The organism is Anabaena sp. AL09 (assembly GCF_001672255.1).
GTDB classification, from domain to species: Bacteria; Cyanobacteriota; Cyanobacteriia; order Cyanobacteriales; family Nostocaceae; genus Dolichospermum; species Dolichospermum lemmermannii.
This window is the reverse complement of sequence record NZ_LJOQ01000085.1, coordinates 210,466-252,066: the sequence shown is the minus strand read 5'-3', so window position 1 is coordinate 252,066 and position 41,601 is coordinate 210,466. Positions and strand designations below refer to the sequence as shown.

Below are 41,601 nucleotides of genomic sequence, written 5' to 3'. Positions count from 1 at the left end.
CGAAGCATTTGGAGAACTATTTTTGGCAATGACCGATAATTTATCTTCCAAATGCTTCGCCCCTACTAACAACTAACAACTGACAACTGACGAATTAACAATCCAATCTAAAATCGCCTGATTAACTTGTTCTGGTGATTCATCCTGGGGACAATGACCGACATCTTCCAAATATAGCAATTGCAATTTTTCATTGTAGCCAACAAATTGATTTGCTAGTTTTGGTGGCACAAATCGGTCTTTTTTCCCCCAAATTAACAGCATAGGAATTGTTAAGTTTGGTAAAATCTTCTTGACACTAGGACTAAAATTAACCCCCGTTGTCGCTTTAAACAAGGCTCTAAAAGCACGAGCAGATCCCCTATCCTGCGGCGGTCCTGCTAAAATATCTATAAGTTCATCAGTAATAGCTTCAGGATTTGCATAAGCTAAACTAGCCCAAGGACGCAGCACACCAGGACGACGCACAAAATAAAATATCGGTTTTAATATTAATCTGGAAGTAAATATACTTTTAATCCCGCTAACAAGAGGTTGTAAAGCAGTCGGGATCATCTCCTGTTCCAAATTAGGATCAGGTAAACTCATCATCACTATCCCCTTCACCATATCAGGATGGTTAGCAGCTGCGACTAGAGAAATCAGTGAACCGATGGAATTACCCACTAAAACCACTGGTTGACGAATAAAGGTTTTCCAAAAATCGTAAACCTGCTCTACCCACAGTTCCACATTGTAGCTAGTTGCAGCCTTTTCCGAAGCCCCAAAACCAATCATGTCTAAGGCGTAAACCGGATGAGATTTACCCAAAACCTCTAAATTATGTCGCCAATGACCAATGGACGCGCCGAAACCATGAAGTAAAATTAAAGGTGTTGTTTTTGCATAATCATGGGGAGGACGAATATAAGTATAACGGGTTTGCCAACCACGCCACACCCAATCCCTTTGATTACCAACTCTTTGCTGCCAATGTCTTACGGTAGTCACAGTTATCTCTTGCTGATTAGTTGGAAACTATTAATTTTGTACGTTCTTTCTTAATATGTTACATTATATTTGGTTAGCTTCAATGTATACCTAATTTTGCTATCATAGAAACATCTTCTAGATATCATAACTCTATGTATCTCAGAAGAAAATTGTAACAATAGTTATTAGTGTCAAATATCATGTAATTTACGTTAAATAATGCAGTGGAATCAACTCAGAGTCAGGCTATACAGTCAACGACTTGATCAAACTTCTCTTATAAATTTGCTACACTAGAGAGGGATATTCATTTTCCAATTCTGAGTTACTGTTGTATTTTGCCTTCAATGGCATATCAAACTAAACTAACTAAATTCAAGACCAGTCCAAGATCTTAACTAATAGAGCTGCCACTAATCATAATGCCTGTGATTGAGAAAAAAAGAACTCGCGATCTGCCCCAAATTAACGAACGGATTCGCTTCCCGAAAATTCGGGTGATTGACACTGATGGCGCACAACTGGGAATTATAACTCCGCAGGAAGCGATACAATTAGCAGAGGAAAAGGAATTAGACCTAGTGCTAATTAGTGACAAGGCTGATCCGCCAGTGTGTCGAATAATGGACTATGGGAAATATAAGTTTGAGCAGGAGAAGAAGGCGCGGGAAGCCCGGAAGAAGCAGCACACGGCTGATGTGAAAGAAGTGAAAATGCGCTACAAAATAGAAGAACATGACTATAATGTGCGCGTTAAACAAGCTGAACGCTTCCTCAAAGATGGTGATAAAGTTAAGGCTACTGTGATGTTCCGAGGTCGGGAAATTCAACACAGTGACTTGGCAGAAACGCTGCTTAAACGGATGGCTACGGATTTAGAGCCTTTTGGTGAACTTCAGCAAGCACCTAAGAAAGAAGGGCGGAATATGATGATGCTGATTTCACCCAAAAAATAATCTTGTCAACAACCTGGTAATGAATGCTGTATAAATTAGTGAATAATAGGATCTAAAATTGACCCCAGGGAAATTTTTCCCATTCCCTCAGCATTCATCCATAATTAGATTTATGTCAATTTATTCTAAAATGATAGTCCTGACGGCTGAGTGGGAAAAATAATACTCAGTTGTTCAGGACTTTTGCTATGTTATTGCATATTTTAGATCGCCGTCCACCACAGGAAAAACTCCAGCGGCTGATAGAACACGGAATTGTGGAACGGGAAAAAATGCCGGATAGTAATGAAAAACATTAAAAACAGATCCACATCCTCTGGTAGCGGCTCAAGTTCAGGAATTGATGAAGAAATCCGCTCTTTGACATTTTCATATATAATCAAAAAAAAAGAGGTCATTACTGACCCCTGATAAAATCAAAATAAAATAATATTTGATTTATAGAAATTAAGACAAACCAGTATTAGTACCTTGTTTACCAGTTGCTAATTCCACCTTAACAATCTTGCCACCCATTTTTTGAATCCGTTGTTGTTCACGGAACCAATTTTCATAAGGAACTAACTTAGTAAAGTAAGTATTTTGTAATTCGCGTTGGGTGCGAGTCCGAGTTAGGCTGGGAACACAAGCAGTTACTTTAAATAAACGAGCCATTTTGTTTCAAATCTCCTGATATTGTTTTAGAAACTTTTTTATCTCAAATATCTTGAGTCAAAATCTTTAATTATTTTTTCCAAGGCTGGAAATCAACCATCAATACTAGACTGATAACACTTACAATCAATCAGCAAGAGAACCTTCTAGCAATCATGATTGATCTCCAGACCTTAACAAAGCCGCACCTATATGACTAAGTGCAAAGCTAACTCTTAGCTCAAGCCAGAGGAGACATAGTCAAAGTAAACGCCCATTTCTTTACCAGCGTCAGGACCAACCAAACTAGCGGTTACTTCCTTCATAGCTTGGATAGCTTGAACAGTAGCGCCTACGGGTACTCCCAAGGAGTTGTAGGTTTCTTTCAAACCATTCAATACGCGCTCATCCAAAATGGAAGCGTCGCCAGCAAGCATAGCGTAGGTAGAATAACGCAAGTAGTAATCCAAGTCACGGATACAAGCTGCGTAACGGCGTGTGGTGTACATATTACCACCGGGACGGGTGATGTCAGAGTACAACAAGGATTTAGCTACAGCTTCTTTAACGATAGCAGCAGCGTTAGCGCTGATGGTTGTAGCTGCACGAACGCGCAGTTCACCAGTAGCGAAGTAGCCTTTTAGCTTTTCGAGAGCAGCGGTATCAAGGTATTTACCTTGAACATCTGAAGAATTGATAACGGAGGTAATTGCGTCTTGCATTGTTGTTTTTTCCTTATTTCCAACCTTATTGCCACAGTTTTAGTTTGAGCCAAAAAATAGCTAAAACTTACTGCATTGCACCAACAACGTAGTCGAAGTAAGAACCAGCTTCACCAGCGTCTTCAGAAGACAACAGGGTAGCAGCAACGTTCTTCATAGCGGCAACGCCACCAGCAACTGCATCAATGGGAGTACCCAAAGACTTGTACATTTCGCGGACACCAACGATACCGATTTCTTCGATGGCTGTAACATCACCAGAAACGATTCCGTAGGTAACAAGACGCAAGTAGTAGTCTAAGTCACGCAAGCAAGTAGCTGTCATTTCTTGACCGTAAGCGTTACCACCGGGGGAAACAACATCAGGACGTTTTTGGAACAGTTGGTCGCCAGCACCTTTAACAATGCGTTCGCGGTTTTCGGTCAATACTTGAGCGATGCGAAGACGTTGTGCGCCACCAGCAACAAAACCTTTGATTCTGTCTAATTCACCGGGGCTGAGGTAGCGAGCTTCTGCATCAGCATTCACGATAGCTTTCGTGACGATACTCATTAATGGATTCCTCCAAAACTAATGGAACCAGAATTTGATTAAACTGGTACGACTTTATATGGTTGGTACTGAATTTACATCTTGATTTACATTTTTAGCCAGATTGACTGGATTTGGTGTAAACCAGGTGGAAAACTCAATTACCTCCCGCAAAATATTGTCCAGTATTATGTTGAGCATTTATTACTGCTCTTAATATTTTGTAACACTTATTTTCAGATTTGCTCATTCTCAGGGAACAGAGAGCAGCGCGGTCTTGGGGTCTCCCCAAGTGGAGCGACTGCGGAGGAACAGGGAACAGGGAACAGTAAAAAGCTAGATAAAACAACCTTTTCTGTCACCTATTACCTATTACCCAGGACCCATTTTCCTATCTATTAGGAAGACCACCTGTGAGAACAGAAGGAGACAAGCTAGACCAAGATTGTTTCACCAAGTCAGCTTCAGCTTGAACACTACCCAAGTAGTTACCTGCTGGTAAAGATGGATAGCGTTTGTAGGGAACAACGTCTTCACCAAAGTAACGAGCATACTCAGGACTGTTGACAATTGCCTCTACAGCCGACCGTAAACCGCTATCAGCCAATAATTTGTTATATTGACGGATTTCGCCTTGGGTAGCTGGTGCGCGTCCCAAAAGGTGACGGAAGAGGAATTCAATTACCTTGGTGTTGGGATAAGGCGCGTAGAACCGTTTGCGATAGATTTCGGAACTGGCTAGTTCGAGAACAAACTCACGCACGGTAATTTCACCGTTACGCAATTTGCTATCCAAGTCAGAACGGCGGAAATAAGCAGGTACTTGACCGCTAAATACGTCCATTACCTGACAGTAGATAGCATTAATGACCTGATTGGTTTCGGGGGAATTTGTCCCGGTGGTAGCACGGTAAATCCGGGCTGGTTTGCGACGGCTTGTACCAACACCAACTTCTACAGATTGACCACGACCATCATTGAAAGAACGACCCAATTCAATAAACAAGGGTTTAGTCTTGTCCATTTTCTTGGCTTGGGCTGCCAAATCAGCGATCGCCTTGGCGAGAATTGGCGTATTCTCAGTTTTAATCCGAGGCTTCACAGTTTCAAAACTAGGAACAACCAAATCATCATTTTGCTTGGTTAGCTGGTTGTAAAGCTTCTCGGTATTGGGGAAATTAGCCGCAGGTAAAGTGGGGAAGCGACGGAAAGGAACAGTATCTTCACCAAACACTTGACCATATTCTGCACTTTCAACCATCGCGCTAATAAAAGCCCGAATCCCTTGATTAGCCAGAATTTGGTTGTATTTACGAATTTCTGCTTGGTCAATAGGGGCGCGACCCAAGAAATGCTTAGTACCCAACTCAATTACTTTTGTATTGGGGTAAGGTGTGTAGAACTCCTTCAGGTACAGGCTAGAATAACCCAAACCTTGAATAAATTCCTTAACAGTAATTTCACCATTCACCAACTTACTTTCTAGAACTGTAAACTCGTTCTTAGAAATGTAAGGAGCAATATCCCGCTCGAAAATCTGCCGATAAGCGCCGCTAATCACAGTTTCCGCCGCAACCTTGTCATTTTTAACTGCTGTCAGTTTAAAGACCTTGGTTTGCTCACGTTGCTTAGTAACACCTTGGTTAATGCGGAACTCAATATCTGGTTCAGTCCGCATTTCTGTGACTGTACCCAATTCCACAAAGCGAGGTGTTTCCTGTTTCTCAACATTCGCCAAATCTTCGCGGATAGTCCCCACACGTAATTGACGTAAAGACACACCCGCAGGAGTTAGATAGCGTTCGTAAGGAACTGTATCTTCATTAAATGCTTGGCTGTATTCGTCACTGTCCAGAATGGCATCAACGACCGCATAAAAGCCCTTCTTAGCAGCAATGTCAAAATACTTATTGTTTTCTTCCCGACCATAGGTAGGACGACCTAACAAGCGACGGTGAATGTACTCAATGGCTTTACAGACATAGAGAGAAGTCCAGTACATCTTCCGGAATAAATCCGACTTCGCCAACATCCGCACAAACTCGCGGACGGTGATATCGCCGTTTTCCAGCTTAATTTCCGCAACTTTCAGCCGTTGACCTTCGTAAACATCACGACCAAAAACTTGTAGATAAGTAGCCTTAATTACCGCTTGGGTAGAACTTTCCGAGAACTTGACACTTACACCCTTAGGAGCTTTTCTGCCAATAGTTCCAGGTAACTGGTCTAACTTGAACACCTTCGCGCCCAAAGTCCCAGGAGCTACACTCCGAGCATTAGGATTGCTGAGTTGGTTATTGATACCAGGCCCTTGGTGAATCAAGATCCGGCGAGTATCCTTACTAAAAGGTGCAGGGCTGCTGCTGGGGTTGCGGGTTGCTTTCGGGAAAATCGCCCCAAATTGGATTTCCAAGGGGTCATTACCAGAACCGTAGGGATGTTGGTCAGGTAATGGTTGTTCGTAAGCAGCAAAAGTTGTAATAAACTGAGGAACTTTCCGGAAAGGCGCACTGTATTTAAACAGGTCTTGCTGTTGTCCCCAGTTACGACATTCTTGGGCTTCTTGACCCAGACCCCGAATGTAGGGAACTGTTTCTTCACCAAAGTAATCGCTGTATTCGGTAGAATCTACCAAAGCATCAACTAAACCTGCCAAACCTTTGAGGGAAACAATGGCAAAATATTTTTGCACTTCCTCACGGCTACTTGGTCCCCGTCCTAAAATGTGACGGAAAGCCAATTCAATCACCCGGCTGTTAATAAAAGGCTGATAAAACTGTTTTTGGTAAAGGGGAGATTTAGCTAAACGGCGAATAAACTCCCGCATGGAGATTTCGCAGTTTTTGACTTTCGATTCTAAGTCAGAGATAGACAAGCTATAAGCACGGGTAATATCGCGCTCAAATACTTGACGATAAGCCGCTTTGATGACTTCTGTTTTTTCGCCAGAAGACAAGCCGGGCTTCATGGCGTACTTGGGACGACGTTCTGCGGCCACAGCGTAAATTTGCGGCAGTTGTAATCCTTGTTGGTCGCCGGAAGGACGTTGACGAACTTTAGTAGAAGGTGTTGGTGCTTTAAATTCTGTCAGCAACACATTCATGTACTCAGTCACAATTTCTGTGGCTGCGGCATCTTTCCGGAAATAAGACAGGGACGCTGCTTTGATTTCTTGTAAAGCGACGATGGTTGCTTCTCCAGAACAGGCATTTTCAATAATTTCCCGCAAACCTCTGGTATTTACAGAGATGATGTTGGGGTCGCCAGCGACAATGGCGTAGGTGGCATAGCGCAAGAACCAAGACAAGTCACGTAAGCTTTTGGACATGTTGCTAGGCCCATAACGAGCGACGTTAATAGGTCTAAAGCCTGGAGGTGTTGGTCCACCAGCAGAAGTATTGAAGATAGAACGGAGGTTTTCAAAGAAACCACCACTACTTTCAACGTAGGTGACTGTTCCTAGTTTCATGCCCTCTTGGACATTAGCACCAGCGCCAACCATTGCCAATTCTCGCTCTTGGGGCTTTTCTAAGAAAGCCATTGGTGAACCACCAATGAAAATCCGGTTAGCCGCACGAGAAACGATGATTTCGGAATTGTCTGTCAAAATTTTGGCAATTTCTAACCGCTTTGCCCCGGAGGTAAAATAACTGCCAAGTTCACTTAGTTCACCTCTTCCCAAAAAGCGGTCTTGTTGTTCCGCTTGGGAAATGGTGGCGACAGGTAAGGTTTGATATAGTTGCGGACGCGCAACTGAGCTTCCACCGCTTGCCTTAACACTCATGGGATTTTTAAGACTCCTATCATAATTGTTTATCTGTTCAGCCTGGGTTATTTATTTTAAGGCTTGACATTTTTGCGTATTTATGAATGTTACGCCTGTAAAACCCAGTAAATTAACTCGGTCAATTTTTAGATTAGAACGTTTTGCGTTTACACTGTTGGTTTATTAAGAAGTATGTCGAATCTGTAATCTAAATTTGATATTCAAGAAGATACATACTTCCATTTTCTGGGATGAATATAGATTTTATCGTACATTCTGTACTCTGATGATTCTTAAACTTATTCATAAAACCAGGGGACAGACGGGAGGCAAAAATGAGAATGCTATATTAGTAACGGGTTGGTAAACCGCTATATTCTCTATTTCGGTGATTGATATCAGAAGGAAATTACGTAAAATAAATTAAATGAGTAGCAAATACAACATTATGTATTAAATATTATTGTTTATTTTAACAAGTTACAAAATTTATGCGGAAACGGAGAATGTAAATCTCCATATATATCACAGTGGTGAAATTATGACGAAAATTTTAGTTACAGGTGCGGCTGGTTTTATTGGTTTTCACCTCAGTAAACACTTACTAGAAAGGGGTGATGAAGTTATTGGTTTGGATAATCTCAATGATTATTACGATGTAACTTTAAAGAAAGATAGACTAAAACAACTTTTAGAAAAACCTGGTTTTAGCTTCCATTTATTAGATTTAGCAGACAGAGAAAGTATCCCCAAATTATTCATTGAATCAAACTTTGATAAAGTTGTAAATTTGGCTGCACAACCAGGAGTGCGCTATTCATTAAAAAATCCCCACGCCTATGTAGATAGTAATTTGGTAGGATTTGTCAATATTCTAGAAGGTTGCCGGCATACAAATGTACAACATTTAGTATTTGCTTCTTCCAGTTCAGTTTACGGTGCAAATACAAAAATTCCTTTCTCCGTTCACGACAATGTAGATCATCCCGTTAGTTTATACGCAGCCAGCAAAAAAGCCAACGAATTAATGGCACATACTTATAGTAGTTTGTATGGCTTGCCAGCGTCAGGATTGCGCTTTTTTACAGTTTACGGTCCCTGGGGTCGTCCTGATATGGCATTGTTTCTCTTCACTAAAGCAATTTTGGCAGGACAACCAATTGATGTTTTTAATTATGGTAAAATGAAACGCGATTTTACTTATATTGATGACATTGTTGAAGGTGTAATTCGCGTTATTGATCAAGTTGCTGAATCGAATCCCAATTGGTCGGGAAATGCACCTGACCCCGCGACAAGTTATGCACCATATAAAAATTACAATATCGGCAATAATCAGCCGATTGAATTAATGAACTTCATCGAAACCCTAGAAAATTACTTGGGTATGAAAGCCAAAAAGAATCTGCTACCAATACAACCTGGTGATTTACCTGTAACTTATGCTGATGTTGATGATTTGGTTCAAGATATTGGTTTTAAACCCAATACTTCGATTGAAGTGGGTATTGAGCGATTTGTTGAATGGTATCGGTCATATTACCAAGTTTAAATGCAAAAATATTGACTCTTTAGCTTTTTTATAAATTCCGTCTTGAAGATGGACAAATATCATTTTCCTTGGTTAAAAATTAGTAATTGATGATTGGCCATAGTTTATTTTATGGCTTCAATCACCAATCACCAAATTAAGTCAACGCTTCCGCACCACCGACAACTTCCAGAAGTTCCTGGGTAATTGCGGCTTGACGGGCTTTGTTGTAAGACAAAGATAGAGTTTTAATCAATTCACCGGCGTTTTCGCTGGCGTTACTCATCGCTGTCATCCGTGCTGCTAGTTCACTAGCTGCTGATTCTTGTAATGACCGTAATAGCTGATTGCTCAGATATAATGGCAACAAAGAATCCAGAATTTGCACTGGATCTTGTTCAAAAATCATGTCACTAGGTAAAGCGGTAACTGTACTAGCTACCTTTTCCCGTTCCACTTGGAATTGACCACCACGGGTAGTTAAACGGAAAACTTCGTCATCCGCTGCTTCTAAACCTTGGGTATCCAAAGGGAGAAGGGTTTGGACTACGGGACGAGAACTAACCAAGGAGACAAATTTTGTATAAACTAGCTCAATCCGGTCTACTTTTTCCGAAAGGAAGAGAGAAAGTAGTTCATCAGCAATATTTGTAGCTTCTGCGGCGGTAGGAAGTTGTTCTAAACCGCTGTAGGTGGCATCAATAGGCTGATTCCGGCGTTGAAAGTATTGAGTAGCTTTGCGGCCAACCAAGACATAAGTATAGTTTACACCTTCAGCTTTGAGTTCCTTGGCCCGATTTTCAGCCCGGCGGATCACGTTAGAGTTGTAACCACCACACAAACCCCGGTCGCCAGAAATTACCAACAAACCTACTGTTTTAACTTCGCGTTTTTTGAGTAGGGGAAGGTTAACATCTTCAAATTTGAGCCGAGTTTGCAAGCCATACAATACTTGCGCCAAACGGTCAGCAAAGGGACGGGTAGCAATTACCTGTTCTTGAGCGCGACGGACTCTCGCCGCTGCTACAAGCCGCATGGCTTCTGTGATTTTTTTGGTGTTTTTGACCGACTGAATGCGATCGCGTATTGATTTGAGATTAGCCATAATCCGATTTTAGATTTTAGATTTTAGATTTTAGATTCGGAATTTCGGATTTTAGATGAGACTCACCTACAAATAAACATCAAATCCCTGTATCTGATGGGTTGATATCTAATTTTTGGACAAGTCTATTTAATCCAAAATCCAAAATCCAAAATCCAAAATTGTTACGCTGCTGCTTGGAAGGTCTTTTTGAATTCGGTAAGAGCGGCTTTCAAAGCTGCTTCTTCTGCATCACCTAGAGCTTTGCTACCTTGTACGCCTTGGAAGTATGCAGTGTTAACATTCTTCAAGTAGCCACGTAGACCTAGAGCAAAGGTAGTTACTTGATTAACGGCAATGTCATCTAAGTAACCGTTAATACCAGCGTAAAGAACCGCTACTTGTTCAGCTACGGAGAGAGGATCGTTTTGGGGCTGTTTTAAGAGTTCCCGTAAACGGACACCACGCGCCAACTGGTCTTGAGTGGCTTTGTCTAAATCAGAAGCGAATTGTGCGAAAGCTTGTAAGTCGTCAAACTGAGCCAATTCTAGTTTGATTTTACCGGCAACTTTTTTCATTGCCTTGGTTTGTGCCGCAGAACCTACACGGGATACAGAGATACCGGGGTTTACAGCAGGACGAATACCAGAGTTAAACAAGTCAGAAGACAAGAAAATCTGACCGTCGGTAATGGAAATTACGTTGGTAGGAATGTATGCAGATACGTCACCAGCTTGGGTTTCAATGATAGGTAGAGCAGTCATACTGCCTTTACCTAATTCATCGCTGAGTTTAGCAGCACGTTCCAACAAGCGAGAGTGAATGTAGAATACATCTCCAGGATAAGCTTCCCGACCGGGTGGACGACGGAGGAGCAAGGACATTTGGCGATAAGCCTGTGCTTGCTTGGAAAGGTCATCATAGATGATTAAGGTCGCTTTGCCTTTGTACATGAAATACTCAGCAATACTAGCGCCTGTGTAGGGTGCGAGGAATTGGAGGGTAGCTGGGTCACTGGCGTTAGCCGCAACAACTACTGTGTAGTCCATCGCGCCTTTTTCTTGTAAGGTTTGAACTACGTTAGCAACGGTGGAAGCTTTTTGACCGATAGCCACGTAAACGCAAACTACATCTTCACCTTTTTGGTTGATGATGGTGTCAATAGCGATCGCAGTTTTACCAGTTTGACGATCTCCAATGATTAATTCCCGTTGACCACGGCCGACGGGAATCATGGAGTCAATAGCGGTAATCCCTGTTTGCATCGGTTCATGTACAGACCGACGGGCAATAATCCCAGGGGCTGGGGATTCAATTAACCGAGTTTCGGTTGTTTTTGGATCACCTTTACCATCAATAGCACGACCCAAAGCATCAACAACCCGACCAATGAGAGCGTCACCTACGCCTACTTGGGCAATTTTACCAGTAGCGGTTACAGAGCTACCTTCTTGAATACTCCGACCTTCGCCCATCAGTACCGCACCGACGTTATCTTCTTCTAAGTTTTGGGCGATACCAATTGTGCCATCTTCAAATTCTAGGAGTTCCCCAGCCATAGCTTTTTCCAAGCCATAAATCCGGGCAATACCGTCACCAACTTGTAGCACTGTTCCAACGTTAGCAACTTTAACCTCTTGGTCGTATTGCTCGATTTGTTGTTGGATGATGCTGCTGATTTCGTCAGGTCTAATGGAAATACTCATTTGTCAGTTGTCAGTTGTTAGTTGTTAGTTGTCAGTTGTCAGTTGTCAGTTGTTTTTTATTGACTATTGACTACTGACATTTATCAGAACTTTTTAGTTACTGCTTAAACGCAAAGAAAGACGACGTATTTGTCCACGCAAACTAGCGTCAATTACTTGAGAACCAACTTTGATAATTACACCACCAATTAAATCGCTGTCTATTTTCGTGGCTAATTCCACTTGACGAGCTTTGGTAAGAGTAATTACCTTTTCTGTAATTGCTTGCTGTTGGGTTTGGGTCAACGGAACCGCAGAAGTAATTTCAGCTAATACAGTTTGATTTAGTTGGCGTAATAGCACTAAATACTGCTGTAAAATTGGTTCTAAGAAAGCAATCCGTCTTCTGTCAACTAACAGCAGTAAAAAGTTACGGAGGCAGAGGTTTACACCTTCACCAAGTAATTGTTTGAGGACATTTTTCTTGTTCTCTGGCTTGACAAAGGGATTGCTCAAAAAGCTTGTGAGTTCTTGACTCCCTGTTAATAAGCCGATAAATGTCCGTGCGTCTCCCCCAACCTCTTCTGTTAAGTTTTGAGATTGAGCAATGGATAACAGTGCCTGTGCATAAGGCTGAGATACTTCAGCGGTTGCTGCATCACTTTTCATATCTCGCCTCCCAGTTGTGCGATGCTACGATCAATTAAAATTTGTTGAGCATCTGCGCTAATACCACCCTTGAGTTGTCCTTCCACTTTTTGCAGTGCTTGCAGCACTACCTTTTGTCGAAGTTGGGAGATAGCTTTCTCTAGTTCTGCATTCAAATCAGATGCTGCGGTTTCTTTCAACCGCTCTACATCCAGATTCGCTTTAACTAAAATAGCTTCTTTAGCTGCTTGAGCATTTTCGACCGCAACTTGAGTAATTCTCTGTGCTTCCTGCTGTGCTTGGGTTAACTGCCCTTGGGCTTTTGCCAAAGCAGTTTGTGCTTCCCGCAAGCGTCCTTCTGCATCTTGAATAACGCTTTCAATACCGGAGCGTCTTTCATTCAAGATATTGGTTAAAACTTTGCGTCCAAAGTAGAATAGTATGCCAATCAGAATTACTAAGTTAATTAGATTGGTTTCCAGGATGTCTAGGTTTAGACCGAAACCGCCTTCTGCTGCGCCTTCTGCCATTTCAGAGTTAACAGCTTCTGCGGCAAGTAATAAGATATTGCCCATGTTAGCCATCTACAAGTGCGCTGCTCGCTTGGTAATTCGTTGATTTTTCCCGACAGGGAAAAAAGTGCCAATCTTTTGGACACTTAAATTTCGCCACATTTTCGGGCATAAGCCCTGATGTGTTTATGCTTTCGTAGCACCAACTTGGTGATATAGTCGGAACTATTTCACCAAAGCAGGTCCTAATAGTTTTTCTAGAATCTGGTTGCTGAGGGCATCAACTTGTGCTTCTAGGGTTGCCATAGCTGCTTGCTTTTGCTGCTCTATTTCTCTAGCAGCTTGTTCGCGTTGAGCTTGGGCTTCCTGTTGAGCTTCAGCTATTTTTTGTGCCGTAATTTTCTTAGCTTCATTCTGGGCAGCTTCTATAGTCAATTGAGATTGCTTACGCGCAGATGATAGTTGCTGCTCATACTCTTTAGCTAATGATTCAGCTTTAGCCAAGCGTTTACGAGCATCAAGGTTACTGGTACGGATAAAATTATCCCGATCATCCAATACCTTAGTCAGAGGCTTATAGAAAATTGCATTCAACAAAGCCGCCAGCAACAAGAATTGCAATGCCATTAATGGCAAGGTAGCATCGAAATCAAACATTTCTCTCCTCTTTGGCTGGAATAGGAATTTGCTTGGCTAGTAACGTGATCCAGCCGTTGATAATTTTACGAATCTCTTCCTAGATGATCCATAAACTGCCAGTTTTTAGAGGCGTGTAGATGTCCAGTTTTTTACTTGCTGTGACATCTTGCACGTCTCTAGATTAACAAAACTTTTTCGGTCTTAGGCAAAAGGGTTAGCGAATAGCAATACCAAGGCAATTACCAAACCGTAAATTGTCAAGGATTCCATGAAGGCTAAGGTTAAAAGTAGTGTGCCGCGAATTTTGCCTTCTGCTTCAGGCTGACGAGCAATACCTTCTACTGCTTGACCTGCTGCATTACCTTGACCAAGACCAGGCCCAATTGAAGATAAACCGATAGCGAGAGCAGCAGCTATAACTGAGGCAGCTTGTACTAATGGATCCATGACGATTTTCCTTGCTTTAACTACAAAAATTACAAATGTACGTAACAATCTAGATATGTGTTTTCACACGGCACTAGGTTCTTAAATCGCCGTAGCGATGTTTTGAGCAAGTTTGCTCGTCTGATAGTGCAACGTAGCGCAAGCCATAATGTACTATCAACTGAGGGCGTTAATGCTCCTCATGTTCTTCTTCACCGTGTCCCTCTAAGGCTTCATGAATATATGCCCCGGCTAGGGTCGCAAATACGAGGGCTTGAATGGCACTAGTAAATAAACCCAAAGCCATTACTGGCAAAGGCACAAAGAGAGGCACGAGTAATACCAATACACCCACAACTAATTCATCCGCCAATATATTTCCAAATAGACGGAAGCTTAGGGAGAGAGGCTTGGTGAAATCTTCGAGAATAGCAATTGGCAACAGAATGGGTGTTGGCTCAATATATTTCTTAAAGTAGCCTAGACCTTTCTTACTAAATCCAGCGTAGAAATACGCCAAGGATGTGAGCAATGCCAATGCGACGGTTGTATTGATGTCGTTGGTAGGAGCAGCTAGTTCACCAGCAGGCAGTTTGATTAGCTTCCAGGGAATTAATGCTCCTGACCAATTTGATACGAAGATAAACAAGAATAGCGTACCAATAAATGGTACCCAGGGGCGATATTCTTTCTCTCCGATTTGGTTTTTCGCTATGTCCCGAATAAATTCTAGGGCATATTCCATGAAATTTTGGATGCCGCTAGGAATTTTCTGGACGTTTTTGGTGGCAGCTAGTGATGCTATTACTAGGATAGCAATCACAAACCATGAGGTGAGAAATACTTGCCCATGTATTTTAAGACTGCCCAGTTGCCACAAGAAGTGATGACCTACTTCCAATTCGGCGAGGGGAAAAGCATTGAAGGCGTTTAATACACTAAGCATGGGCGTTGTTCAAGATTTTCCCAAAAAATTGCAAATGGGAGGATTGTCTGCAAGGGTTTAGTAGTGCTAAACTCCTACAACTAGCTTTAAGCTTCAGGATTGAATACAGTTTGCACCAGATAGATGACGAGGGTAGCTTTGTAGGTGAGAAACCCCAAGAATATGGGCAGAATATGTAGCTGATGCCATTGAGTCGCCAATATAATCGGTATCATGATTAGAGCAAAACGATTTTTACTCAAACTTGGTTTTTCACCACCAAATCTCTCGACATCGTTAGCCAGCATTTTTAAGTAAACCACACCTGTACACGCCCCAATCAAATAATTTAGGGCTATGTTTAAGGAATAAAAAATCCACACAGAGATAAAAATAATCCCCGTCAACACAAGTGTGATGACTAGCAACTTCTGATAGAGTTGATAGAACTCTTGCATGGAAGAGCTTACTGGTTCTGTTTGAGCAAAACCAGATTTCTCATCTTGTTGTGTTGTCTGAGTCGGTGCAATTGATTCTTCTGACAAGCTCACGAGACTTGAAACCAGTACAGCTAATATGAGATGACTGTACATTCAGTCAGTTGAATCATATCACGATCCGGTAACACTACTTTAGAAAAAAACAATTAACTTATTTTTGGTCATTGGTCATTGGTCATTGGTCATTGGTCATTGGTAACATAATCACCTATGACTGATTTTTTTCATGAAGCGGGGGTTAGTAAGAGTAGTTGTTGTTTGAGGAGGTTTCTTACTCCGTCTAAGTCTAGCTCGACTTGGGCTAAAATTTCAGCCACTGTGGCATTGTTACCACATTTTTGCATAAATTCAAATTCTGCTGTTGATAAATTAATAATTTGATAATCATAGTTAAATAAGCATTGACTGGGAAACCCATCTATGCAAGGGTTAAGTTCAGGAATAGCTGCTAGTAATGTGTTATCTGCTGACCAGTCTGTTTTAGTGAAGGGGGGACGAGTGAGGAAAAATTCGTAATGGGTAACTTCGGGATTCAGTAATTCTATCAATCGGTAAAGTTCTCTTTCACTTAATTCTTTTGCTCTTTCAATTAACTCCGGTGCTTTTTCTAGGAGGTTTTCCAGTTGCCAAAAACTAGGATTAGAAAAACCTACAAAGTCTAAACCGGAAGCTTCTATTAATGCAAATAGTGTATCAATATTGTAATCAGTTTCTTGAGGATGGACGTACATATCAGCGAAACATTCATCTCGCTGGTTTTCCATTGCCCATCTTTCTTTTTCGCGCTTGACAATGCGGTTATTTTCTGGTAGGGAAGCGAAGATTTGTCGTCCGACTTGGACACCATCACGATAGTCGCCTTTTTTGTTACCTTGGAGGAGAGCGATCGCTTTTTGCATCAGTTGTATTTCCCATCTTCCCAGTTCTCCATACACAAAAATGTGTATTAATCCACCGGGGGCGAGTTTTTTCGCTAATGCTTCAATACCCCGAATGGGATCTGGTAAATGATGAAGCACACCAACGCAATTAATTAAATCAAATTCTCCTGGTATCTTATCCACATCATAAATACTCAGATGATGAAATTCTACACGGTCAGCGCCAGAACTTTGACAGCGTTTTTTTGCTACTTCTAATGTACCAGCACTTAAATCTATTCCCACTACCTGCGCTTGTGGGTTGAGATGTACTAAATATTCTGTGCCGACTCCTGAACCACAACCAGCATCTAAGATGCGGATATCTTGCTTTTGTGGTTTTCTACCTGTGCAGAAGTTATAAGCAGCTAACCAATTCCAACGCCAATTATATCCTGGTGGTGGTTCATCGAGGATGGGTTCGGGAGGGAATGGATAGGTATCGTAGAGTTTCGCAACAGCAGCACTTACTTGGGAGTCAGACATGATTAGGAATAACGCAGCATTTCTGAGTTTACCGGATAGGGGGTGATGAGAGTAAAAAAGTTTTACAGCTTACATACAGCTAGTTGACGTACCAAGTATTAATGTATAAAAATTAATAGAGAATCGGTATTATACTGTATTTATTTCATAATTCAGGAAACATTAGATGTGGTAATAAAAGAAATACCTTACTTGGACAAATACTGTAGCCAAATTACGAGGGTTCAACGGCTGTAGAAGCATTGTGAATACAGGGGAAACGCATCTAAATTTTATTGACAAAACACCATTTTTGTGTATAAACGAAGGAATCGGTATTTATCAGTCATCGTGATGGTTTAAATCATTGTCAATAAGTAGACGTTAATGCGAATTTTTGGGTCATTATTGAGATTAAATAGTCCTTATTGATAATATGCGTTTCCCCTGATTGTGAATACGACCAAGAGACGTAAGCTTGGCAAAAATCTGGGATAATAAAATAGGCTCAGGCAGGCTGTTGCAGAAGCATTTTTAACATTTCCCGAACATATCGAAACCCCCGACAGTAAGCCTGAAGATCAACAATGCCAGCACCGGGATTAGACCTCTTGCAGAATTCATTTTATGTTACAATGGGCGTTGGCCTTAATTTTATTCAAAAGTTAGAATTAAACGCCTATCTTTACATTTGCGATCACAACAATACCCAAACACACATAAAACCTAAAACCTCCAGTTGTACCATAGAAACAATTGTCCAAGAGGTCTATTATATTCACGAAACTGAGCTAAAAGATGATGGGACAAATTGACCATGAAAAAAGAAAGATCGACAGCATTAGTTACCGCAGTTTGACCCCTATTCATAAAATCTTCTAATCCCCAAAATTGTTTAGCATCACGAAAATTGAATTCGATTTGGAAGCGCAGTTTACGGAAAGCTTTGCCTCCTAGCATCTGTTTGCGCTAAATCTTGCCACTCTTACAGATTAGAGTAGCATTCCTCAACTATTGATTATCTTTGCTACGTTGAAAATCTAATAACTCCATTATAAATTCTTGCAGCTTACTTGGAGAATGCCTAATCCCATTAATCATATCTAGCAGTTGTTTTGGGGTAGGATTTGTATGTTCATAGTATGCAAGAAGTTCTTGAGATTTATAGGCAATAGTATATCTTGTCAAAAAATCTAATCTGGAATTTTGCTCAAATAGGTAACAAGCGATTGAGCCAACAACACATGAAACAATGAGGAAAAGAATATTACTCATGAATAGTGCAGTATTTTCAAAAGAAGAAAGCAGATTTTGAAAATAAATTGCCATTATTCCATAGCCAAATATAATAAGAAATCCAACTAGCACAGCATTTAAAAATAGTAGCCTAGCAAACAAGAATATATAAAACATTATATGGATTAAGCCTGCATAATAGGTTGTATATTCCAGTTCTGTAGGTTTAGAAAAAGCAATCATAAATGTAATTCCTAAACCTCCCATCAACGCAACAATAATTATAATGGTTTGATTAAATTTTTGGAAAACTTTTTCAAAAAAAGAAGTGCAAAATACTATGATGGTTATCAGACAAAATACTAATCTAATAGGGATAGATATAATTTTAGTTTCGGGTAAACAAAATATATCTGCTATGGCAAACAATCCATAAAAAGTAAAGGCATAAGTAGATGCCAATCTAATGCTAATCAAAGAGCTTTGAAAGTAATCAAACCAAAATAATTCTTCAATCTTCTTTAAGGTTCTCTGATAATCAGCACAATAATCCTTTTTAACAAAAGTCAAATTAATATCTTGTATCTGGTTCAATAGATTATTTATAATATAAAATACCTTTGTTAATGATTTTAATAACAAGCTTAATAGGTAGCCTTTTCTTGACATCCTGATGTTTTTTACTCTAGTGTTATTCAATTCAGCTTCAAGTTGGTTTTTAGGTTCTAATAATGATTGTTTTTTGAATCGAATATTTTCTGGGTGTGGCAAAACATTATTATTTCGAGAATAAGCAAAGCTTTCAAGTAAGAACTTTTCCAAGATTTGCGGTGAGGAGCCAATCCTGCTGATGTTATCAAAAAATTTCTCAGGATTCTCGTATTCGAAAAAATGCAGAAACTCTCGGAATGAGTTTGATATGGTATAGCGGATTAGAAAATTTAATCTTATAGTTCTTTCAAAGATATTGCAGGCTGATGCTCCTACGATTAAGCAAGTAATCAGGAAGAAATTATTATTAAAATATCTTAAATGTTGTAATTGGTAGTCTAATGTTGTTGATTGGCTAATATGATTAATTGCTGCATATCCAAATAGAAGAATGAGACTGACTACAAGGGCATTGAAAAATCTTAAACCAGAGATTAAATAGATATAAAATATAATCAACGTCAAAGCTCCGTAGTAAGTATGATGACCCAGTTCATCAATACGGGATAAGCTCATAGTTGAAATTATGCCTAATGCTGCTGCGGTTAGGGAAACACTGATAATTTGTTGATTATATTTACTAAATATTCTTGGGCAAAAAGCCAGGTAAGTTGTTACAAATAGAATAGAGCAAACAAATAGTTTAATCAACCAAGCAGTAACTTTTGTCTCTGGCAAGCACCAAATATCTAAAACACCAAGTATTATGTAAAATAAGATTAAGGCAATGCCTGATATTCGCATAGCCTTGAGATTAATCTTATAATGATCTTTGATAAATTCTGTTTCTACTTGCTCTATGGCTTGAGAACCATAAATTCCATAAATATTGCTACAGTAATTCGGATTTAATTTTTCCCATAAATCTACCAAAGTTCCAGGGATAGTTTGTATTAACCCCTTGTAAGAATCTATAATTGCTTTGAATATTTCTGTCTGGATTTCTGCGTTCGTATATCCTGCGGAATCTGATTGATTTTGAATGTCAAGAATATACGCTTGATAGTCTTCTGGTAGAAGCAAAATCAGCCACTTAACAACCTGAGTGATAACTGCTTGTCCCCAATTTCTCACAATTGCTCCTTTATACCAGGGTGAAAGGCGATTATTGACTATTTTAATATCTTTTCTAACCCTATTTCTGAGAAATTGCTGATGGTAGGGATTGAGCCTTTCTTATTACCGATTCATTTTCTGGGTTAAAAGTCTCAGACTCTGTTTCCACAGGGGATTCCAATAAAGCTCTGCGAAATCGCCATGTATTTTCTAGGATAGCTCTGCCAAAAGGGGTAATGTCATAATATTTTCGCCGGGGACCGATTTGTTCATCTCCCCAACGATAAGTAACTAATTTGTTCTTTTCTAATCTTGCCAGGGTTGGGTAAAGGCTACCTAAGCCTAATTCACGAGTTCCCCCGCTTGCTTCTTTAATGGCGTTGACAAATTCCAGTCCATACAAACTACATTGGTATAAAAGTGTCAGCAGGTCTTCCTCTAATGCGGAAATTACAACTGCTTGGTCTTTGGTCATCTTACTCACGTTTTTACGTCACTAAATAGGAATGGTTGAGAACTAGATTAGTCTTTACAGGTTAAGTTGTGTTTTGTCACTAAGATTTTTTACCAGAAAGACTTTCCAACTTTTTGGGCTTAACTATAAGTATATCCTAACTATATCCAGTTTAGTATACAACTTCTTTTATTTGACATACTATACAAACTTGATATATAAATAATGTTATAGATGTTTGTATAGATCGCGTAGCTTACTGATCGCCCGTAGTCCAATTTATCCCATTCAACTTTTAACATCTGAGGAAATGCAATATTCCCTAATTTGTCATTCGCGCGAAAACCATGGACTTAAACAATCTATGAATTTAAGGTAAACCCATATCTACTGAAGTTGAGTTAAATAACCTGCTTTCAGCTTTTACCGAAGTGTGTTAGTGAAGTTTACCGAAAGTCTCACCTATCGCTCTTGTGTTTAGTAGAAGTCTCAAAAAATTACCAGTGTTTTGCAATACGGAGTCAACATAAGACTTATATAAGTTTAAGCCTAATATAAACTTATGCTTAGACTCAACATAATCTCAGAACATTAAAATTTACAAAAAACACAAAAATTAATCAAGAGAGGTAACTAATATCATGTCTTTATATACACAGAAGGAATTAAACCAAATGAACATAGTAAGCAGATATCTTCCTGATCTTATTAAAGGAGAAATGACAATATCCCAAGTATCAACCAAAACAGGATTAAGTGTTCATGCTATAGTATCTTTTCTAGACTACCATAAAATACTTTCTGATTACAGAATTAACTTTTCTCTAGAAGAGATTGCAACATATAATAATGAAAATTCAGCTTATGCAGCAATAAATAATTATGATAAAGCAAGACAAACTTCCCCAGAAGAACTTCAAAAACTAATAATTTCTCAACGACTGGATATAATTGGGGAGCTAAAACGTTTTTTTCCAAATAGTACCAATGTAGATTTTGAAAAATATCAAAATGCTTTAGACAGTATATCTATAGATTCACATAGCTATGATATAAGGAGGGGGGATGGAAATGAATATACTGTATTTATTAATGCAAAACTTGGATATCAAGATGATTTTGGTACAGAATTTAAAATTGGATTTGTCAATCAAATAGGTACGAACTCTGTAGTCGATAGAGTAGAAATTGAAGGTTCTATTAAGCTTGGGAATATTTCTAGTTCATTTCAAGGGTTAGTGATTTGGGATGAAGTTAATAGAGAAATTTTGGTAAAAAATAATAAAAATGAAATAAAATCATCTCTCAAATTACCAAAAACTGGTAGTGGCAAAGTTGATATAAGTATTGGAATAGATAGTAATAGTAATATTTCATTGGCATCAGATATATCTGCTACAGCCATAAAAAACAAAATTCCTTTGGTTCTACCGTTCCCCTTATGATCAAACATCCTTTTAATATATCCAAAACCATTGGTGTTTTGAAAATATTAAAACCTCAAATCCAATCGGTGTAGGGGTTTCAGGGATATTTTACCGAAAATATCATAAAGGGAGCGGTAGAGCCATTCCTTTAAGCATTTCTTATGGCGAAAAATCAAATGGTGAGATACAGGGAGGAATAGGATTTAGTAACCCCATGCTAGATAGGCTTGGAATTAATGCAGAAGTAGGTGTAGGATTTACATTTCAAAAAGCTAAAGAAAGAAGACCTAAAAAAGTAGCTATTATTAAGGATAAAAGAACAGGAGAAATTCTTCAAACAGTTGAAGTTTATGATTCTGACTCTGAAATAAGCATCTATAAATATTATGATAATCAAGGTAAAAAAATTTCAGAAATCAAAAGTAAAGAGCCACTACATCCATTTTGCTTCATGGCTAAAACTCCGATCTTAATGTCAGATGGCACATACAAACCCATCGAACAAATTAAAATTGGTGACGAAGTGCTTGCATTTGATGGGTTGGGAAAACTTCAACCTCGCAAAGTAACTCATACGTTCATCACGCCAGATCAAGAAGTAGTTCAATTAGGTAATATCAAAGTCACTTTAGGACATCATTTTCTACAACCCGATGGTAGTTTTAAAGCTTTAGGCGAAATTGAAACTAACGGCTTTTTAGTAGGAGTAACAGGTAAACTCATTCCCCATCCTGGTATTAAACCAGTTGCAGGCAAACATACAGTTTATAACTTTACTGTTGAAGAATTACATACCTATGTAGCAGGAGATTACCGGGTTCATAATGAGTCTCTATCTAACTATCGCCCTGTCACAGAAGCCGGAATTATTGGTGCGGCTGTTGGAGCGCAAATTGCATCTTTGTATGCTGATGATAATTTTGCCAGTCAACTTGTAGCTCAGTCTTTAGGAAACTATACAGGTGGTTTAGCTTTAGAGGCTCTGGCTTATAAATTTAATTTATCAAATGATCCTGCTTTTCTTGCACGGGCTAATAAATCCTTATCCTTAGCCGCTTTTTACCAACGATTACCCGCTAGTTTTATCTCAACAGGTATCAGTTTAGGAAGTTCTAAACTAGCTAATTCTTTAATTAAAGCTTTTAAAATTGAAGATCCCCTAACTCAAATTGGTGTTAATACACTAATTTCAGGGACAGTTTCCTACATCATCACTAAACAAGTTGCTCTATCTTATCCTGAAACTGCTGTTGCCTTTTTTGGCGCACCTTATAAATTAGAAGCAGGAAAGGCAGTATTTGATCCCAGTCAAATGGACTTACTTGGTCAATTGCAAAACATGGGAGCTTCTGCTCTCGGTTCATTTTTAGGCTCTCAACTATATCAAGTATCAATTCAAAAATGGAATATTTTTTCAGAAGATTTCAGCATTAAAGGAGCAGGAATAGGAAGCGCATTAGGAGGTACATTAGGATCACTTGCTGTTGGTTTTGGTTGGGCATTTTCATCCTTAAGCGGTCCATTGGCACCATTAGGTTATTTTGTAGGGTCTGCTATTGGTACACTACTAGGTGGTATTATTGGCGGAACTTTTGGCGATAAAGACTATCCCCGTGCAGCCTATTCTATCACTATCGAAAATGGGATATTTGTTGCTAAATTTGCCTTTAATTTAGACGGTGGTAGTACCTCTCTTGCTCAACAAATGGGCAACAATGCCAAAGATATTCTCAACTTTCTTGCGTCTAGTGTGGGTGGTAAATTAAGTCCCACAGGCAACATCATCCTGGATATGTACTTCTATGGTCATTACCTAAACAGTTATTTTTATAAAGACTTACGGGTTGGTGCTGACGCTGCCGGCGGTTCTAGCGATTGGCGATATCCCAATCGTTTTAGTAATGCTCAAGATGCCATCATTCGTGGGATTATTGATCAAATCAAAGCTGCTCAATTTGAAGGTGGCGACCTTTATATCAAACGTCTTTTAAAATCATTACCCACTGACGTTAACACCTTAGATAAATTAAATGCTGATTTTCAAGTTGCTAGAGAATGGGGTATTTACAAAGATAATTCCGTATTATACGAAAAAAATATCAACTATCTCAAAGCCAATGCTATTAAAGATGCAGAAACCAGAATTTTAGACCTGCGCTCTCAGTCTCAAAGTTCCGTTACCCCGAATCCTAACTATGCTTTGAAATTTGATGGAGTCAACGATTATCTAGAATCTGCTTCCGCAATTATTCCAACTCAGGGAACTAATAACCCATTCAGCGTTTCAGTTTGGGCAAAAATTGATCCCAGCATTCAAAACGGTTTATTTGAATTGGTGTCTCAAGGAACCGGCAGTAATGCCTTCTATATTGGGGGACAAAATGGAAAAATCAGGGCAGGGGATACGTGGATAAATACAGGAGTTGATGTACCTGGTGATGGACTTTGGCATCTTTTTACAGTAGTTCGAGATAACAGTAATACTCATCTTTATATAGATGGACAATTAAAAGCCTCTAAAGGTTCTGTAATAGCCAATCCCGCTAACACCGTATTTCGTGTAGGCAGACAATATGGCGATTATTGGGAAATTCCCAAAGCAACTATTGGTGAAGTCAGCGTATGGAATACCGCCATTAGTGCCGCACAAGTTCAGGGTATGACTAAGGATGCTCTCACTGGTAGTGAAGGTGGTTTAGTAGCTTATTGGAAACTAAATGAAGGTATTGGCAGTGTTGCTAAAGATAAATCGCAGTTTCAACGCCATCTGACTATTAAAGAAGCAGAGTGGGCATCTGGGATAGATCCAAAAGTTAAAGATTTTAATCTGAATGTTTTACCTTCCCAAGTTACACTCTCTTTACAAACTAATGATTTAATCATCAATGGTGAACGATTTACAAATTGGGTAAATGCCCAAAATCGGCTCGAAATCCTGCGCTTTGCTGATGGAAGTCGCTTTAAAATTGTTGTAAATAATGGTTTAGTGAAGCTAGAAGATGAACGAGTAGCTAATTGGCAGCAAATTCAGACTAGAGCAACCCAACTCAACCTTAATACCCCTAACTCTTCTGATAATTTTGTTAACAATAATGCCAGTCGCATCGTCCAAGGTTCTGATTATGCCCTGAAATTTGATGGAGTCAATGATTATTTAGAATCTACCTCCTCAATTATTCCTACTTCAGGAACAAATAACCCATTTACTGTTTCCGTTTGGGCAAAAATTGACCCCAGCATTCAAAAAGGATTATTTGAATTAGTCTCCCAAGGTACAGGAATCAATGCTTTCTATATTGGCGGGCAAAATGGCAAAATTCGAGTTGGAGATACTTGGCTAAATAGTGGAGTTGATGTTCCTGGTGATGGACAGTGGCACTTATACACCGTTGTTCGCACTCAAACAAATACATTTGTCTATATTGATGCAGAATTAAAAGCTTCTACAGCACCAGCTATAGTAAACCCTGCGAATACAGTATTTCGTGTGGGACGGCAATATGGCGGTTTTTGGGAAGTCCCTAAAGCAACCATCGCTGATGTTAGCGTATGGAATACCGCTATTAGTGCAGCACAAATTCAGACCATGACAAAACAACCTCTCGCAGGTAATGAAGCTGGTCTTGTAGCTTACTGGCAACTGAATGAAGGCACTGGCACTGTTGCCAACGATAAATCCTCCTTTAAACGGAATCTGACTATTAAAGAAGCGGAGTGGACTGCGAGAAATGTTGGTGGGATTGGCGATGATATTTTAATCGCTACTGCTTCGGGACAAATTCTTGATGGAGATAAAGGCGATGATATTTATCGCTATAACCGAGGTCAGGGAACTATAACTATCAAAGATGCAGGTGGATTAGATACCATTGAATTTGATGCGAGTATTCAATTATCAGATTTATTAGTTCAGCAAAATGGCAGCAATTTAATTATTGCGCTCAAAGACCCGAATAATCCTACAGCAGCTATTTCCACTTTACCTAATAAGCTGATTCTCTCAGACTTTGCCACGAAAAAGATTGAACGGTTACGTTTGGGTAACAATGAAGAATATTCAATTACCACAACTGGATTAACTGCTAATAATCAACCCATTAAAGTTGATCGTGCTTTATCTTTCGATGGCATTGATGATTCCGTTCTAAATACTACCAAGTTTGCCGACGTTAAAGATACATTTACCATTGAATTCTGGGCAAATCCTACAGCAACCAGAGCTTCTACTCCCCAAGCTACTTCAGGAGTTACAGGCATCAATTCTCAACGTTATGCGATCGCTCCTCTGAATGGCTCAGTGACTATAGGTGCTGGTCATGTCTATGCGGGGGTATCTGTGGGAACAAATGGAATTAGCCTGTTTGAACATAGTGGAAATTATTTGCCTTCCCTATTAGTTCACAACACGAATTTATCGGGTTGGAATCATGTAGCAATAATTTATAACAATAAAACACCCAGCCTTTATCTAAATGGTCAATTTGTGAAAACAGGTTTGACCAGCACTGGGATAGTCCATCCAAGTGCTTTATTAGGTGGTTTAAGTAACTACGGTTCTTTTCAAGGTTCTCTTGATGAAGTTCGCATTTGGAATAAAGCTAGAACTCAAGCAGAAATTCAAGCAGACTTGAATCGTACACTCACAGGTAGTCAATCTGGATTAGTAGCTTACTATAACTTTGATGAAGTAACGGCTACAACTGTTAAAGATTTGACCATTAACCAAAATAATGGCACGATTCTAGGAGCGACACGAAATATCAAAACTCTGTTTGGTACGGAAGTTAATGATACTTACACTTATAATCTAGGCGACTCTGCAAATGTCAGCATTTACGATATTGGTAACTACGAAGGAATAATCAGAGACGGTGGTATTGATACTCTGGAATTTGGCGCAGGAATCACCCTCAATTCTCTGCAACTGACTCTACAAACTAACAACCTCATCGTTAAAGTTAACAACATATCTACCATCACCATACAAGATTGGCTCAGGCCTCAAAGCAAAATTGAAATCTTCCGTTTGGCAGATGATAAAGAATACAATCCTGTTCTCAATTTTGATGGCACAGTTTCCCTACAAGCAGCCTTTAGTCCAGGCAATCCTAACTACAACCTAGCCACAGACAAACCCGCAACTTATTCAGTTAGTTCCAATAAATTGCTGGTATTTGATTTGGGTGCAGACGGACTACAACTGATTTCCGCTGAAGATTCTATGACCTTGTTCGATGTAGACAATGATGCTTTCCCCGAACAAATGGGATGGGTTGCCCCTTCAGATGGTTTCCTTGTCTGGGATAGAAACAATGATGGATTGATTACTTCCCTCACTGAATTTTTCTCCCTGCAACAACAAAATCAAGTCGGTTTTTTAGGTGCTATAGACACTAACCAAGATTTAGTTATTGACTCCAAAGATAGCAACTTCAGCCAACTCCGCATCTGGACAGATACAAACCTAAATGGTGAAGTAGAACTGGGTGAATTAGCTGCCCTTTATCGCTATGGAGTAAATTCAATTTCCATTACTCCACAAACCAAAAACTACAACATTGCAGGCAACAAAATCACCGCCTCAGCCTACTTTACTCGTGTTGGCTTTGAAACGAGATCCTATAGCCAACTTTATGATGTTGCCTTTACCTATAACCCCAATGGTGCAAAACTAGAACAAGTTAGTCCAGGACTATCTCGTTTTTCTTACGAAAACAAACCTGATATTATCTTTGCCGATGATTCAGCCCCAAATATTAATCTAATTATCGATCCTGTTGAAGTTTATTCTGCAACAGGCGGCAAAGGCAACGATGTTTTAATAGTGAAATCCGGTAGTACCAAAGGGGCAGTTCTCAGTGGTGGTGACGGTAATGATCAATTAGTCGGTTCTAATGGTAATGACATCTTCACAGGAGGATCAGGAATTGACTCTATTGATGGAGGCGCAGGGGATGACCTGATTACCATTGATAAATTTGATAACCTCAACAATATCAAAGGTGGTCTTGGATTCGATGTTTTAGTGATTGAAGGGGATGGAGATGTTAGCTTTACCCTTGATAATCTCGGTGTTGAAGTAGTCAACGGAAATCAAGGTAACAACGTTTTTACAGCAAATGGTACTCAGGATGTAGTTATCTCTGGTGGTGCAGGTAACGATACCATCACTGGTGGTCAAGGTAATGACAGACTAGAAGGAAATGAAGGGAATGATAGCCTCAACGGTGGAAGTGGTGATGACTATATCAATGGTGGTGCTGGTAATGACACCATGAATGGTGGCTCAGGTAACGATATCTATGTTGTTGATAGTACAGGTGATGTAGTAACAGAAACATCTACCCTAGCTACTGAAATTGATACAGTTCAATCCTCTATTTCTTATACCTTGGCAGCAAATGTAGAAAATCTCACCCTCACAGGTACAGGGAATATCAATGGTACAGGAAACAGCCTCAACAACACCATCACAGGTAATGCTGCTAACAATATCCTTAACGCTGGTGTGGGTAATGATAGTGTATTTGGAATGGAAGGGACAGATACTATCTTTGGAGGAATCGGAGCAGATACTCTAACTGGGGGACTAGGCGCAGATCGCTTTGTCTATTTTAATTTTAATGATTCGCTATTACCTGCACCTGATCGCATCATTGATTTTAATCCAGGTCAGGGCGATCGCATAGTTCTTAATTCCCAACCTACCGCGCTTTTCAATGCTGGTATTTTCTCCACCGCTACCTATTCTACATTAAATGCAGCAGCGATCACTGCCTATCAAGATGCTAATCCCAATCTTGCTGGAACACAACCTTTAGCTGTTAACCAAGCTGTATTTTTTGGTTGGAATGGTGGTACTTATCTATCAGTCAACGATAGTCTTGCTGCCTTTAATTCTAGTAGCGACTTGTTAATTAATGTCACAGGTATAACTGGTACACTGGCTACTGGTTTATTAACTATTAACAACTACTTTTCTGTATAGTTTGTCTAATGTAATAATACTGTAGCCAAAAAAAGAGGATGAAGAGAGAGGGCTGATGTAGTAGAGTTATAGTTTTCCAAAACAAAAACTCAAAAACCACATACAGCCCATGTTTGATCCAGCATTCCGCACTTCAAGATGTCACATATTTATGCTTCAAAAAATGTTACCAAATTAGAATAAGTAGGTCGACATAATAAAACCAAATTGTGTAAAGAAAAGTAAAATCTCCAAAAACCTCTTCACTCTTGCCTTTCCACAACAATAATTTTTAACGCCGACCTACTTAGTTTTATTAAGTATTAATCCTGATTTTTCCTCGTGGTAATGCGATAGCGAAGCGCGACCTAGGAATCGCTATCTGACCATTATTAGCCCGATATTGGTAATCTTGGTGTATTACAAAATGAAGTGTGGAATGTGGGTTATATAAATATAGGTTATCACCCACACTCTTGATTTTTATTCAATCCCCTTACAAACAACAACTAATAGCTAATTCTGCATTCTTCACCAAGGTCTCCTTATCAAGAGTCGAAACCGGATATTGAGGAGTTATCCGCAATAACTTTTCCACCCTCTCCCGTGCAGCTTCCACAACTCCTGCATTTAAACTACCATTATTCAAACTAGCAGAAAAATCTTCAGCTATTTTATATGTTCGTTCTAAAGAAGAAGAATTGATATTACGAGAAACTATAAACAAATCACAACCAGCATGAAAAGCCCGCGCAACTGTTCCCGATTGCATAAACATTTCCGAGACAGCTTTCATATCTAAATCATCGGAAACTATCACACCTTCAAAACCTAACTCTTTCCGCAAAATATCATTTAAAATGATTTTAGATAAGGTTGCTGGCACTTCTGGATCAATTTGCGGAAACAAAATATGCGCCGTCATAATTAACGGAATTTTGTCCTGAATTAATGTTTGAAAAGGAATCAATTCCCGGTTTCGCAAATCTTCCCGACTCAAATTTAATATTGGTAACTCCAAATGGGAATCAGTGCTAGTGTCTCCATGGCCAGGAAAGTGTTTAGCAGAACCTAAAATGCCCTCTTCCCGCAATCCTCGGTAATATTCCCGCGCACCTTCACTAGCGGTTTGCGGTGTATTTCCAAATGCACGGGGTCCAATAATTGGGTTTTGGGGATTAGAGAAAATATCTGCAACCGGAGACCAAGAAAGATTAATTCCCAGAGATTTTAATTCTAAAGCTGTGGCTTTTGCAACTTCATAAGCATGAGATTGCAATAAATAAGCGTAAGGAAAGCGAGTAATTGGTAAAGGTGTCCGCACAACTCGCCCACCTTCATGATCTAAAGTAGTAAATATGGAGTCGCGTTCAGAATATTGGCGAACTTCGTCAATCAGGGTTTTAAACTTTTCTAACCAGACTGGATATGGTACACCGTCAAGAAAGTTTTTAGCAAAAAAGATAACACCAATCGGTTTTAATTCATTTAACGCCCGTTTATCACCATCGTTTAAACTTGTCCCAGAAATACCCAGAATGAGGTGATTACCAAAGCTTTGTGATAATTGGGATATTGACATAATTTGGTGATTTAAGTAAAGGATAAAGTATTTTCTGGTGTTGCTAAATTCAGGTATGAAATTCTCCTGATTGAACTTATAGCTTACGCTACACAATTAAAACTCTTACCTTTGCGTCTTTGCTCCTTTGCCTCTTTGCGTGAAACAGAATTCATACTGCCATTATGCAACGCATTTTTTCTACTTATATCCTTCCATGTTACTAAAAATTAGAAACCAATAACTCACTTTTCGCATTAGCCATATTTTCAGTTTTTGGTGGAGATGGTTTCAACGTCATTTGTGGCGCATTTTGTTGTAAAACCACAGCCTGATAAGCTACGACTCCAGTATGTTCACTACCGAGACAACGAGCCGCAGTTCGAGACAAATCTAGGCTTCTTGGTGCAATATAAGGACCGCGATCATTTACACGCACAATCACGGATTTATTGTTTTGTAAATTTGTTACTTTTAAGAAGGTATTAAAAGGTAGGCTACGATGGGCAACAGTGAAATCATCTTGATTATATATCTCACCATTTGCGGTTAAACGACCATGAAAATAGCCACCATACCAAGAAGCTATACCAGAAAGTTTTGTATTTGAGGACTGTAATCCATACATTTCCATTTGCCCTTGTATCAGTGTTAGCGGTTTAGTATGGAGGGCTATTCGTAAATTATTCGTCCATTCCATTGCTAAAATATCACCGCTGCGACCAAGTTCATCAGAGATTTTTCGATCTATTGCAAATAGTAATCTATTACCTATCATCAGAGAAGGAGTCTTATCAACTAAACCTGGTTGTAATTGCGTAGGTTGTTCAGTACGTGATATTACTAATTGCTGTAAGCGTTTTTGTAAATCATTAGCTGTAATTTGATCAGGTAGTCGGGCAACAAAGCTGTTATTAACCCATACTTCATAACTGGATGAATTCCGCTTGACAATCAATACTGGTGAGTAATCATAACTTCCATTTGGCTCAATTGGATTGTTGATGATATTAAAGAAGCTTTCGAGCGATCGCACAACAGTAGCTGGTGACAAATCTAGTTTAGGAACACTAACTTGAGTAAATATTATCTGTCGAAAGTTAGTAAAATTTTGCCAGTGAGGTTGTGCAGGTATATTTTCTGGCACAGAGGCACAAAATTTTGTTTCTTTTGCCTTCAAGGTTGTTGAAGGTAGAGTCATAGACCTATCTCGATATGATGATAATCGCCTATTTATCCAATCAAATGTGAAAGAGGTTTTTGATATTAAGGTTTTTTGCCAAGCAGTTTTATATTCTTGAGAAATGGTCAGAAATTGAGCCTGGGGCTTGACTAAGTTGGTTGTAAGTTGTATTGGAGAAAATGCAGCTATTAAACCCAGCGGTAAATTTGCTGTCAACACCAAAGTACCACCTGTGAAGGATGTCGCCCATATTATTCCCGTTGATATCATAGTTTATTTATTCTCCAGATAGATGCACAATTCCTAGAGAAATAATCCCCAGGTTGAATAAAAAAGAGTTTTATGGAACAGCGAACAAATTTTTTTTGAATTAGACAATCTCTGTAAGATTTCAGACTTAATTATGATTAAACTATCTGGGATCATCATATACCGTAATGGGTATTTAAATAAATAAAAGTTTTAAATCTAGTTTTCAGGTATTACTAATATTTCCATTACTTTTGCTTATGAATAGCGATTTATCCTGCCATTTACTTTACTAAGTCACATAGGCATCTTGCATATTAATACTTAATAAAAAATCAGGTTTTGTATTTGTGACAAGCAGTTACCCAAAAATATACACGGATTGATGATGAGTCATAAACTACACTAAATATTTTTGACTTCAAAAAAATTTGTATTAATCCCTGGACTGATGATTAGGGTAAATTAGATAGTTGGCGGAAGATTTTGGGAATTTTTTGGGAAGCAATCAAACTAGAATCGCCAAATGTAACGGATTGTAACGTATAATTAGAACGACAAAACAGTTAAGAAATATTAAATAATAGTAGGTTTAAATGCGCGTAGCAATCGCGGGAGCGGGTCTAGCAGGACTTTCCTGTGCAAAATATCTCACGGATCTAGGTCACACACCCATCGTTTTGGAACGCCGAGACGTAGTGGGGGGGAAAGTGGCAGCGTGGAAGGATGCTGATGGGGACTGGTACGAAACAGGACTGCATATTTTCTTTGGGGCTTATCCCAATATGTTGCAGTTATTCAAAGAATTGGATATTGAAGAGCGGTTGCAGTGGAAAGAACACACAATGATCTTCAATCAGCCCGAAGCGCCGGGGACTTACAGCCGCTTTGATTTCCCCGATTTACCAGCACCTATCAATGGGATGGTAGCAATTCTCAGAAACAACGATATGCTGACCTGGCCGGAGAAAATCAGTTTTGGCATCGGATTACTACCTGCCATTCTCCAAGGGCAAAAGTATGTCGAAGAAATGGACAAATATTCTTTCCGGGAGTGGCTGCAAAAACAAAACGTCCCCCCCAGGGTAGAAAAAGAAGTATTCATTGCGATGTCCAAAGCCTTGAACTTCATTGACCCCGATGAAATTTCTGCTACTGTCCTCTTAACGGCTTTGAATCGCTTTCTCCAAGAGAAAAACGGCTCAAAAATGGCCTTCCTTGATGGTTCACCCACAGAAAGATTGTGTCAGCCCATTATTGACCACATTACTGAACGGGGTGGTGAAGTCCGTCTGAATGCGCCCTTGAAAGAGATTTTACTCAATGAGGATGGAACTGTGAAAGGCTTCCTCCTCCGCGGTTTAAATGGGGCAGAAGATGAAATATTTACAGCGGATACTTATGTCTCTGCCCTTCCAGTTGACCCCTTAAAGCCGATTTTGCCCATTTCTTGGAAAGAAATGCCATTTTTCCAAAAATTAGAGGGTTTAGAAGGGGTCCCAGTGATTAATGTCCATATCTGGTTCGACCGCAAATTAACAGATATTGATCATCTGCTATTTTCGCGTTCTCCTCTCCTCAGCGTTTATGCTGATATGAGTAATACTTGCCGTGAATACGCCAATCCTCACCGTTCCATGCTGGAATTAGTTCTAGCACCGGCAAAAGATTGGATATCTAAATCCGATGAGGACATTGTTGCTGCAACTATTACTGAGTTAGAAAAACTCTTTCCCCAACACTTTGGGGGGGATAATCCTACCAAAATGCTGAAATATCATGTGGTAAAAACACCACGTTCAGTTTACAAGGCTACCCCAGGTCGTCAACAGTACCGTCCTTCCCAGGAAACCCCCATTGCTAATTTCTATCTGACTGGGGATTACACCATGCAGCGCTATCTAGCCAGCATGGAAGGGGCTGTACTTTCTGGTAAACTGACAGCGCAGGCGATATTCCAAGCACAGACGGTAGCAAATCCCTCTAACCTGCAAACGCCAACACGACCGCCCGCCAAGAATGCTGCAACTGCCTGATTCCCCCCCGCGCATGAAAACGCTGGTCTCTATAGATGAGTCATACAACCTTTGTCGGGAACTCACAGCTAAGTACGCCAAGACTTTTTACTTGGGGACAATGTTGATGAGTCCGGCCAAGCGTCAATCTGTTTGGGCAATTTATGCCTGGTGTCGCCGCACAGATGAATTAGTGGATGGTCCTGCATCTGGTATTACCACGCCAGAAACCCTAGAACTATGGGAAAAGCAACTGGAATCCATTTTTGCGGGATGCCCATTGGATAATTATGATGTAGCGTTAGTAGATACTCTCCAACGCTTTCCGCTAGACATTCAACCCTTTCGGGATATGATCGCCGGTCAGCGGATGGATTTGTATCGCAGTCGCTATGCAACCTTTGAGGATTTATACCTCTACTGCTACCGAGTAGCGGGGACTGTAGGTTTGATGTCAACAACGATTATGGGTATAGATAATAATATCTATACAGCCCCTTGGCATCAAGGCCAACAGCCTTATCTTCCTATAGAAGAAGCGATCGCTTTGGGAATTGCCAATCAACTCACGAATATTCTCCGTGATGTTGGTGAAGATGCCCGTCGAGGCAGAATCTATATTCCCCTAGAAGATTTGGCCAAATTTAATTACACCGAGGAAGAATGTATTCGCGGCGTAGTGGATGACCGTTGGCGTTCACTCATGCGGTTTCAAATTGATCGCGCCCGTCAATTCTATATTCAAGCAGATAAAGGTATTAGTTATCTTTCTGCTGATGCTCGGTGGCCTGTTTGGGCTGCATCCATGCTCTATGAGCAGATTTTAGAGGTGATTGAGCGCAATAATTATGATGTGTTCAGTCAGCGAGCTTATGTTCCCCAATGGAAAAAGTTACGTACTTTGCCAGCAGCTTGGATGCGATCTCAAGTTTTATAAGGAAGAACGCCGAAAACCCTTGAAAATGTGGCTGACTCAGTCAGCCACATTTGGGCTTTAGAGGATGTTTGAAAAGTGGTATTCCGTAATTTTCATCACATTGATCCAGTTCCCTCCCCTTTACAAGGGGAGGGTTAGGGTGGGGTAAAAAATATTTGATACATCAACCATAACTTTTCAAACACCCTCTTAGACAAGAGATGAAGGCTAGAGGCTTTCCTTTATCCTGCATTGACGTTAATTTTAAAATTTGAAATTATTTCAAATTTTAATCCATATTCGTGATACAACTAAATTGTCACTAAAGACATAAAAAGCTACCGAGGGACTCTCGGAAAGTTACGCTTGTCAGATATGATTTCACCCGCCAGGGCAAACGAAATCAGGGCAAGAACCCAAATATTTAAGGAACCCTGCCTGAAACTGGGATAACTGAGGGATATAGACTGAAACTCTCTATAGAATCTCCGCGTCTTTAGACGCGGAGAGTGTCAAAACTTGGTCATTGGTCATTGGTCAATGGTCAATGAATCTATTTACAAAATAACTATTGACAAGCTCAAAAACTTCTGCTACGATTATTACTCATGACCTGGAGAGGTGGCTGAGTGGTCGAAAGCGGCAGATTGCTAATCTGTTAAGGGATTATATCCCTTCGGGGGTTCGAATCCCCCCCTCTCCATTTTTACAAAAGCTACATACCGGATTTCTTAAAGAAGTCCGGTATCTGAGTATAAACTAGATCCAAGTTGAAAACTATAGTTTTGAAAGAGCTTGATGTTAACCTACATCCTCTATCTGCTTATGGTGATAATTTTATCAACTCTGTACCACTATGTTAACATCTGCAATTGATACTAACGATATAAATGCTATTCAAGCGGTAAGGGAAGGGGTCGTGGTCAGAGATCGCTCTGATTGGGGGCGTATTCGGATTTCTGATGATGATCGTCTCCGCTTTTTACATAATCAAAGCACTAATGATTTTCAATCTCGCAAACCTGGTCAGGGCTGCGATACTGTCATGGTGACATCTACCGCTCGGACGATAGATTTAGTGACTGCTTATGTATTAGATGATGCTGTTTTATTGTTAGTTTCCCCTCACCGTCGTCAGGAACTTATGGCATGGTTAGATCGCTATATCTTCTTTGCAGATAAGGTTAAATTAACTGATGTGACTGAGGAAACGGCAACATTAAGCCTGATTGGACCTCAAAGCCATGCTATCGTCGAAAATTTAGGAGCTGGTGATTTAATTGGTCAACCAGATGGTAATCATATTTTAGTTGATCGGGTGATAGTTGCAGTGGGTAGTGGCTTGGCTGCACCTGGATATACATTGATTTTACCGATTGCCGAAAAACAAATATGGTGGGAGAAAATACTAGGATTGGGGACTGTGGAATTGAGCGATCGCGCTTGGGAAATGTTACGAATATTACAAGGTCGTCCCGCGACCGATTCAGAACTCACGGATGATTATAACCCCTTGGAAGTGGGTTTATGGCAGACAGTTTCCTTTAGCAAAGGTTGTTATATCGGTCAGGAAACCATTGCCAGACTTAATACATACAAAGGTGTAAAGCAATACCTTTGGGGAATTCGTCTTAGTGCTGCGGCTGAACCGGGAACAGTCATCACCATTGGGGAAGAAAAAGTAGGTAAACTCACCAGCTATACAACCACTCCTGATGGTCATTTTGGACTAGGTTACATCAGAAGTAAAGCTGGTGGAGTTGGCTTAAAAGTACAAGTTGGAGAAACAGAAGGAGAAATAATTGCTATTCCCTTTGTTTCCCACGAATATCCATTAAGTAATGCCTAATTGTCCATTACCCATTTCCTCTACCTGGACACAATTCATCTAGCCAAGACGGAAAAATATTGCCATGAGTAGATGAAATCCCGGTAATATTTGGGCTGGAAATTCCCGTAGTTATCAATCGTTTATCTATTTGTTCCCTGGCCAATCCGACAGGTAGCTTAACTGAAGAATGATGATGAATCGGTGTAGCCACTGCAATCACAGAAATGCCTGTAGTCATTTTCAATAACACCTGTTTGCGTTCTTTGGGTACAGGTGAATCTGTCAAGGCTATATGAGCAGGAGAGGTACTCACAATCTCATTTTTTGCGGTAGAATGCTGGGATTTTAATAAGTTTAATTCCTGTTCAGGATTGAAGTGCAAACACAAAGCTGCAATTATCCTATCAGGATCATTGTTTAAATCCAAAATGAAAGGGAGGATTTTTTTTAACTCTGGTTCTAAAGTGGATAAAGTTGCTAAAATGTAACCAGAAGAAGGTCTGCGGATGCCAGCATAATCTTTCCAGATTCGCATTTTAACTAGCCAAGAACGATTTTGTTCGTAATAAATTAGCCACTTCATTTTTAATGCTTGACGTAGATGCTGAATATCCATTCATTCCCTCACTTCTTACTGTACTAAATTACAGCATTTATATATTTTCAGTGATCTTTATCCCTGGGGATGAAACCGATAATAAAGCATTTCCTTAACTCTTTTACCAGCTAATAAATGTTGTTCCACTAATCTGGGTATTTCTTGAGGTAAAACCCGACAATACCAAACCATTTCGGGTAAAACTAGCACCATTGGACCATTACCACATTGACCTAAACAGCCACTAGCTGCAATTGTCACATTAGGAGCAGGTAAAGCTTGTAAAGCTGCTAATACTTCTTCTGCACCTTGTTTTCTACAAGTACGATGTTGACATACTTTTACAGAAATAGGCAGGGGTTGTTCCTGAGTTGGGACGTTTGACATTTGTTTACAGTTAATTCACTGAAAATATCCAAATATTTACTGTTTTTACTTGCTAGTAACTTTTTTATCAAGACGTTCAGCCAGCCATAATTTAATAATAGAATCAGAAGTAACACCCAAGCACTGGGCTTCATGTTCTAAATCGCCACTATGATACTATATTTGGTATATGTGGCGATCGCTAAGAAATCCTAATTGATCACTAATCCTTTACTGGCTAACCATGCACTATTAAATATTCGTGATTGATAGCGAGAACCACTGTCACACAAAATAGTTACAATAGTATGTCCTGGACCCAACTGTTTAGCTAAAGCCACAGCCGCACCGACATTAATTCCCGTTGAACCACCCATTAATAAACCATCTTTTCTTAATAGTTGATAAACAACACGCAAGGCTTCAGAATCATCAATTTGGATAGCATCATCAATAGGTGCGTCTTCCATATTGGCGGTAATGCGACTATTACCAATACCTTCAGTAATCGAATTACCTGCTATTTTGATCTCACCAGTTTTGATATAGCTATATAGTCCACTACCTAAAGGGTCAGCAACAACACATTTAACGCCCGGATTTTGTTCTTTTAGGTACATTGCCACACCAGCATAAGTACCACCAGTACCAGTTGATGCCACCCAGCCGTCAATTCTACCATTTGTCTGTTGCCAAATCTCTCTACCTGTGGTTTCATAATGGGCAGTACGATTGGCTAAATTATCAAACTGATTAGCCCAAATGGCGTTTTCCATTTCTGCCGCAATTCTACCAGATAGTTTAACGTAATTATTCGGATCTTTGTAAGGGACGGCAGGAATAGGACGAACTTCCGCACCCAAGGTAGTTAAAGCATCTATTTTTTCTTGGGATTGGGTATTGGGAATAATAATCAAGCATTTATAACCTTTGACGTTGCAAATATGTGCCAGTCCAATTCCCGTATTTCCCGCTGTTCCTTCGACTACTGTACCACCGGGTTTGAGAAGTCCTTTTTTTTCTGCATCTTCGATAATATACAGCGCAGCCCGATCTTTGACAGAACCACCAGGGTTCAGATATTCGGCTTTGGCTAAGATCTCACAACCTGTTTCTTCGCTAAAACTGTTTAAACGAATTAATGGGGTGTTACCAATTGTACCAACAAATCCATTTTTGATATCCATTTTGTATCTACCTGAGTTTTTCCCAATCAAATTTTGACATTTTTATGTAATTTTGTTTCGCGCAAAGACGCTAAGGAAGAAATACATTAAAATTGCTATAATCTCAATTCTAATGGGATCTTCTTCCCGAAAATTTCTGAAAAGCAAGTACAAAAGATTGAATTTAAACTCAATCTAGCAATGTTAATATTGCTTTGTTTGTTTCTGTGCGTAAGTTATCATACAATATACTAAATGATTTCATAAACAAGGTGGACATTAATGAAATCTCCCCATGAACACAATCAAGACATTCAACGTCAGCTAGAAAAGCGACTCCGAGAACTGGATGATCAAATCAATGCTATTGATCAACCTGTTTATAAAACTCAGAAACATCAACCAGAACAATCTCAAAAACCTTGGCTAAGAAAAATCATTCTTGGTGGAAAAATTTTTGGTTTGGCTGTTGCAACTATAGTTGCAGTTCGAGTAGCCTCATTTTTAGCCGGAATTATTATTTTTGGGGCTTTGGCTTTTCTTGTTTACAAACTTTTCTTAGAATCGCAAATTAAAAACTCTAAATAAAGTATAATCATCATGAATTATCAAGTGGGAACTGAGCAATTTATCAATGATTTAGAACGGGTTTCTCAAGTTCGTTCGGAAATTGCTATTTGTTTAAGTAAAATCGCCGATACGATTAATCAAGCGGAGTTGGCTGGAGATAATTATTCGGGAAAATTAAGTTTAACAAGAGATATTGAAGACATTACAGCCGCTAGTAAAAATCTCAGAAATGGTGTATTTCGGCTGTTAGTTTTAGGGGATATGAAACGGGGTAAAAGTACATTTCTTAATGCCTTAATTGGTGAGAATTTATTACCCAGTGATGTCAATCCCTGCACTGCGATATTAACAATTTTACGTTATGGAGCAGAAAAGAAAGTTACTATTCATTTCAATGATGGGAAAAGTCCTCAACAGTTAGATTTTCAAAGCTTTAAATATAAATATACCATTGATCCAGCGGAAGCGAAGAAGTTAGAACAGGAACAAAAACAGGCATTTCCTGATGTTGATTATGCAGTTGTTGAGTATCCTTTGACTTTACTAGAAAAGGGGATTGAAATTGTTGATAGTCCAGGTTTGAATGATACAGAAGCTCGAAATGAGTTATCTTTAGGCTATGTGAATAACTGTCATGCAATTTTGTTTGTGATGCGGGCTTCTCAACCTTGTACTTTAGGTGAAAGACGGTATTTAGAGAATTATATCAAAGGACGAGGTTTATCGGTTTTCTTCTTGATTAATGCTTGGGATCAGGTAAAAGAATCATTAATTGATCCTGATGATATAGAAGAATTAACATCAGCAGAAACTCGACTCAGACAAGTATTTAAAGCCAATTTGTCTGAATATTGTTATGTAGATGGACAAGATATTTATGATGAAAGAGTGTTTGAACTTTCTTCAATTCAAGCACTACGACGCAGATTGAAAAATCCCCAAGCTGATTTAAGTAAAACTGGGTTTCCTGAGTTCATGGGGGCGTTAAATACCTTTCTGACGAGGGAAAGAGCGATCGCTGAATTACGTCAAGTCAGAACCTTAGCTAGACAAGCGGTAAATCATACTTATGAAGCTATTGAAAGACGCATTCCTTTACTAGATCAAGATGTAGATGAATTGAAAAAACGCATTGATTCTGTTGAACCTGAATTCACCAAACTTAATCAAATTCGTGATCAATTTCAAAAAGAAATTATCAATACTAGAGATAATCAAGCCAGAGGCATATCTGAATCTTTTCGCAGCTATGTTTTAAACTTAGGTAACACTTTTGAAAATGATTTCTTGCGCTATCAACCAGAATTGAATTTGTTTGATTTCTTGAGTAGTGGAAAACGAGACGCTTTTAACATTGCACTTCAAAAAGCCTTTGAACAATATATCACTGATAAATTTTCAGCTTGGACATTAAATGCTGAAAAAGAAATGAATACAGCCTTTAAAGAATTATCTAATTCTGCTTCCCAATATGGTGCTTCTTACAATCAAGTTACCAATCAAATCACCGAAAAATTAACCGGACAAAAAGTGAACGTCAACACCCATACTACCACAGAAGATGATAACTCTCCTGGCTGGGCAAAATGGGCAATGGGTTTGTTATCTTTATCTAGAGGTAACTTAGCCGGTGTCGCTTTAGCTAGTGCAGGTTTTGATTGGAAAAATATCCTTTTAAATTACTTTACTGTAATTGGTGTGGGGGGAATGATTACAGCCGTAACAGGAGTTTTTCTCGGTCCAATTGGCTTTGCTTTGTTAGGGTTGGGAGTGGGAATTTTACAAGCAGATCAAGCCAGAAAGGAATTAGTTAAAACTACGAAAAAAGAGCTAATTAAATATCTTCCTCAAGTCGCAAATGAACAAGCACCAATTGTTTATGATGCAGTAAAGGAATGTTTTAGCACTTATGAAAAAGAAGTAAGTCAACGGATTAATGATGATATTACTTCTCGCAAATCAGAATTAGATAATCTGCTTCAACAGAAAAAAACACGGGAAATTAACCGCGAAACTGAATTTAAACGATTCAAGAATTTACAGGAGAATGTGATCGAACAACTTCAAAAAATCGAAGCTGCTTACAGCAATCTATTAGCTTATTACAGCTAATTATAAGTAGGTTGGGTTGACGCAAGGAAACCCAACACAGATTTTTTCTCACGCAGAGTCGCAGAGGCACAAAGCCAGAAGAAAATGGAGAAACAAGAGTATTACTAAAATTGTAGTTGACAAATAAGATTATGCAGCAAAAATATCAAGGTTATAGTGAATTAATAGATGCTTTAAAATCTACCTGTAAGGTATTGAATTTAAATCGCAATTCTCAACTACATCAAGATGTAAATTCTATTTGTAATTATTTAGTTAATCCTAATT

The 41,601-nt window shown here is 39.4% G+C and carries 31 protein-coding genes, 1 tRNA gene and 2 pseudogenes (1 of these 34 only partly in view); 11 read left to right on the top strand and 23 right to left on the bottom strand.

The genetic code is table 11. The annotated features are described in order from the left end of the window. Nucleotides 1–72 precede the first annotated feature (72 nt). Nucleotides 73–990 (bottom strand): alpha/beta fold hydrolase, encoded by a 918-nt coding sequence (locus tag AN490_RS17775; RefSeq protein WP_300006154.1) that lies wholly within the window; start codon nucleotides 988–990, stop codon nucleotides 73–75. A 404-nt stretch (nucleotides 991–1,394) separates the two neighbouring features. On the opposite strand from AN490_RS17775, the gene infC reads away from it, so the two are divergent. Then, on the top strand, nucleotides 1,395–1,928 hold the full coding sequence (gene infC, locus AN490_RS17770) for a translation initiation factor IF-3 (protein ID WP_015083285.1): 534 nt from the start codon (nucleotides 1,395–1,397) through the stop codon (nucleotides 1,926–1,928). A 447-nt stretch (nucleotides 1,929–2,375) separates the two neighbouring features. Here infC and AN490_RS17765 read toward each other — a convergent pair whose 3' ends face one another. From AN490_RS17765 to AN490_RS17750, 4 genes are all read right to left on the bottom strand, one after another. Further along, complete coding sequence (locus AN490_RS17765) at nucleotides 2,376–2,582, bottom strand: phycobilisome linker polypeptide (RefSeq protein ID WP_015083286.1); 207 nt, start codon at nucleotides 2,580–2,582, stop codon at nucleotides 2,376–2,378. A 215-nt stretch (nucleotides 2,583–2,797) separates the two neighbouring features. Next, nucleotides 2,798–3,283: an allophycocyanin subunit beta gene (gene apcB, locus AN490_RS17760; protein ID WP_015083287.1), complete on the bottom strand. Its 486-nt coding sequence runs from the start codon at nucleotides 3,281–3,283 to the stop codon at nucleotides 2,798–2,800. A gap of 67 nt (nucleotides 3,284–3,350) precedes the next feature. Further along, nucleotides 3,351–3,836, bottom strand: a complete 486-nt coding sequence (gene apcA / locus AN490_RS17755; protein ID WP_148763726.1) for an allophycocyanin subunit alpha — start codon at nucleotides 3,834–3,836, stop codon at nucleotides 3,351–3,353. 370 nt (nucleotides 3,837–4,206) lie between these two features. Beyond that, entirely contained in the window at nucleotides 4,207–7,599 is a 3,393-nt protein-coding gene (locus AN490_RS17750; RefSeq protein ID WP_300006147.1) for a phycobilisome rod-core linker polypeptide, read from the bottom strand. 523 nt (nucleotides 7,600–8,122) lie between these two features. On the opposite strand from AN490_RS17750, the gene AN490_RS17745 reads away from it, so the two are divergent. Next, a complete protein-coding gene (locus AN490_RS17745) occupies nucleotides 8,123–9,133 on the top strand; it encodes an NAD-dependent epimerase (protein ID WP_168697040.1) in 1,011 nt (336 codons plus the stop codon). 136 nt (nucleotides 9,134–9,269) lie between these two features. Here AN490_RS17745 and AN490_RS17740 read toward each other — a convergent pair whose 3' ends face one another. The 13 genes and pseudogenes from AN490_RS17740 to AN490_RS17680 form a co-directional block, all read right to left on the bottom strand. Beyond that, nucleotides 9,270–10,217, bottom strand: coding sequence for a F0F1 ATP synthase subunit gamma (locus tag AN490_RS17740; protein ID WP_300006144.1), 948 nt, complete (start codon nucleotides 10,215–10,217; stop codon nucleotides 9,270–9,272). A gap of 164 nt (nucleotides 10,218–10,381) precedes the next feature. Beyond that, nucleotides 10,382–11,902, bottom strand: a complete 1,521-nt coding sequence (gene atpA, locus AN490_RS17735; protein WP_213713762.1) for a F0F1 ATP synthase subunit alpha — start codon at nucleotides 11,900–11,902, stop codon at nucleotides 10,382–10,384. Nucleotides 11,903–11,995: 93 nt separating this feature from the next. Beyond that, nucleotides 11,996–12,550 carry an ATP synthase F1 subunit delta gene (atpH, locus tag AN490_RS17730; RefSeq protein WP_271821417.1) on the bottom strand — a complete coding sequence of 185 codons (555 nt, stop codon included), beginning with the start codon at nucleotides 12,548–12,550 and terminating at the stop codon, nucleotides 11,996–11,998. Next, the gene (locus AN490_RS17725; RefSeq protein ID WP_300006140.1) at nucleotides 12,547–13,113 is read right to left on the bottom strand and encodes a F0F1 ATP synthase subunit B; all 567 of its coding nucleotides are present in this window, start codon (nucleotides 13,111–13,113) and stop codon (nucleotides 12,547–12,549) included. Before AN490_RS17725 ends, atpH begins: the two co-directional genes overlap by 4 nt. A gap of 153 nt (nucleotides 13,114–13,266) precedes the next feature. Further along, nucleotides 13,267–13,698 (bottom strand): F0F1 ATP synthase subunit B', encoded by a 432-nt coding sequence (locus AN490_RS17720; protein ID WP_300006138.1) that lies wholly within the window; start codon nucleotides 13,696–13,698, stop codon nucleotides 13,267–13,269. Nucleotides 13,699–13,881: 183 nt separating this feature from the next. Further along, nucleotides 13,882–14,127 carry an ATP synthase F0 subunit C gene (gene atpE / locus AN490_RS17715; protein WP_039200459.1) on the bottom strand — a complete coding sequence of 82 codons (246 nt, stop codon included), beginning with the start codon at nucleotides 14,125–14,127 and terminating at the stop codon, nucleotides 13,882–13,884. A gap of 169 nt (nucleotides 14,128–14,296) precedes the next feature. Then, nucleotides 14,297–15,052, bottom strand: a complete 756-nt coding sequence (gene atpB, locus AN490_RS17710; protein WP_039200461.1) for a F0F1 ATP synthase subunit A — start codon at nucleotides 15,050–15,052, stop codon at nucleotides 14,297–14,299. Nucleotides 15,053–15,138: 86 nt separating this feature from the next. After that, a complete protein-coding gene (locus AN490_RS17705; protein ID WP_300006135.1) occupies nucleotides 15,139–15,624 on the bottom strand; it encodes an ATP synthase subunit I in 486 nt (161 codons plus the stop codon). 131 nt (nucleotides 15,625–15,755) lie between these two features. Beyond that, a complete protein-coding gene (locus AN490_RS17700) occupies nucleotides 15,756–16,937 on the bottom strand; it encodes a class I SAM-dependent methyltransferase (protein ID WP_300006133.1) in 1,182 nt (393 codons plus the stop codon). A 393-nt stretch (nucleotides 16,938–17,330) separates the two neighbouring features. After that, nucleotides 17,331–17,538 (bottom strand): annotated as a pseudogene (locus AN490_RS17695) (hypothetical protein); the annotation flags it as partial. Nucleotides 17,539–17,693: 155 nt separating this feature from the next. Next, nucleotides 17,694–17,882 (bottom strand): annotated as a pseudogene (locus AN490_RS17690) (hypothetical protein); the annotation flags it as partial. Nucleotides 17,883–17,927: 45 nt separating this feature from the next. After that, the gene (locus tag AN490_RS17685) at nucleotides 17,928–19,937 is read right to left on the bottom strand and encodes a hypothetical protein (RefSeq protein WP_300006130.1); all 2,010 of its coding nucleotides are present in this window, start codon (nucleotides 19,935–19,937) and stop codon (nucleotides 17,928–17,930) included. Nucleotides 19,938–19,998: 61 nt separating this feature from the next. Next, nucleotides 19,999–20,394: a PadR family transcriptional regulator gene (locus AN490_RS17680; RefSeq protein WP_300006177.1), complete on the bottom strand. Its 396-nt coding sequence runs from the start codon at nucleotides 20,392–20,394 to the stop codon at nucleotides 19,999–20,001. Between the two features lie 620 nt (nucleotides 20,395–21,014). Between AN490_RS17680 and AN490_RS17675 the strand changes: the two genes are divergently transcribed. Both AN490_RS17675 and AN490_RS17670 read left to right on the top strand, forming a co-directional pair. After that, a complete protein-coding gene (locus tag AN490_RS17675) occupies nucleotides 21,015–21,818 on the top strand; it encodes a hypothetical protein (protein ID WP_300006127.1) in 804 nt (267 codons plus the stop codon). A 196-nt stretch (nucleotides 21,819–22,014) separates the two neighbouring features. After that, nucleotides 22,015–28,788 (top strand): LamG-like jellyroll fold domain-containing protein, encoded by a 6,774-nt coding sequence (locus tag AN490_RS17670; RefSeq protein WP_300006124.1) that lies wholly within the window; start codon nucleotides 22,015–22,017, stop codon nucleotides 28,786–28,788. A 475-nt stretch (nucleotides 28,789–29,263) separates the two neighbouring features. On the opposite strand, the gene nagZ is transcribed toward AN490_RS17670, so the two are convergent. Beyond that, nucleotides 29,264–30,349, bottom strand: a complete 1,086-nt coding sequence (gene nagZ / locus AN490_RS17665) for a beta-N-acetylhexosaminidase (protein ID WP_300006121.1) — start codon at nucleotides 30,347–30,349, stop codon at nucleotides 29,264–29,266. Nucleotides 30,350–30,551: 202 nt separating this feature from the next. Then, nucleotides 30,552–31,781: a septal ring lytic transglycosylase RlpA family protein gene (locus AN490_RS17660; RefSeq protein ID WP_300006118.1), complete on the bottom strand. Its 1,230-nt coding sequence runs from the start codon at nucleotides 31,779–31,781 to the stop codon at nucleotides 30,552–30,554. Nucleotides 31,782–32,356: 575 nt separating this feature from the next. On the opposite strand from AN490_RS17660, the gene pds reads away from it, so the two are divergent. The 4 genes from pds (at nucleotide 32,357) to AN490_RS17640 (ending at nucleotide 36,540) form a co-directional block, all read left to right on the top strand. Then, nucleotides 32,357–33,796 (top strand): 15-cis-phytoene desaturase, encoded by a 1,440-nt coding sequence (gene pds / locus AN490_RS17655; protein WP_300006115.1) that lies wholly within the window; start codon nucleotides 32,357–32,359, stop codon nucleotides 33,794–33,796. Then, on the top strand, nucleotides 33,780–34,712 hold the full coding sequence (gene crtB, locus AN490_RS17650) for a 15-cis-phytoene synthase CrtB (RefSeq protein ID WP_300006112.1): 933 nt from the start codon (nucleotides 33,780–33,782) through the stop codon (nucleotides 34,710–34,712). The genes pds and crtB overlap by 17 nt, the downstream gene beginning before the upstream one ends. A gap of 594 nt (nucleotides 34,713–35,306) precedes the next feature. Then, nucleotides 35,307–35,394, top strand: a tRNA-Ser gene (locus tag AN490_RS17645). A 153-nt stretch (nucleotides 35,395–35,547) separates the two neighbouring features. Continuing rightward, entirely contained in the window at nucleotides 35,548–36,540 is a 993-nt protein-coding gene (locus tag AN490_RS17640) for a folate-binding protein (RefSeq protein WP_300006109.1), read from the top strand. Nucleotides 36,541–36,547: 7 nt separating this feature from the next. Here the strand turns inward: AN490_RS17640 and AN490_RS17635 are convergent, their stop codons facing one another. The 3 genes from AN490_RS17635 to AN490_RS17625 form a co-directional block, all read right to left on the bottom strand. After that, nucleotides 36,548–37,138, bottom strand: coding sequence for a DUF5331 domain-containing protein (locus AN490_RS17635; protein WP_148763766.1), 591 nt, complete (start codon nucleotides 37,136–37,138; stop codon nucleotides 36,548–36,550). Nucleotides 37,139–37,195: 57 nt separating this feature from the next. After that, nucleotides 37,196–37,507 carry a (2Fe-2S) ferredoxin domain-containing protein gene (locus AN490_RS17630; RefSeq protein WP_213719908.1) on the bottom strand — a complete coding sequence of 104 codons (312 nt, stop codon included), beginning with the start codon at nucleotides 37,505–37,507 and terminating at the stop codon, nucleotides 37,196–37,198. A gap of 191 nt (nucleotides 37,508–37,698) precedes the next feature. Further along, nucleotides 37,699–38,673, bottom strand: a complete 975-nt coding sequence (locus AN490_RS17625) for a cysteine synthase A (RefSeq protein ID WP_300006105.1) — start codon at nucleotides 38,671–38,673, stop codon at nucleotides 37,699–37,701. 261 nt (nucleotides 38,674–38,934) lie between these two features. Here AN490_RS17625 and AN490_RS17620 point away from each other — a divergent pair, with 261 nt between their 5' ends. From AN490_RS17620 to AN490_RS17610, 3 genes are all read left to right on the top strand, one after another. Then, entirely contained in the window at nucleotides 38,935–39,240 is a 306-nt protein-coding gene (locus tag AN490_RS17620) for a hypothetical protein (RefSeq protein ID WP_300006102.1), read from the top strand. A gap of 12 nt (nucleotides 39,241–39,252) precedes the next feature. After that, nucleotides 39,253–41,334, top strand: a complete 2,082-nt coding sequence (locus AN490_RS17615) for a dynamin family protein (RefSeq protein WP_300006099.1) — start codon at nucleotides 39,253–39,255, stop codon at nucleotides 41,332–41,334. 131 nt (nucleotides 41,335–41,465) lie between these two features. Further along, a protein-coding gene (locus tag AN490_RS17610) for a dynamin family protein (protein WP_300006096.1) crosses the window boundary here: on the top strand, nucleotides 41,466–41,601 show its 5' end (the start). 2,042 nt of this gene lie beyond the right edge of the window; the window shows 136 of its 2,178 coding nt (coding positions 1–136); it begins with the start codon at nucleotides 41,466–41,468; the stop codon falls past the right edge of the window.

Excerpts from the sequence above, each read along its gene's own strand:
- infC (WP_015083285.1), top strand. The coding sequence starts at position 1,395 with ATGCCTGTGATTGAGAAAAAAAGAACTCGCGATCTGCCCCAAATTAAC.
- AN490_RS17765 (WP_015083286.1), bottom strand. The coding sequence starts at position 2,582 with ATGGCTCGTTTATTTAAAGTAACTGCTTGTGTTCCCAGCCTAACTCGG.
- apcB (WP_015083287.1), bottom strand. The coding sequence starts at position 3,283 with ATGCAAGACGCAATTACCTCCGTTATCAATTCTTCAGATGTTCAAGGT.
- apcA (WP_148763726.1), bottom strand. The coding sequence starts at position 3,836 with ATGAGTATCGTCACGAAAGCTATCGTGAATGCTGATGCAGAAGCTCGC.
- AN490_RS17750 (WP_300006147.1), bottom strand. The coding sequence starts at position 7,599 with ATGAGTGTTAAGGCAAGCGGTGGAAGCTCAGTTGCGCGTCCGCAACTA.
- AN490_RS17745 (WP_168697040.1), top strand. The coding sequence starts at position 8,123 with ATGACGAAAATTTTAGTTACAGGTGCGGCTGGTTTTATTGGTTTTCAC.
- AN490_RS17740 (WP_300006144.1), bottom strand. The coding sequence starts at position 10,217 with ATGGCTAATCTCAAATCAATACGCGATCGCATTCAGTCGGTCAAAAAC.
- atpA (WP_213713762.1), bottom strand. The coding sequence starts at position 11,902 with ATGAGTATTTCCATTAGACCTGACGAAATCAGCAGCATCATCCAACAA.
- atpH (WP_271821417.1), bottom strand. The coding sequence starts at position 12,550 with ATGAAAAGTGATGCAGCAACCGCTGAAGTATCTCAGCCTTATGCACAG.
- AN490_RS17725 (WP_300006140.1), bottom strand. The coding sequence starts at position 13,113 with ATGGCTAACATGGGCAATATCTTATTACTTGCCGCAGAAGCTGTTAAC.
- AN490_RS17720 (WP_300006138.1), bottom strand. The coding sequence starts at position 13,698 with ATGTTTGATTTCGATGCTACCTTGCCATTAATGGCATTGCAATTCTTG.
- atpE (WP_039200459.1), bottom strand. The coding sequence starts at position 14,127 with ATGGATCCATTAGTACAAGCTGCCTCAGTTATAGCTGCTGCTCTCGCT.
- atpB (WP_039200461.1), bottom strand. The coding sequence starts at position 15,052 with ATGCTTAGTGTATTAAACGCCTTCAATGCTTTTCCCCTCGCCGAATTG.
- AN490_RS17705 (WP_300006135.1), bottom strand. The coding sequence starts at position 15,624 with ATGTACAGTCATCTCATATTAGCTGTACTGGTTTCAAGTCTCGTGAGC.
- AN490_RS17700 (WP_300006133.1), bottom strand. The coding sequence starts at position 16,937 with ATGTCTGACTCCCAAGTAAGTGCTGCTGTTGCGAAACTCTACGATACC.
- AN490_RS17680 (WP_300006177.1), bottom strand. The coding sequence starts at position 20,394 with ATGACCAAAGACCAAGCAGTTGTAATTTCCGCATTAGAGGAAGACCTG.
- AN490_RS17675 (WP_300006127.1), top strand. The coding sequence starts at position 21,015 with ATGTCTTTATATACACAGAAGGAATTAAACCAAATGAACATAGTAAGC.
- AN490_RS17670 (WP_300006124.1), top strand. The coding sequence starts at position 22,015 with ATGCTAGATAGGCTTGGAATTAATGCAGAAGTAGGTGTAGGATTTACA.
- nagZ (WP_300006121.1), bottom strand. The coding sequence starts at position 30,349 with ATGTCAATATCCCAATTATCACAAAGCTTTGGTAATCACCTCATTCTG.
- AN490_RS17660 (WP_300006118.1), bottom strand. The coding sequence starts at position 31,781 with ATGATATCAACGGGAATAATATGGGCGACATCCTTCACAGGTGGTACT.
- pds (WP_300006115.1), top strand. The coding sequence starts at position 32,357 with ATGCGCGTAGCAATCGCGGGAGCGGGTCTAGCAGGACTTTCCTGTGCA.
- crtB (WP_300006112.1), top strand. The coding sequence starts at position 33,780 with ATGCTGCAACTGCCTGATTCCCCCCCGCGCATGAAAACGCTGGTCTCT.
- AN490_RS17640 (WP_300006109.1), top strand. The coding sequence starts at position 35,548 with ATGTTAACATCTGCAATTGATACTAACGATATAAATGCTATTCAAGCG.
- AN490_RS17635 (WP_148763766.1), bottom strand. The coding sequence starts at position 37,138 with ATGGATATTCAGCATCTACGTCAAGCATTAAAAATGAAGTGGCTAATT.
- AN490_RS17630 (WP_213719908.1), bottom strand. The coding sequence starts at position 37,507 with ATGTCAAACGTCCCAACTCAGGAACAACCCCTGCCTATTTCTGTAAAA.
- AN490_RS17625 (WP_300006105.1), bottom strand. The coding sequence starts at position 38,673 with ATGGATATCAAAAATGGATTTGTTGGTACAATTGGTAACACCCCATTA.
- AN490_RS17620 (WP_300006102.1), top strand. The coding sequence starts at position 38,935 with ATGAAATCTCCCCATGAACACAATCAAGACATTCAACGTCAGCTAGAA.
- AN490_RS17615 (WP_300006099.1), top strand. The coding sequence starts at position 39,253 with ATGAATTATCAAGTGGGAACTGAGCAATTTATCAATGATTTAGAACGG.